The organism is Stenotrophomonas sp. STEN240 (assembly GCF_056756175.1).
This window is the reverse complement of sequence record NZ_JBRRBO010000034.1, coordinates 1-46,558: the sequence shown is the minus strand read 5'-3', so window position 1 is coordinate 46,558 and position 46,558 is coordinate 1. Positions and strand designations below refer to the sequence as shown.

General features: G+C 63.2%; 40 protein-coding genes. 34 read left to right on the top strand and 6 right to left on the bottom strand.

Going from position 1 to position 46,558, the window contains the following annotated elements; all coding sequences use genetic code 11:
- Nucleotides 1-118: 118 nt before the first annotated feature.
- From ACVOKO_RS14115 to ACVOKO_RS14105, 3 genes are all read right to left on the bottom strand, one after another.
- On the bottom strand, nucleotides 119-1,000 hold the full coding sequence (locus ACVOKO_RS14115) for a LysR family transcriptional regulator (RefSeq protein ID WP_346499536.1): 882 nt from the start codon (nucleotides 998-1,000) through the stop codon (nucleotides 119-121).
- Nucleotides 1,001-1,135: 135 nt separating this feature from the next.
- The gene (locus ACVOKO_RS14110; RefSeq protein WP_346499535.1) at nucleotides 1,136-3,544 is read right to left on the bottom strand and encodes a sodium:solute symporter; all 2,409 of its coding nucleotides are present in this window, start codon (nucleotides 3,542-3,544) and stop codon (nucleotides 1,136-1,138) included.
- Nucleotides 3,545-3,596: 52 nt separating this feature from the next.
- Entirely contained in the window at nucleotides 3,597-4,448 is an 852-nt protein-coding gene (locus ACVOKO_RS14105) for an HpcH/HpaI aldolase/citrate lyase family protein (protein WP_346499534.1), read from the bottom strand.
- A gap of 769 nt (nucleotides 4,449-5,217) precedes the next feature.
- On the opposite strand from ACVOKO_RS14105, the gene ACVOKO_RS14100 reads away from it, so the two are divergent.
- The 6 genes from ACVOKO_RS14100 to xth all read left to right on the top strand — a co-directional run bounded on the left by ACVOKO_RS14100 (nucleotide 5,218) and on the right by xth (nucleotide 14,980).
- On the top strand, nucleotides 5,218-6,105 hold the full coding sequence (locus ACVOKO_RS14100) for a restriction endonuclease (RefSeq protein ID WP_346499533.1): 888 nt from the start codon (nucleotides 5,218-5,220) through the stop codon (nucleotides 6,103-6,105).
- A gap of 19 nt (nucleotides 6,106-6,124) precedes the next feature.
- Nucleotides 6,125-8,485 carry a type I restriction-modification system subunit M gene (locus tag ACVOKO_RS14095; RefSeq protein ID WP_346499532.1) on the top strand — a complete coding sequence of 787 codons (2,361 nt, stop codon included), beginning with the start codon at nucleotides 6,125-6,127 and terminating at the stop codon, nucleotides 8,483-8,485.
- Entirely contained in the window at nucleotides 8,485-9,903 is a 1,419-nt protein-coding gene (locus ACVOKO_RS14090) for a restriction endonuclease subunit S domain-containing protein (protein WP_346499531.1), read from the top strand. The genes ACVOKO_RS14095 and ACVOKO_RS14090 overlap by 1 nt, the downstream gene beginning before the upstream one ends.
- The gene (locus ACVOKO_RS14085) at nucleotides 9,890-13,318 is read left to right on the top strand and encodes a type I restriction endonuclease subunit R (protein ID WP_346499530.1); all 3,429 of its coding nucleotides are present in this window, start codon (nucleotides 9,890-9,892) and stop codon (nucleotides 13,316-13,318) included. The genes ACVOKO_RS14090 and ACVOKO_RS14085 overlap by 14 nt, the downstream gene beginning before the upstream one ends.
- Nucleotides 13,311-13,898, top strand: coding sequence for a hypothetical protein (locus ACVOKO_RS14080; protein ID WP_346499529.1), 588 nt, complete (start codon nucleotides 13,311-13,313; stop codon nucleotides 13,896-13,898). The genes ACVOKO_RS14085 and ACVOKO_RS14080 overlap by 8 nt, the downstream gene beginning before the upstream one ends.
- 308 nt (nucleotides 13,899-14,206) lie before the next feature.
- The gene (xth, locus tag ACVOKO_RS14075; RefSeq protein ID WP_346499528.1) at nucleotides 14,207-14,980 is read left to right on the top strand and encodes an exodeoxyribonuclease III; all 774 of its coding nucleotides are present in this window, start codon (nucleotides 14,207-14,209) and stop codon (nucleotides 14,978-14,980) included.
- Nucleotides 14,981-15,036: 56 nt separating this feature from the next.
- Here xth and ACVOKO_RS14070 read toward each other — a convergent pair whose 3' ends face one another.
- Nucleotides 15,037-15,291, bottom strand: coding sequence for a GlsB/YeaQ/YmgE family stress response membrane protein (locus tag ACVOKO_RS14070; RefSeq protein ID WP_346499527.1), 255 nt, complete (start codon nucleotides 15,289-15,291; stop codon nucleotides 15,037-15,039).
- 99 nt (nucleotides 15,292-15,390) lie between these two features.
- Here ACVOKO_RS14070 and ACVOKO_RS14065 point away from each other — a divergent pair, with 99 nt between their 5' ends.
- The 19 genes from ACVOKO_RS14065 (at nucleotide 15,391) to ACVOKO_RS13975 (ending at nucleotide 34,382) form a co-directional block, all read left to right on the top strand.
- Nucleotides 15,391-15,981 carry a 4'-phosphopantetheinyl transferase family protein gene (locus ACVOKO_RS14065; protein WP_346499526.1) on the top strand — a complete coding sequence of 197 codons (591 nt, stop codon included), beginning with the start codon at nucleotides 15,391-15,393 and terminating at the stop codon, nucleotides 15,979-15,981.
- A gap of 339 nt (nucleotides 15,982-16,320) precedes the next feature.
- Nucleotides 16,321-16,962: a 16S rRNA (guanine(527)-N(7))-methyltransferase RsmG gene (rsmG, locus tag ACVOKO_RS14060; protein WP_346499525.1), complete on the top strand. Its 642-nt coding sequence runs from the start codon at nucleotides 16,321-16,323 to the stop codon at nucleotides 16,960-16,962.
- A 229-nt stretch (nucleotides 16,963-17,191) separates the two neighbouring features.
- A complete protein-coding gene (locus tag ACVOKO_RS14055; protein ID WP_057630766.1) occupies nucleotides 17,192-17,989 on the top strand; it encodes a ParA family protein in 798 nt (265 codons plus the stop codon).
- Nucleotides 17,989-18,903: a ParB/RepB/Spo0J family partition protein gene (locus ACVOKO_RS14050; protein WP_346499524.1), complete on the top strand. Its 915-nt coding sequence runs from the start codon at nucleotides 17,989-17,991 to the stop codon at nucleotides 18,901-18,903. Before ACVOKO_RS14055 ends, ACVOKO_RS14050 begins: the two co-directional genes overlap by 1 nt.
- 34 nt (nucleotides 18,904-18,937) lie before the next feature.
- Complete coding sequence (locus tag ACVOKO_RS14045) at nucleotides 18,938-19,246, top strand: helix-hairpin-helix domain-containing protein (RefSeq protein WP_346499523.1); 309 nt, start codon at nucleotides 18,938-18,940, stop codon at nucleotides 19,244-19,246.
- Nucleotides 19,247-19,286: 40 nt separating this feature from the next.
- Nucleotides 19,287-19,634, top strand: a complete 348-nt coding sequence (locus ACVOKO_RS14040) for a suppressor of fused domain protein (RefSeq protein WP_346499522.1) — start codon at nucleotides 19,287-19,289, stop codon at nucleotides 19,632-19,634.
- Entirely contained in the window at nucleotides 19,631-20,596 is a 966-nt protein-coding gene (locus tag ACVOKO_RS14035; RefSeq protein WP_346499521.1) for an SDR family NAD(P)-dependent oxidoreductase, read from the top strand. Before ACVOKO_RS14040 ends, ACVOKO_RS14035 begins: the two co-directional genes overlap by 4 nt.
- A gap of 71 nt (nucleotides 20,597-20,667) precedes the next feature.
- Entirely contained in the window at nucleotides 20,668-21,390 is a 723-nt protein-coding gene (locus ACVOKO_RS14030) for a glycosyltransferase family 2 protein (protein ID WP_346499520.1), read from the top strand.
- A gap of 2 nt (nucleotides 21,391-21,392) precedes the next feature.
- Complete coding sequence (locus ACVOKO_RS14025) at nucleotides 21,393-21,728, top strand: lipid-A-disaccharide synthase N-terminal domain-containing protein (RefSeq protein ID WP_346499519.1); 336 nt, start codon at nucleotides 21,393-21,395, stop codon at nucleotides 21,726-21,728.
- A gap of 110 nt (nucleotides 21,729-21,838) precedes the next feature.
- On the top strand, nucleotides 21,839-23,623 hold the full coding sequence (locus ACVOKO_RS14020) for a DUF885 domain-containing protein (RefSeq protein ID WP_346499518.1): 1,785 nt from the start codon (nucleotides 21,839-21,841) through the stop codon (nucleotides 23,621-23,623).
- 215 nt (nucleotides 23,624-23,838) lie between these two features.
- Nucleotides 23,839-24,222 carry a hypothetical protein gene (locus tag ACVOKO_RS14015; protein ID WP_346499517.1) on the top strand — a complete coding sequence of 128 codons (384 nt, stop codon included), beginning with the start codon at nucleotides 23,839-23,841 and terminating at the stop codon, nucleotides 24,220-24,222.
- 54 nt (nucleotides 24,223-24,276) lie between these two features.
- Complete coding sequence (locus ACVOKO_RS14010; RefSeq protein ID WP_346499516.1) at nucleotides 24,277-25,557, top strand: TolC family protein; 1,281 nt, start codon at nucleotides 24,277-24,279, stop codon at nucleotides 25,555-25,557.
- Nucleotides 25,554-26,558 (top strand): efflux RND transporter periplasmic adaptor subunit, encoded by a 1,005-nt coding sequence (locus ACVOKO_RS14005; protein WP_346499515.1) that lies wholly within the window; start codon nucleotides 25,554-25,556, stop codon nucleotides 26,556-26,558. The genes ACVOKO_RS14010 and ACVOKO_RS14005 overlap by 4 nt, the downstream gene beginning before the upstream one ends.
- 29 nt (nucleotides 26,559-26,587) lie before the next feature.
- The gene (locus tag ACVOKO_RS14000; RefSeq protein ID WP_346499514.1) at nucleotides 26,588-29,755 is read left to right on the top strand and encodes an efflux RND transporter permease subunit; all 3,168 of its coding nucleotides are present in this window, start codon (nucleotides 26,588-26,590) and stop codon (nucleotides 29,753-29,755) included.
- 111 nt (nucleotides 29,756-29,866) lie between these two features.
- Nucleotides 29,867-30,352, top strand: coding sequence for a hypothetical protein (locus tag ACVOKO_RS13995; protein WP_346499513.1), 486 nt, complete (start codon nucleotides 29,867-29,869; stop codon nucleotides 30,350-30,352).
- Nucleotides 30,353-30,375: 23 nt separating this feature from the next.
- Nucleotides 30,376-32,064 (top strand): hypothetical protein, encoded by a 1,689-nt coding sequence (locus tag ACVOKO_RS13990; RefSeq protein ID WP_346499512.1) that lies wholly within the window; start codon nucleotides 30,376-30,378, stop codon nucleotides 32,062-32,064.
- A gap of 10 nt (nucleotides 32,065-32,074) precedes the next feature.
- Entirely contained in the window at nucleotides 32,075-32,269 is a 195-nt protein-coding gene (locus tag ACVOKO_RS13985) for a hypothetical protein (protein WP_346499511.1), read from the top strand.
- An 8-nt stretch (nucleotides 32,270-32,277) separates the two neighbouring features.
- Complete coding sequence (locus tag ACVOKO_RS13980; protein ID WP_346499510.1) at nucleotides 32,278-32,823, top strand: hypothetical protein; 546 nt, start codon at nucleotides 32,278-32,280, stop codon at nucleotides 32,821-32,823.
- Between the two features lie 2 nt (nucleotides 32,824-32,825).
- The gene (locus tag ACVOKO_RS13975; protein WP_346499509.1) at nucleotides 32,826-34,382 is read left to right on the top strand and encodes an AAA family ATPase; all 1,557 of its coding nucleotides are present in this window, start codon (nucleotides 32,826-32,828) and stop codon (nucleotides 34,380-34,382) included.
- A 274-nt stretch (nucleotides 34,383-34,656) separates the two neighbouring features.
- Here ACVOKO_RS13975 and ACVOKO_RS13970 read toward each other — a convergent pair whose 3' ends face one another.
- On the bottom strand, nucleotides 34,657-35,874 hold the full coding sequence (locus tag ACVOKO_RS13970; RefSeq protein WP_346499508.1) for a glycosyltransferase: 1,218 nt from the start codon (nucleotides 35,872-35,874) through the stop codon (nucleotides 34,657-34,659).
- Between the two features lie 223 nt (nucleotides 35,875-36,097).
- Between ACVOKO_RS13970 and ACVOKO_RS13965 the strand changes: the two genes are divergently transcribed.
- From ACVOKO_RS13965 to ACVOKO_RS13935, 7 genes are all read left to right on the top strand, one after another.
- Nucleotides 36,098-36,790 carry a hypothetical protein gene (locus tag ACVOKO_RS13965; protein ID WP_346499507.1) on the top strand — a complete coding sequence of 231 codons (693 nt, stop codon included), beginning with the start codon at nucleotides 36,098-36,100 and terminating at the stop codon, nucleotides 36,788-36,790.
- A gap of 211 nt (nucleotides 36,791-37,001) precedes the next feature.
- Nucleotides 37,002-37,238 (top strand): 50S ribosomal protein L28, encoded by a 237-nt coding sequence (gene rpmB, locus ACVOKO_RS13960; RefSeq protein ID WP_057630274.1) that lies wholly within the window; start codon nucleotides 37,002-37,004, stop codon nucleotides 37,236-37,238.
- A gap of 10 nt (nucleotides 37,239-37,248) precedes the next feature.
- On the top strand, nucleotides 37,249-37,416 hold the full coding sequence (gene rpmG, locus ACVOKO_RS13955; protein ID WP_172675037.1) for a 50S ribosomal protein L33: 168 nt from the start codon (nucleotides 37,249-37,251) through the stop codon (nucleotides 37,414-37,416).
- Between the two features lie 152 nt (nucleotides 37,417-37,568).
- The gene (locus ACVOKO_RS13950; protein ID WP_346499506.1) at nucleotides 37,569-38,945 is read left to right on the top strand and encodes an FAD/NAD(P)-binding protein; all 1,377 of its coding nucleotides are present in this window, start codon (nucleotides 37,569-37,571) and stop codon (nucleotides 38,943-38,945) included.
- A gap of 269 nt (nucleotides 38,946-39,214) precedes the next feature.
- Nucleotides 39,215-41,410, top strand: a complete 2,196-nt coding sequence (uvrD, locus tag ACVOKO_RS13945) for a DNA helicase II (RefSeq protein WP_346499505.1) — start codon at nucleotides 39,215-39,217, stop codon at nucleotides 41,408-41,410.
- Nucleotides 41,411-41,496: 86 nt separating this feature from the next.
- Nucleotides 41,497-41,673, top strand: a complete 177-nt coding sequence (locus tag ACVOKO_RS13940; protein WP_346499504.1) for a hypothetical protein — start codon at nucleotides 41,497-41,499, stop codon at nucleotides 41,671-41,673.
- Between the two features lie 88 nt (nucleotides 41,674-41,761).
- The gene (locus ACVOKO_RS13935) at nucleotides 41,762-42,211 is read left to right on the top strand and encodes a universal stress protein (RefSeq protein WP_346499503.1); all 450 of its coding nucleotides are present in this window, start codon (nucleotides 41,762-41,764) and stop codon (nucleotides 42,209-42,211) included.
- Nucleotides 42,212-42,429: 218 nt separating this feature from the next.
- On the opposite strand, the gene ACVOKO_RS13930 is transcribed toward ACVOKO_RS13935, so the two are convergent.
- Entirely contained in the window at nucleotides 42,430-42,711 is a 282-nt protein-coding gene (locus ACVOKO_RS13930) for a DUF2782 domain-containing protein (protein WP_346499502.1), read from the bottom strand.
- A gap of 78 nt (nucleotides 42,712-42,789) precedes the next feature.
- On the opposite strand from ACVOKO_RS13930, the gene polA reads away from it, so the two are divergent.
- A complete protein-coding gene (gene polA / locus ACVOKO_RS13925) occupies nucleotides 42,790-45,558 on the top strand; it encodes a DNA polymerase I (RefSeq protein ID WP_346499501.1) in 2,769 nt (922 codons plus the stop codon).
- A gap of 397 nt (nucleotides 45,559-45,955) precedes the next feature.
- The gene (locus ACVOKO_RS13920) at nucleotides 45,956-46,438 is read left to right on the top strand and encodes a DUF421 domain-containing protein (protein ID WP_346499500.1); all 483 of its coding nucleotides are present in this window, start codon (nucleotides 45,956-45,958) and stop codon (nucleotides 46,436-46,438) included.
- Nucleotides 46,439-46,558: the final 120 nt, after the last annotated feature.

Sequence of the window (46,558 nt, the reverse complement as noted above, 5' to 3'; positions counted from 1 at the left end):
GAGCCATGCTCGGCAGAGGCCTTACCGGTAATGCTCCAGCCGAGCATGGCTCGGCACTACAGAAGGTTATCGGTAATGCCCCTACCGAGCATGGCTCGGCACTACAGGTGCATTCCGCTCAATCCGTTGGCTGCAACAGCGCCGTGCGCGCCTCGTCCAACAGCACGTTGACCTGGCGCAGGCGCACCGAGGCGCGTGACCAGACCATGCCGATACGGCGCGGCTCGCTGGGCTCGGGCAGCGGGATGCGTACCACCGAAATGCCTTCCGGCCACGGCTTTGCCCAATCTGGCACCAGCGACACGCCCAAACCGCGATCCACCATCACGGCAATCGCGTTCAGCGCATTCAGCTCGAACCGTTCGCGCGGCACGATGCCGGCCTTGCGCAGGTATTCGTCGGCCTGACGGCCGCCCCATTCGTGGCGGTCGTAGCGGATCAGCGGCTCTTCGCGCAGCAGCTGGTGCGGGTCGGCACCGGCCATGCGCGCCGGCGCCAGCACCACCAGCGGCTCTTCACGCAGCAGCTGCCAGTCGCAGGTCTTGGGCAGCGAAAACGGTGCCTGCAGCACCATCGCCGCATCCAGGTCGCCCGCTTCCACCGCGCCGTACAGGTCGGACGAATAACCGGGTTTGATGAAGACGTTTATCTCGGGGAACTTGGCCACCATCCGCGCCAGGATGTCTGGCACCAGCCCGCCCAGCGCGGTGGGGCAGGCGCCCAGCCGCAGCTCGCCGGCCATGCCGCTTTCGTTGGCGACGCTGCGCAGATCAGCCACGCCGCGCAGCAGGTCGCGCGAACGCTGCAGGATGCGCGCACCTTCCTCGGTGACGCTGACGGTGCGGCCGGCGCGCGCGATCAGCGGCGCACCCAGCTCGCGTTCCAGCGTGCGGATCTGCTGGGCAACGGCGGCCGGGGTGATGTGCAGCATGCGCGCCGCCGCAGCCATGGAGCCGCGGTCGACCACGGTGACAAAGGTATTGAGAAACTGGGTTTCCACGCGATTAGACCTCTCAGCTGCGCGCCAAACTACACCAGCGGGCGCGCCGACGCGATGCGACCAATGGCAGGGTCACCGCGCCGGCAGTGTGAAATGCCTGCGGTCCGCGACGGCTGGCGGGCCGCAGGCCGGTCTTCACAGAGCGTCCTGCTTGTAGATGGTCAGGCCCTTCAGCGAGCGGTTCGGCGCCGGGAAGAACAGGCTGGCCACATAGCCGATCACGATGCACAGGAAGATCGAGATGGCCAGGTAGAAGTACGGGTGCACCAGGCTGTACCACCAGGCCACGAACGTCAGCACGATGCTGGAGGCCACGCCGATTGCCACGCCGGCGGAGTTGGCACGGCGGGTGAACATGCCCAGCGTATAGGCACCGGCAAAGCCACCGCCGAGCAGGCCGGCCAGTTCGATCGACACGTCGAACAAGGAGTGGATGTCGTAGCGGGTCATGATCAGGGCCAGGCCAATCGCGGTAAGACCAACCAGCACCGTGGAAATTTCAGCGAACAGCACGCTCTTGCGCGGGGTCGGGTCCTTGGCCAGGCGCTCGTAGAAATCGACCGAGATCAATGTCGCCACGCTGTTCATGATGCTCGACAGCGTTGCCATGGCGGCTGCGAACACGCCGGCGATGATCAGGCCGGTGACACCCGGCGGCAGCTCGGCGGCGATGAACAGCGGGAAGGTCGCATCGATCGGCAGCAGCGGGTCAAGACGCTGCGGGTTGTTCTTGTAGAACACCCACAAGGCGGTGCCGATGCCGTAGAAGATGAAGCCACCCGGGATCATGATCGCGGCGAACGCCCAGATCGAACGGCCGGCTTCCTTGTCCGACTTGGTGGCCAGGGTGCGCTGCATCAGCACCTGGTCCTTGGGGAAAGTCAGCACCACGTCGAACACGACCAGGAAGATGAAGCCCCACACCGTGGCCTTGGTCAGGTCGAAGCTGAAATCGAACAGCTTGGTCTTGTCTTCCATCGCGGCAGTGGCGACGAATTCACCGAAGCCGCCCTTCAGCGTCCAGACGATGAACAGGATGGCGAAGATCGCGCCGCCCATCTTCACGATCACCTGCACGAAGTCGGTCCAGATCACCGCCTTCATGCCGCCCATCGCGGTGTAGAGGATGGTGAACACACCCATCATCATGATGCTCCACACCACGTTGATGCCGGTGATGGTGGCGATGGCCAGCGCGGGCAGGAACAGCACCACGCTCATCCGCGCGCCGATCTGCATGACGATGCACAGCGCACTGGCGAGCATGCGGATGGCGGGATGGAAGCGGGTTTCCAGATAGGAGAACACGCTCATCAGGTCCAAGCGGCGCAGCAGCGGCACGATCCACACCGCCACGAACATCAGGCCGACCACCGCGATCAGGTTGTTGGTCAGGTACTGCCAGTTGGTTTCGAACGCCTTGGCCGGAATGGCGATGAAGCTGATCGAGCTGGTGTTGGTGGCGTACAGGCTGACGCCTGCAGCCCAGAACGGAATGCTGCGGCCACCGACGAAGAAATCGGCAGTGCTGGCGCGTTTTTCGCGGAAGTAGAAGTAGGCGCCCATGCCCAGCATCGCGCCGAGATAGACGATGATCACCGCCCAGTCCAGCCAGCCCAGCAGGTGTTTGCCGCTCTGCAATTCAAAGGTATGCAGGCTGCCGTCGGCATTGGCCCAGGCAAGGCCGTTGCCCAGGCTGGCACTGGCCAGTGGCGCGTTGGCGGCGGTATCGGCCAGGTCAGCCCAGGCGCTGGTGATGGTGTGGAAGGTACGCGCATGGCTGCTGCCGACCGCGTCGGTCACCTGCATCAACAAGTGCGCCTGACCGAGTGCACGCAGCGAACCGGGCACCACGTCGCCGCCGATGGCGGGCAGGTTGTGCCAGCCTTTTTCGGTGTTCCAACGCAGCAGCTGCTGTGCGCCGTTGTTGCCGACCACCACGTACAGCGCGCCTTTCTGCGCCTGCATTGCAACCACAGCGGCTGCACCCGGCCATATCGGCTGCGGCTGCCACTGCGCGGCATCGGCGGGTTTGCGATACAGCTGGGTCACGCCGCTCTCGTCGACACCGGCCACGAACAGCACACCATCCAGCGCGGTGGCATGCGCGTTGCTCAACGGCGTCGGCAATGCCAGCGACTGACCCTTGCTCAGCGTCTCGCCCTTGAGGCTGATCTGTTGCAGCTGATCGCTGTGCAGCGCATCGGCGCCGGTTAGCAACCAGGTGCTGTCGCCATTGCGCACGATGTCGTGCACGACTTCGTTGCTGATGCCGCTGGCTGGGGTCCAGCTCTTGCCGTTCTTTCCAAGCAGCCAGGCATTGTCGCCGGAGCGGGCCAGCAGGCGGCCGTTGATATCCAGCAACTGCTGCACCGGCTTGGCGTCGGGCAGGGCCGGCAGCGTGCCGGTCTTGACTGCAGTCAGTGCGTCATCGGCGAAGGCCGTGCTGCTCAGCGCCAACAAGGTGGTGACGACAAGCAGGCGCAAGCCGAGCGAGAAGCGATGCGACAGCGCGGCGAGCGCAGTGGCCATGGGCGTGGGCATGGATGGAACCCCGGTAATGAACGGCATGGCGGCGAACCGCCAGATGGAAAGATCAGGCGCGCAGGGCGCCGGCGAGCAGGGCTTCGGCCCGGCGCAGGTAGGGCACATCGATCATGCGTCCTTCGAACAGGAACGCACCGCGGCCCAGGTCGCTGGCCGCCTGCGCGGCGGCAACAATACGCCGTGCCTCGTCCAGTTCGGCCTCGGGCACGCTGAAAATCACATTGGCCTGGCCAACCTGGCGCGGATGGATGCAGCTCTTGCCGATATAGCCCAGTTGCTGAGCGAGCATGGCTTCGGTACGGAAGCCGTCGGCATCGGCCACATCCGGCCAAGCCCCGTCGCAGGCAAACACGCCGGCTTCGGTGGCGGCCATTTTCACCGCAAACAACACCGCGTGGACATTGGCCGGGGTGCGGGCGATGCCATTGGGCGCGAACAGGTCGCCCAGGCCCAGCTGCAGGCCGGCCACGCGCGGATGCGCGGCGGCGAGTTCGGCGGCCAAGCGCAGACCACGCGGAGTTTCGATGTTCAGCAGCAGCCCGATCGGGCGGGTCACGCCATTGGCGGCCTCGGCCCGCTCCAGCGCGACGGCAACCTGGCGCACCTGCGCGGCCGATTCCACCTTGGGGATATTGAGCAGCCACAGCCCGGGCACGGCCATCGCGGCCAGATCGGCGGCGAAGTGCGGGCTGTCAGTGGCATTGGTGCGGACGATCAGCAGCTTGCTGCTGGTGGTCACATCAGCGCGGGCGAGGAAGCTGGCGAGGTTGTCACGCGCCGCCTGTTTGCCGGCCTCGGGGACGGAATCCTCCAGATCGAAGGACAGGGCATCGGCCGCACTGGCCAAGGCCTTGTCGAACAGTTCCGGACGTGCGCCGGGCACAAACAGCTTGCTACGCATGGCTTCCCCTCACTTTGAGAGGCAGTCTGCGCGAATCGGAAGGCTGAAAAAGTGTATTCCCCGACATTCACCCGATAGGTTTTGTTGTGGTTTGCGGGGTTTGGCGGGTGGGGGGAAGGCAGCAAAAGTTGGAAGTCTCCCTTCCCCCTTGCGGGGGAAGGTGCCCGAAGGGCGGAAGGGGGGGCGCTTTTGACGTTGCCTCAGCTGCGGGACAGCAAGCCGAAGCGGCCAAGGCCAAAGCCAAAGCCAAAGCCAAAGCCAAAGCCAAAGCCAAAGCCAAAGCCAAAGCCAAAGCCAAAGCCAAAGCCAAAGCACCCCTCCCCAACCCTCCCCTTGGCCTGCGTCCAAAGGGAGGGAGCAGACTGCCGCGGCACCCGGCCACGCCAGGCCGCAAGCAATACCGCAGCACCCCAGCGCCGTCCCCTCTCCCGCCTGCGGGGGAGGGTGCCCGAAGGGCGGGAAGGGGGGCTTTTGATCTTGCTCGCGCTCCGCCCCCTGCAAAACCCAGCCCAAGCGTCAAGTAAGTAATCAGGCCCCCTGCATTGCAACAGCCAGCAAAACCAAGTCTCAAGCCCCCCAACGCCCTTTGCCCAAGAGCAAACCAAGCCCCAGAAGGTCTTGAACAAAGCAGTTACCCCCACCACCAAGCCGGTTCAGCCTGATATACACAAGCCACCCCGGCTATCATGGCCCTTCACATAAATCAGCCAAATCCGGCGACCCATTACGGCGCCAAAAGGCTGAAACAAACCACCGAGGCAGGGGAAGCATGGCGGAAGTAACCAAGGCCCGGACCGGCCACCTGATACGCAAGCTGTTCGGCATCCTGCAAACCCGGCCCGACGGCATGAAGGCCGCAGAAGCCCTGGCAACGCTGGCGTCCCAGGTCGAGCTGACCCCCTACGAAGCCGGCGACTACCCTACCGGCGGGCGCCGCTTCGAGAAGATCGTCCGCTTCGCCACCGTCGACACCGTAAAAGCCGGTTGGCTGGTCAAGGACAAGGGCATCTGGAGCATCACCGCCGAAGGCGCCCAAGCCCTGCAGCAGTACCCGAACGGCGAACAGTTCTACCGCGAGGCGGTACGCCTGTACCACAAATGGAAAAAGGCGCAGCCCGTAATCGAAATCGATGAAGGCGATGACGAGGCGGTGGAAAAGTCCGCCAGCATCACCTTGGAGCAGGCCGAGGAAATGGCCTGGGCCGAGATCGAGGCCTATCTGGCCGACATGCCGCCCTACGACTTCCAGGAGTTGGTGGGCGCGCTGCTCACGGCCATGGGTTACCACGTGGCGTGGATTGCCCCGCCCGGTAAGGACGGCGGCGTGGACGTCATCGCCTACAACGACCCGCTGGGCACCCGCCCTCCGCGCATCAAGGTGCAGGTCAAACGCAACGCTAACTCACCCAAGATCGATGTGATGGGCCTGCGCAGCTTCATGGCCGTGCTGGGTGAAGGCGACGTCGGCCTGTTTGTGGCCCTGTCCGGCTTCACCAAGGACGCCGACTTGGAAGCCCGCCAAAGCCACCGCCGCATCACCCTGATCGACGCCAACCAGCTGGTCGAACTGTGGACCCGCCATTACGCCCAGCTGGATGACAGCGCCCGCCGCCGTTTGCCGCTCAAGCCGGTTTGGTTTTTGGCGGGTGAGAATTGAATTCAAATAGGAATTAGCAGTGGATAGCAGTCAACTGAAGTGGATATCTGACTTCATCTGGAATATTGCCGATGATCGCCTGCGCGACGTCTACGTGCGCGGCAAGTATCGTGACGTGATCTTGCCCTTCACCGTGCTGCGGAGGCTCGATGCCGTACTGGAAGCCACCAAGAATGCAGTGCTGGAGCGCAAGAGGTTCCTCGACACTCATAAGGTGGCTGAGCAGGACGGTGCGTTGCGCATGGCGGCAGACCAGGCCTTTTATAACGTCTCGGAATTCACACTGACCAAGCTGAAGGCCAGCGTGGCAGGGCAGCGCCTGCGCGATGACTTCATTGCGTATCTGGACGGCTTTTCGCCGAATGTGCAGGAAATCCTTACCAAGTTCAACTTCCGCAACCAGATCCAGAAGCTGGTGGATTCGCACGTCCTTGGCTACCTGATCGACGACTTCCTCGACCCCAAGGTCAATCTCGCACCGCTACCGGTGAAGGATGTCGATGGCCGCATAAAGCTGCCCGCGCTGGACAACCACGGCATGGGCACAGTGTTCGAGGAGCTGATCCGTCGCTTCAACGAAGAGAACAATGAAGAGGCAGGCGAACACTTCACTCCGCGCGACGTGGTGCAGCTCATGGCCAAGCTGCTGTTCCTGCCGGTGGCCGACCGGATCGAATCCAGCACCTATTCGCTCTACGACGGCTCCTGCGGCACCGGCGGCATGCTCACCGTGGCCGAGGAAGCACTGCACGAACTGGCCGAGCAGCACGGCAAGGAAGTGTCGATCCACCTGTTCGGCCAGGAGATCAGCGACGAAACCTACGCCATCTGCAAGGCCGATCTGCTCCTGAAGGGTCAAGGCGCGGAGGCCGAGAACATCGTCGGCGGTGCGGACAAATCAACCCTGTCCGCCGACCAGTTCCGCAGCCGCGAGTTCGATTTCATGATCTCCAACCCGCCCTACGGCAAGAGTTGGAAGACCGATCTGGAGCGCATGGGCGGCAAGAAGGAATTGAACGATCCGCGTTTCATCGTCAACCACGCGGACAACCCCGAGTTCAAACTCCTCACCCGCTCCAGCGACGGGCAGCTCATGTTCCAGGTGAACAAGCTGCAAAAGATGAAACACAACACGCCGCTGGGCAGCCGCATCGCGCTGGTGCATAACGGCTCGGCGCTGTTCACCGGCGACGCGGGTCAGGGTGAGAGCAACATCCGCCGTTGGGTGCTGGAGAACGATTGGCTTGAATCCATCATCGCCTTGCCGCTCAACATCTTTTACAATACTGGCATCGCCACTTATATTTGGGTGCTGGCTAACAAGAAGCCCGAAGCACGTCGTGGCAAGGTGCAGTTGATCGATGCCAGCGGCTGGTTCCGGCCGCTGCGCCGCAACCTTGGCAAAAAGAACTGCGAACTGAGTGAGTCCGATATTGCCCGTATCGTTGATCGGTATTTGGGCGGGGTTCAGGAAGCCGCGCAGTCCAAATGGTTCGACACCCAGGATTTCGGCTACTCGAAGATCACCGTCGAGCGCCCGTTGCGCCTGAAAAGCCAGCTCTCCGACGAACGCATCGAGCCGCTGCGCTTCGCTTCCGGCGATGAAGCGCTGCGTGCGGAGATCTATGCCACCCATGGCGACGCGGTCTACACCGAATTCGCCAAGTGCAAACCAGCCATCGAGGCGTGGCTGAAAGGCGAGGACGAGGATGACGAAAGCGAGGAAGCGGATAGCGGTGACGACAGCGAGGCTCCCGCTGCGCGCAAGGCCGTGCCCGCCAAGCGCCGCAAGAAGCTGCTCGACGCCGCGACATGGCAGCGTGACAAGGGGTTGATGGAGGTGGCGCAACGAGCGCAGAAGGCACTGGGCGGCGCCGTGTTCGACGACCACAACACATTTCGCACCCGCTTCGATGCCGCACTCAAGGCTCAGGGCGACAAGCTCGGCGCGCCGGAGAAGAAGGCTATCTACAAGGCGGTAAGTTGGCGCGATGAGGACGCGCCGCCGGTCATCGCAAAACGCAGTAAGCTCAAGAAGGGCGAGTATTTCGAGCCAGGTTTTGATGGTGCGTACCTGGAGACTGTGGGCAAGGATCGTTTCATGGTCGAGTATGAGCCGGACAGCGAGCTGCGCGATACCGAGCAGGTGCCGTTGAAGGAACAAGGCGGCATCGATGCCTTCTTCGAGCGCGAAGTGCTGCCCTACGCGTTGGACGCTTGGGTCGCAACGGACAAGACCCAGATCGGCTACGAGATTTCGTTCGCTCGCTACTTCTACAAGCCCGCGCCACTGCGCACGCTGACAGAAATACGTGCCGACATCCTCGCGTTGGAGCGGCAGAGCGATGGATTGCTGCACAAGATTGTGGGGGGGGCGTAATGACGGCGGCGATCGCGTACCCGAGCTACCGGCAGCCGAAAATGCGCTGGTTGCCCTCTGTGCCGGAACACTGGAACGAGCAACGTGCCAAGACCTTTTTTCGTGAGGTGGATGAGCGCTCGAAGACCGGGCAGGAAGAGCTACTGTCGGTGTCTCACCTCACTGGCGTCACCCCACGCAGTCAAAAGAAGGTCACGATGTTCAAGGCTGCGAGCTACGTTGGCTCCAAACTGTGCCGCCCCGGCGACATCGTCATCAACACCCTGTGGGCGTGGATGGCAGCGCTTGGTGCTAGCAAGCACGTGGGCATCGTCAGTCCGGCCTATGGAGTGTACCGCCCGCATCGCGTCGAGAGCTTCAACCCGGCGTATCTCGATTACCTATTGCGTACCCGGGCCTATATCGCCGAATACATCGGGCGCTCGACTGGCATCCGATCTTCGCGCCTACGCCTATACCCGAATCAGTTCCTCGACATTGCGCTGATCCAGCCCCCGCGCTCCGAGCAAGACCAGATCGTTGCCTACCTGCGCGCACAGGACGCGCACATCGCCCGTTTTATCAAGACTAGGCGCGACCTCATTTCGCTGTTGATTGAACTGAAACAGACCATCATCGAGGGTGCGGTAACACAGGGGCTTAATTCCGCTACAGAGAAGCGTCATTCAGGGATCGAATGGATTCCGCAGATCCCCGCACATTGGGAAACAAGCAAGCTAAAACACGTTGCAGCGTTCAATCCGTCTCGCTCGGAGAGTGCCGCATTTCGACTCAGCGACGCCTCGGTGTCGTTCCTGCCGATGGAATGCATCACGACGGATGGAAAGCTACAAAGCATTGAGACCAGAAAGACCTCGGACGTTTGGGAGGGCTACACCTACTTCCGCCGCAATGATGTGGTGATGGCGAAGATCACCCCATGCTTCGAGAACGGGAAGGGCGGGTTGCTGGATACGCTACCGACAGAGATCGGTTTTGGCACAACGGAGTTCATCGTGCTCCGGGCGGCAGAGCAGCGAGTTCGACCGGCGTTTCTAGCGAAGCTGTTGTCGCTTAGGACCTTCCGCGTGCTGGGAGCCGATGCGATGACGGGAGCTGCGGGTCAGCAGCGCGTGCCGCTTGGCTTTGTCAAGAACTTCGGAATTGTTCTGCCGCCGTTGGGTGAGCAGGATCAGATTTTGAACGAGCTTCAAACTGCGACGGCAGAGCAGGACGTTGCCATCGAGAAAATTCGTGGCGAAATCGCCCTCATCCGAGAATACCGGGACTGCCTGATTGCCGATGTGGTCACGGGCCAAGTGGATGTACGCGGCTGGCAACCCGGCCCGGAGGACGTAGTGGATGACGCGGCGCTGGCCGTACTGGGCGATGACTTGGAAGATATGACCGGAGAGGAGGGTGGCGATGGCGAAGACTGACACCACCGAGCGTTGGTTTGAGGCACGCGTGGTACGCGGCTTGACTGGTGTGCTGCAGCCCGAGTACAGCCATGCGCTGGCTTCCACGGATTTCGCCGCCACCCACAACGGCTATGTGCAGGGCAGGTCCACCGACTACAACCGTGATGTGGCGCTGGATGTGGCACAGCTGCTGGCCTTCTTGCAGGCCACCCAGCCTAAAGCATTGGAAATGCTGGAACTGGGGGCGGAAGGCATCAAGCGCACCCAGTTCCTGCACCGCCTGCAGGGCGAGATCACCAAGCGCGGCGTGGTGGACGTGCTGCGAAAAGGCGTGAGCCACGGGCCGGTTCACGTCGATCTCTACAAGCTGCTACCCACACCGGGCAACACCGCCGCAGCGGATGCCTTCGGCAGGAACATCTTCAGCGTCACTCGACAGGTGCGCTATAGCAACGATTCCGGCAACGAGCTGGATTTGGCAATCTTCATCAATGGTCTGCCGGTGCTGACCTTCGAGTTGAAGAATTCGCTGACCAAGCAGACACTGGCAGACGCAATCGTCCAATACCAGACCACGCGCAGCCCGCAGGAGTTGCTATTTCAGTTAGGTCGTTGCGTGGCGCACGTCGCGGTCGATGACGCGGAGGCTGCGTTCTGCACAGAGCTGAAGGGCAAGGCGTCGTGGTTCCTGCCGTTCAATCAGGGCTGGAACAGCGGCGCAGGCAACCCGCCCAACCCGGAGGGACTGAAGACCGATTTCCTGTGGAAGCAGGTGCTGACCCGCAAGTCGCTGGCCAACATCATCGAGAGTTACGCGCAGGTGGTGGAAGAGGAAGAGGCGGACGCTGGCGGCAAGAAGCGCAAGAAACGCAAGCAGATTTTCCCGCGCTTCCATCAGTTGCGTACGGTGCGTGCGCTGCTGCGGCGCGCCCATACCGATGGGGTGGGCAAGCGCTATCTGATCCAGCATTCGGCAGGAAGCGGCAAGAGCAACACGATTGCCTGGCTGGCGCACCAATTGGTGGAGTTGCGCCGCAAGGACGACCCGATGACGCCGCAGTTCGACTCCATCATCGTCATCACCGACCGACGCGCGCTGGACACGCAGATTGCCCGCACCATCAAAGGGTACGACCACGTGGCCGCGATCGTCGGCCACTCCGACAACGCGCAGGAACTGCGCGAGTACCTGCGTCGTGGCAAGAAGATCATCGTCACCACAGTGCAAAAGTTTCCGTTCATCCTCGATGAGCTGGGCGACTTATCCGGCAAGAGCTTCGCGCTGTTGATCGATGAGGCGCATTCCAGCCAAGGCGGAAAGACAACTGCGCGGATGCACGAAGCCCTCGGGGGCAAGGTCGTCGAGGAGGGGTTCGAAGAGGACAGCACGCAGGATGCCGTCAACGCCGAGATCGAGAAGCGCATCGCCTCCCGCAAGCTGCTCGCAAATGCCAGCTACTTCGCGTTCACTGCCACACCCAAGAGTAAGACGTTGGAGTTGTTCGGAGAGAAGACTCTGGTCGGCGACAAGGTGCAATTCCGCTCGCCCGAAGAACTGACCTACACCACCAAGCAGGCCATCCAGGAGAAGTTCATCCTCGATGTGGTGGAGAACTACACCCCCTATGACAGCTTTTACCAAGTGGCCAAGGCAGTAGCGGACGATCCGGAGTTCGACAAGGTCAAGGCGCTGAAGAAGATCCGCCATTACGTCGAGTCGCACGACAAGGCCATCCGGCGCAAGGCCGAGATCATGGTCGATCACTTCATTATGCAGGTCGCGGGCAAACAGAAGATCGGCGGCAAGGCGCGAGCAATGATCGTGTGCAACGGCATCGCACGGGCCATCGACTACTGGCGCGAGGTGTCGGACTACCTTACACGGATCAAGAGTCCGTACAAGGCCATCGTGGCGTACTCGGGTGACTTCGAGATTGGCGGCCAGAAGAAGGCCGAGGCTGATCTCAACGGGTTTCCGAGCAAGGACATTCCGGCCAACCTCAAGCAAGACCCGCATCGCTTCCTGATCGTCGCCAACAAGTTCGTCACTGGCTTTGATGAGCCCTTGTTGCACACGATGTACGTGGACAAGCCGCTGGCGGGCGTGCTGGCGGTGCAGACCCTGTCCCGCCTGAACCGGGCGCACCCACAGAAGCACGACACCTTTGTGCTCGACTTCGCTGACAACGCCGAGGCGGTGAAGGCGGCGTTCCAGGACTACTACCGCGCCACCATTCAGACTGGTGAAACTGACGCCAACAAACTGCACGACCTGAAGGCCGAACTTGACGGCCTGCAGGTGTATAGCTGGCAGCAGGTGGAAGACTTGGTGGCGCTGTATTTGAGTGGCGCGGATCGGGACAAACTAGACCCCATCCTCGATGCCTGCGTGGCCGAATATACCGACAAGCTCGGCGAGGACGATCAGGTCAAGTTCAAGGGAAAGGCCAAGGCCTTTGTGCGCAGTTACGGCTTCCTGGCCGCGATCCTGACTTACGGCCACCCGACGTGGGAGAAGCTGTCGATCTTCCTGAATTTCCTCATCCCAAAGCTACCTGCACCCAAAGAGGAAGACCTCTCCAAGGGGGTGCTGGAAACCATCGACATGGACAGCTACCGGGTTGAGGCAAAAGCAGCGTTGAAGATGGCGATGGCCGATGCAGATGCCACAGTCGAGCCAGTACCGCCGGGTGATGGTGGCGGTAAAGGCGAGGCGGACATCGACAAACTCTCCGCGATCATCAAAACCTTCAATGATCTGTTCGGCAACATCGAGTGGAAAGACGAGGACAAGATCCGCAAGGTCATCGCAGAGGAGATACCGGCGCGGGTGGCACAAGACAAGGCTTACCAGAACGCGCAGGCGAACTCCGACAAGCAGAACGCCAAGTTGGAGCACGACAAAGTGCTCAACCGCGTGGTGCTGGAATTGTTGTCAGATCACACCGAACTGTTCAAGCAGTTCAGCGAAAACCCCAACTTCAAACGCTGGCTGACGGACATGGTGTTTGATGTGACGTACCAGCAGAACCCAGCCAATGGCGTAGAGAACGTCCGTATTCGTGCATTGGATATTGTTCGAAACAGATTCGGTGCCGGGGTGGTCTGGTCACAAGCCGTGGATATACTGCTGGATAGATTGGCGGCGGGAGGAAGGAGCAGTCTGGGTATTGCCGATCTCGCCTTCATCGAAGAAACCAGCTTGTTGTCGGTGAGCCATGTTCTGTTTCCCGTTCTGAATCTGTTATCGGCCCACGACGTCGGAATCCTGAATCGAGAGTTTGTCCGTGTAGGCAGCGCGGATACTCCACAGGCGATGAGCTTCGACGAGGTGCGCTTACTGGCGCAGGAAGATCCGGAGGGCGACGACTGGACTGAACGGCTGTCGATTCGTTGGGCGCTTCAAAATGCACAGAGGATTGCGCATGGGTGATAGTCTGAAAATGCTGTTTGGCTGGTTTCCAGTGTTGCGGGAACTGTTCCAAGCCAAAACAGAGAAAGAGTTCGACGATTTTCTTGACCGTCATTTCGAGGAATGTGTTCAGCGCATGGAGGCGGAAGCCCATCACTTAGCGGCTGATAGTGAAGAAAAGCTGTCAGCGTTCCTGGCGGCAGCTCTGAGGATGCCGGGCCTTGCTGTGACGCGTGAGGGATACAGCAATGGGCGGGTCGATCTAACAATCAGGTCCGAGAGCATGATGTTTTCACAGCAGCGGCTGGCTGAGGCGAAGATCTATGCAGGACCCGCGTATCACGCACGGGCGATCGCACAGTTGGCTTCCCGCTACTCTACTGGTCGGCAAGGCCGTGGCTATGTCGTCGAGTACTTCAAGAAGCCCGGCATTTCTGAACTAGTGCTTGGCTTGCGTATAAAGGCAGATGCCGATCTGCCCGTGCATCAGCACGGAGCGACATTCGATCACCCAATGAAATGGGCCTATGTCAGCCATCACAAGCATGCAAGCGCAGAGCTGATTCATGTCGTGCATGTCAATGTGAATCTTCACCGGTGATATTGATCCGCCTCCGGGAAAACGGGCCAAGGTGAAGTAGAGACCTCGCTCCACATGCTAAAACACCGAGATCCCTCACGACTGCCTTGGCGGGCTGACGCCCGCCAAGTTCCCTCAGTACCACGAGCCGGATACCTCTAATTTAGCTTGGCATTGAATTGCGGGAAGTCGTTAGTGACACTTGGACTCTAGGGAGCCCGGCTACTGAAGGCGGGGCCGTCGTTCAGGTGGCTACTCGGTCGGCTAGAATCAAAGAAAGGCAATCGGTTGCCGTGCAAGAATATGAGAATAATGGGTTTATTAAGTTCATGAAAATCGCATCGTGGAACGTCAATTCGCTCAACGTCCGCCTGCCGCATCTGGAACAGTGGCTGGCCGACTTTGCCCCCGACGTGGTCGGCATCCAGGAAACCAAGTTGGAGGACCACAAGTTCCCCGACACGCGGCTGCTGGAGCTGGGCTACCGCAACGTGTTCGCCGGGCAGAAGACCTATAACGGTGTCGCGCTGCTGTCGCGCCATCCGATTGAAGACGTGCAGATCGGCATCCCCGGTTTCGAGGACGAGCAGAAGCGGGTGATCGCCGGCACCGTCAATGGCGTGCGCATCATCAATCTGTATGTGGTCAACGGCCAGGACGTGGGCACCGACAAGTACGCCTACAAGCTGCGCTGGCTGGAAGCGGTGCATGCCTGGGTGGCCGCCGAGCTGCAGAAGCACCCGCAGCTCGTGGTGATGGGCGATTTCAACATCGCCCCGGATGACCGCGATGTCTACGACCCGGCGGTGTGGAACGGTGACCACATCCTGACCTCCACCGCCGAGCGTGGCGCGCTGCAGAAGTTGCTGGATCTGGGCCTGCACGACGCCTTCCGCCTGCACAACGATGCTGCCGGCATCTTCAGCTGGTGGGATTACCGCGCGGCCGGTTTCCGTCGTGACCTGGGTCTGCGCATCGACCTGACCCTGGTGTCCGATGCGCTCAAGCCGCGCGCTGTCGCCTCCGGCATCGACCGCGAGCCGCGCACCTGGGAACGCCCCAGCGATCACGCCCCGGCCTGGGTACAGTTGGCGCAGGACTGAAAAAACAAGGCCCGGCTGTTGCCAGCCGGGCCCTGGTCGAATCGGCGCCAGAACGTCTAACGCACGCTTTTGCGTGTGAACAGATTGACGATGGCCAGCAGTACCACCGCGCCAACCAGTGACAACAGGAACGAGCGCAGCGTGATTGCGCCATTGATGCTGCCGCCGCTGAAGAAAAAGCCGGCAATCAAGGCCCCGATGATGCCCACCACGATGTTCAGGATGATGCCCTGCTGCGCATCGCGGCGCATGATGATGCTGGCCAGCCAACCCACGACGCCACCAACAATCAACCAGATGATGATGCCCATGTGCGAACCTCCCTGCCGATATGCACCTAGGGTGCGGTGGGTACAGTCAACGCGGAGCCGTGTGAAATCCTTGTTGACCCTCGTCATGGCCGGTTGCGCATGAGTGACGCGCAGGCCGTCTGGCAGTTTGGTCAGGTGCGGGTATGGTTGCTGCCGCACCTGCCGGGCACCCGCGGGGAGCCGCAGGCACGCGAACTGCTGGCCCGCGAGCTGGGCAGCACCCCGCACGGGCTGCCGCTGACCCGCGATGAGCGCAGCCGCCCCTGGCTGATCGGCGAACTGGCGCATTACGGCACCGGCTGGAGCCATAGCGGCGGCCATCTGCTGGTGGCCTTGGGCGAGGGCGCCCGGCTGGGCGTGGACCTGGAGCGGCAGCGCCCGCGCCGGCAGATGCGCGAGGTGATCCGGCGTTTCTTCCACCCTGATGAGATCGCCTGGCTGGATGGCCTGGATGATGCCGGCTGCGAACATTGGTTTTTCCGCGTGTGGTGCGCCAAGGAAGCGCTGCTCAAGGCACACGGTCATGGCATCTCATTTGGGCTGGAGAAACTGCGCTTTGCGCCTGATGTTGAAGGCGTTTTGCAGCTGGTGTGGTGCGATCCAGGCTTGGGCGATGCGGCCCGCTGGCATTTATATGAGTGGCAGGCGACGGAAGATTTCCGCGCCGCGCTGGCGTGGTACCCGCTGTAGCTTCTGCCCCCTCCCTTTGGCGAAGCCAAGGTGAGGGTTGGGGAGGGGTAGCTTTGCTCCCTCCCTTGCGCGCAGCATAGGGGAGGGCCGGGGAGGGGTAGCTGTTGCCGTTGCTCTTACCCTGCGCGAAAGATCCAAAGCTCAAGTCCAAAGCACCCCTCCCCAACCCGTCCGGCCCGAAGGCGCAGCCTTCGGTCGTTCATCAGGCCGCGCGCCAGTGGCGCGCAAGCAGGCCTTCTTCACCCCCTGTGCTTGCGCACAAGGGAGGGGGCAAAGCTGGCCTTCAGCGCAGGGACGGGGGCCTAAAGCCAAAGCGCCACTCCTGCGATAATCCCCGCCATGAACGACACCACTCTCCCGCGCGAAGTCGCCAGTGACCTCGACCACGGCCTGAAAGCCATGGGCCTGGATGCTGCCTTGGCCAAGCCCCTGCTGGCCTACCTGACCCTGCTGGTGCGCTGGAACCGCACCTACAATCTCACCGCCGTGCGCGACCCGCGCGAAATGGTGACCCGCCATCTGCTGGATTCGCTGGCAATGGCGCCGCATGTCAGCACTGGCAGCTTGGCCGATCTGGGCACCGGCCCCGGGCTGCCGGGCATCCCGCTGGCCATCACCCATCCGCAACTGCAGGTCACTCTGGTTGAAAGCAATGGCAAGAAGGCCCGCTTCATGCGTGAGGCCGTGCGCCAGCTCGGGCTGGGCAACGCCCGCGTGGCTGAATCCCGTGCCGAGGCGCTGGACGAGTCGGGCGCCTATGACAACCTCACCGCCCGCGCCATGGACACCCTGGCTGGCATCATCGAGGTCGGCGGCCACCTGCTGCGCCCCGGCGGCCAGCTGCTGGCGATGAAGGGCGTCTACCCGCACGAAGAGATCGCCCAGCTGCCAGCGGGCTGGCAGGTGCTGGAAGTACGCCCGCTGCAGGTGCCAGGCTTGGTAGGCGACCGCCATCTGGTGGTAGTGGAGCGCAAGGGCTAAAGCGGTAGTGCCGAGCCATGCTCGGCAGGGGCCTTACCGGCCAAAGCCAAAAGCTACCCCTCCCCAACCCTCCCCGTGGCTTCGCCAAAGGGAGGGGGCAACCGCAAATGCGGTGCAAATCAGGGCGACTTCCCGGCCTAAAGCCGCCTCTTGCCCGGAAACCGGTTTCCGCCTGCGCGCCGCTACCCCCATAATGACCAGTCCAACTTCGCCAACGAGGCTCTCCTGCATGGCTCGCATCATCGCCATCGCCAACCAGAAAGGCGGCGTCGGCAAGACCACGACGGCTGTCAATCTGGCTGCTTCCCTTGCCGCCGCACCAAAACGTGTGCTGCTGGTCGACCTGGACTCGCAGGGCAACGCGACCATGGGCAGTGGCGTGGACAAACGTGAAGTGGCAGCGTCCACCTGTGACCTGCTGCTGGGCGAGATCACTGCGGCCGAGGTGCGCGTCACCACGCCGGAAGGCTTCGACCTGCTGCCAGGCAACATCGACCTGACCGCCGCCGAGATCCAGCTGATGGACCAGAGCGAGCGTGAGCAGCGGCTCAAGCGCGCGCTGGCGCCGATCCGCGATCAATACGACTACATCCTGATCGACTGCCCACCGGCGCTGTCGCTGCTGACGCTCAATGCGCTGGCCGCCGCCGATTCGGTGATCGTGCCGATGCAGTGCGAGTACTACGCATTGGAAGGCCTCAGCGCGCTGGTCGAAACCATCGATGCGCTGAAGATCAACCTCAACCCGGCGCTGGAAATCGAAGGCGTGCTGCGCACCATGTTCGATGTGCGCAACAACCTGGCCAATGCCGTGTCGGCGCAGCTGACCGAATATTTTGGCGACCGCGTGTTCCGCACCATCGTGCCGCGCAACGTGCGCCTGGCCGAGGCACCCAGCCATGGCCAGAGCATCGTCGGCTACGACCGCGCCTCGCGCGGCGGCGTTGCCTACCTGGGCCTGGCCGGCGAGATCATCCGCCGCAACAATGAAAGCAAGCAGCCCTCCCGGGCCGTGGAGGCTGTCTGATGAGTGCAGCGAAAAAGCGCGGTCTTGGCCGTGGTCTTGATGCATTGCTGGGCCCCAAGGGCGCAGTAACCCCGGTCACCGTCGCTGCCGTTTCCGAACCGCAACCCGGCGAAGTATTGCGCAAGTTGCCCATCGATCAGCTGCAGCCGGGCAAGTACCAGCCGCGTCGCGACATGGACGAAGGCAAGCTGGCCGAACTGGCCGAGTCGATCAAGGCACAGGGCATCATCCAGCCCATCCTGGTGCGCCAGATCGAAGGCGGCCGCTACGAAATCATCGCCGGTGAACGCCGTTGGCGCGCCTCGCGCCTGGCCGGGCTGGACGAAGTGCCGGCGGTGGTGCGCGAGCTGGAAGACCGCACCGTCATCGCGATGGCGCTGATCGAGAACATCCAGCGTGAAGACCTCAACCCGCTGGAAGAAGCCGAAGCACTGGCGCGGCTGGTCAGCGAGTTCTCGCTGACCCACGCCGAAGCGGCGCAGGCCGTTGGCCGCTCGCGCGCCTCGGTGTCCAACCTGCTGCGCCTGATCGATCTGCCGATCGGCGTGCGCGTGCTGCTGGAAACCCGCCGTCTGGAAATGGGCCATGCCCGCGCGCTGCTGACGCTGGCGCCGGAACTGGCCACCAAGCTGGCCGAAGAGGCTGCCGAGCAGGGTTGGTCGGTGCGTGAAGTGGAGCACCGCGCGCAGCAGTTCGCCGCCGGCAAGGTGCCGGGCGCGCGCAAGGCCAAGCCGTCGCCGACCGCGCCGCAGGCCGATATCGCATCGCTGGAAACCGAACTGTCCGAATCGCTGGGCGCCAAGGTGGCCATCAGCCACGGCCGCGGCGGCAAGGGCAAACTGGTCATTCATTACACCGATCTGGACACGCTGGACGGCGTGCTGGAGCGTCTGCGCGTCCGCCAGAACAGCTGACGCAGTCCTTTCCCAACGAGGTGCACGCAAGGCAATGAACCCCACCAAGGTCGACCGCAATCATCTATTGCGTCTGACCGACCTGCCGAATGTCGGGCCGGCCTGTGAAAAGGATCTCCGTCTTATCGGGATCCGAGTCCCCGCGCATCTGCGCGGGCGTGATGCCTACGATATGTACGCCCAGCTGTGTCTGAAGACCGGCGTGGTGCATGATCCGTGCGTGATCGATGTGTTCCTTTCGGTGGTGCGTTTCATGGGCGGCGAAGCGCCGCAGCCATGGTGGGCCTATAGCAAGGAACGCAAGGAAACCCTGGCCAAGGAAGCGCCACTCACCATGTGGTGAGGCAAGCGCGATGGGTCGTGGCCACGAACCGGAGCATCGAATGAGCAAAGTAAACGCGCAGATCAGTGCGGACGGCAGCCGCCTCCCCAGCCATGCGCAGGGCAGCGGCTCCGCGCTCGCGCGTGGCCGCGCCGATGCCGATGCGATCAGCGCGCATGGCGAGCGCCATTCCGGCCCGCTATTGAATGTGCTGCGCGAAAACGTCGCCCCGCACCCCCGCATCGAGTTCCTGTCCGTGGTGCCACGGTACCCGCAGGAAATGGCGCTGAAACCGCGCCAGGGCAGCGACGCCCTTGTCGATCTGCCGAGTGACAACGACCTCGGCAATATCATTGAACCCGGCCGGCACACTCCGGCCTGCGAACACCTGTCTGGAATTTCTGCATGAGCATTCTCGTCACCGGCGCCGCCGGCTTCATTGGCGCCTACACCTGCCAGGCACTGGCCGCACGCGGCGACCGCGTGGTTGGGCTGGACAACTACAACGACTATTACGACCCGCAGCTCAAGCGCGACCGGGTGGCGGCGCTGTGCCCGCAGCTGGACATCCGCGCGCTGGACCTCACCGACCGCGACGGCCTGGCCGCGCTGTTCGACGAAATCCAGCCCACCCAGGTGATCCACCTGGCCGCCCAGGCCGGCGTGCGCTATTCGCTGGAAAACCCGCACGCTTACGTCGAAAGCAACCTGGTCGGCTTCGTCAACATGCTGGAGCTGTGCCGGCACCGCGGTGTGCAGCACCTGGTGTATGCCTCCAGCAGTTCGGTCTATGGCAACTCGGCCACGCCGCCGTTCTCCGAAGACCAGCGCGTGGACCAGCCGCGCTCGCTGTACGCCGCCACCAAGGCCGCCAACGAGTTGATGGCCTATACCTATGCCCAGTTGTATGGCCTGAAGGCCACCGGCCTGCGCTTCTTCACCGTGTATGGCCCGTGGGGCCGGCCGGACATGGCGCCGCTGCTGTTCTCGCGCGCGGTGCTGGCCGGGCGCAGCATCGATGTGTTCAACGACGGCCATATGCGCCGCGATTTCACACATGTTTCTGACACCGTCGCCGGTATTCTCGGGGCGCTGTCGCACCCCTCCGCCCAGGCCACACCCCATCAGGTGTTCAACCTGGGCAACCATACCCCGGTGGAGCTGGAACATTTCATCGATGTGATCGCCTCCGCCGCGGGGCAGCCTGCGCACAAGGTCTACAAGCCGATGCAGCCGGGCGACATGGTGGAAACCATGGCCGATACCGCGCGCGCGCAGGCAGCCTTTGGCTACGAGCCGGTCACACCGATTGAGCTAGGCTTGCCGCCAGTGGTGGAGTGGTGTCGCAGTTACTTCGGGTTACGCGCCTGACTCGGCTTTCGCCAAGTTGAGTTCTGGAAGAGCGTGATCTTTCTTGAAACGTAAAACTTGCGGAAACTGCAATGAACCAACCCAGCCTTTCAGTGGTTGTTCCGGTCTTCAACGAACGCGACAACGTCACCCCGCTGGTCAACGAAATCACCGCCGCCCTGCGCGGCCAGATCGATTTCGAGATCGTCTACGTCGACGACAATTCCAAGGACGACAGCCTGCAGGTACTGCAGGCACTGAAAGCCGCCAACCCGGAGCTGCGGGTACTGCACCACGTCAACCAGAGCGGGCAGAGCACGGCGGTACGTACCGGCGTCAAGGCCGCGCGCGCGCCGTGGATTGCCACCCTGGACGGCGACGGCCAGAACGACCCGGCCGATATCCCCAAACTGCTGGCCGCACGTGGCAGCGCCGAAGCGCAGGTCAAACTGTTTGCCGGCTGGCGCGTCAATCGGCAGGATTCGGGCAGCAAGCGCTGGGCCAGCAAATGGGCCAACGCCATCCGCGCGCGCATGCTGCGCGATGACACTCCGGACACCGGCTGCGGCATCAAGCTGTTCGAGCGCGCCGCGTTTCTCGACCTGCCGTACTTCGACCATATGCACCGTTACCTGCCGGCGCTGATGCAGCGCGCCGGCTGGAAGACGGTGAGCGTGCCGGTCAACCATCGCCACCGCACCAGCGGCGTGTCCAAGTACAACAACCTGGGCCGCGCCCTGGTCGGCATCCGTGACCTGCGGGGCGTGGCCTGGCTGATCACCCGTTCCAAGCGCACCGCCGTGGAAGAGGTCTGAGCATGGATTTCATGAACCAACCACTGGTGTGGCTGGAGTGGACCGGCGTGCACATGTCGCCGTGGAAACTGATCGGGCTGACCGGCGCGTTGATGTTCGGCGGTCGCTGGCTGGTGCAGTTCATGGCCTCGCGCCGCGCCGGCAAGCCGGTGATTCCGCGGCTGTTCTGGTATATGAGCGTGGCCGGCAGCCTGATGACGCTGAGCTACTTCGTGTTCTCGTCCAAGCAGGATGCGGTGGGCGTGGTGCAGAACCTGTTTCCGGCATTCACCGCCTTGTACAGCCTACGCCTGGACATCAAGCACCGCGGTTGGCAACGCGACAAGGCCAGCCACTGAGCGGGCGGCTGTGCCCGAAACCGGCAGGTTTGCCGCCCGAATCCGTCTAGGTCGGGCGGCGGCTTCAATGCGATGATCGGGGTGAATGAATCACCTGGGGAATACTGATCGTGAAATCGCCGTTGACCGTTGCGCTGTTGCTTACCCTTGGCCTGAGTGCCACGCCCGCCCTTGCCGCCGCACCGTCGGCCCCGGCTACATTGGCCACGCAAGGCCTCGATGATCAGTTCAAGGCGATCTACGAGAAGGAATGGGCCTGGCGCCAGACCGGCGGCGGCGAAGCCAGCGAGGACAGCGACGCCCCGGCCAACAGCACCAAACTGCCGGATGTGAGCGCCGCTGCACAGCAGGCGCGGCTGAAGGTATGGGACGAGGTACTGGCCCAGCTCAAGGCCATCGACCCGGCCAAGCTGTCGGCCGAGAACCAGGTCAACTACGCCATCTACAAATACCAGGTTGAAAGCCTGGCCGAAGAAGTGCGGCTGGGCAGCTACGAGATGCCGTTCAACTCGGATTCCTCGTTCTGGTCCAACCTCAGCTTCATGGCCCGGCGCGAGATGAAGACCGCGCAGGACTACCGCAGCTACATCGCGCGTTTGAACGATGTGCCGCGTTATTTCGACCAGCAGATGGTCAACATGCGCGCCGGCCTGGCGCGCGGTTTCAGCGTGCCGCGCGCGGTGCTGGAAGGGCGCGATGTTTCCATCTCGACCGTGGCCGAATTGAAGGACCCGACCGAGTCGCCGTTGTATGAGCCCTTGAAGAAGCTGCCGAACAGCATCCCGGCCGCCGAGCAGGCCAAGCTGCAGGCCGAGGCCAAGCAGGCCATCAGCGGCAGCGTGGTGCCGGCCTTCGGCAAGCTGCTGACCTTCTACCGGCAGGAATACGTGCCGCAGTCGCGCACCACCCTGGCGGCCGAGAAAATGCCCGGCGGCAAGGAGTTCTACCGTCAGCAGATCCGCGAATACACCACGCTGGACCTGAGCCCGCAGCAGATCCATGCGCAGGGACTGGCCGAGGTGAATCGCATCCAGCAGGAAATGAACACCATCATCGACAAGGTGGGTTTCAAGGGCAAAAGCGAGCAGACCCGCTTTGCCGACTTCCTCGAATTCCTGCGTACCGACCCGCAGTTCTACGCCAAGACGCCTGACGAACTGCTGTGGCGCGCGGCGTGGATCTCCAAGCGCGTGGACGGCGTGATCGGCAAGTTCATGACCCTGCCGCGCGCCCGCTTCACCATCGTGCCGGTGCCGCCGGACATCGCCCCGTTCTGGACCGCTGGCCGTGGCGGCATGGGCACTTACTGGCTCAATACCTACAACCTGCCGGCGCGCCCGCTGTACAACCTGCCTGCACTGACCCTGCATGAGTCCGACCCGGGCCATGCGCTGCAGGGCGCACTTGCGGCCGAGCAGACCGGCCAGCCCGAGTTCCGCCGCACCGCGTATATCTCGGCCTATGGCGAAGGTTGGGGCCTGTATACCGAGAAGCTCGGCGTCGACATGGGCATCTACCAGACGCCGTATGAAGACTTCGGCCGCCTGACCTACGAGATGTGGCGCGCCTGCCGCCTGGTTATCGACACCGGCGTGCACCACTACGGCTGGGACCGCGACCGCGCAATTGCCTACCTGCGCGACCACACCGCGTTGAGCGAGCATGAAGTGACCACCGAAGTTGACCGCTACATTTCCTGGCCGGGCCAGGCACTGAGCTACAAGCTGGGCGAGATCACCATCGTCAAGCTGCGTGCACAGGCCGAGAAGGAACTGGGCGACAAGTTCGATATCAAGGGTTTCCACGACGCCGTGCTCGCGCAGGGCTCGGTGCCACTGCCGGTGCTGGAGCAGCAGATCCACGCCTATATCGCCGAGCGCAAAGCGGCGAAGTAAGGCTCTGCTCCCTCCCTTTGGCATAGCCAAGGGGAGGGCTGGGGAGGGGTGCTCTTCGCAGTGACCCAAAGCCACACGCGAAAGCCACAAGCAAAGCCACCCCCTCCCAACCTCCCCCTTGGCTGCGCCAAAGGGGAGGGGCAACAGCCCCCGCCTGAACCATCGCAACCGCTCTGCGATTGTGTAACCCAACCAGCACCGGCTAACCTGGCCCGATGCTGCAATCCCTGCGCCACCGCCGCCTGTACCTGCTACGCCTGCTTATGCTGGTGTTGGTCGGCCTTGGCGTGTTCGGTACCTCGCTGGCTGCAGCACTGACCGACATCCACATGCTGGCGCACACCGACATCGGCGCCGATGTGCACGAACACGATGACGCCAAGCTGGCGATGGCCCCGGATGCCGAAGACAGCGCCAACGCGCTGCTGCACGCGCTGGTGCATTGCGTGGACTGCCACGGTCACGGCGGCGTACTCCCGACCGTCACTCCCGCCTGGAGCCTGTCATCGCCACCCGCGCAGCAGGCGCTGGTCAGCCTGGGCACGCAAGCGGTCTCGCACCCGACCGAAAGTCTGTTCCGCCCCCCGATAGCCGTTTGACGTCCCGGCCCCATGGCCGGCCCTCACGTCTGAACCTGCTATCTGGAGAAACCCATGTGGATGCGCCTGGCGGCTGTTGCCGCCTTTGCGCTGGTGCCGCGCGCGTATGCGCAGGTGCCAGCGTCTGCTGTGCCGTTGACGCTGGACGATGCCATCGTCCGCGTTGCACTTGATCACCCCGACCTGCGCCTGATCGACGCGCAGCGTCCCGTACTTGAAGCCCGTCGTGAAGCAGCACTGCTGCGCCCGCCCATGCAACTGGGTGTCGAGCTCGAGAACCTGCTCGGCAGCGGTGATACCCGCGGTGTGCAGGGCGCTGAAGCCACGGTCAGTCTGTCCGGCGTGCTGGAACGGGGCGACAAGCTCGACGCCCGCCGCATGTTGGCCCAGGCCAACATCGATGCGCTGGCGCCGCAACGCGCCACCGCCAGACTCGATCTGCTGGCCGAAACCGCTCGCCGTTACCTCGCCGTTGCGCATGCGCAATCGGCGTTGCAGATCGCCAACACCGATATCGAACAACGCCGCCGTGCCGTCGATGCCGCGCGTCTGCGCCTGCAGGCCGGTGCTTCGCCGGAGTCGGTGCTGTTCACCGCGCAGGCGATGCTGGCCCAGGCCGAACTGGACCGCGATCGTGCAATTGAAGAAGCCAGTGCAGCGCGGCTGTCGCTGGCCGCCTTGTGGGGCGCACGTGCGTCTGACTTCAAAACGGTGAGCGGCGATGCGCTGCAGCTGCCTGCATTGCGCGATTTCGCTCTGCTCGATGATGATCTGCAGCGCGCACCCGAACTGGCCGAACTGCTCGGCGAGCAGCGCATCCGCGAAGCCCAGCTGCAATTGGTGCGCACGCGCAGCCGCCCGGATTGGAACTGGCAGGCCGGCGTGCGCAACAGCCGCGCCGACAACACCACCTCGCTGGTTGGCGGCTTCAGCATTCCGTTGGGCAGCGCCCGCCGTGCCGCGCCGGAAATCCGCGAGGCCGAGGCTGACCTCGCGCTGTTGCCGTATCAACGCCAGGCGCGGCAGCAGCAGCTCTACGCCACCCTGGCCGAGGCGCACGGCCGCTATGTCACCGCGCGCCTGGAAGTGCAGCGCATGCAGGCCGATGTATTGCCGCAGCTGCAGAAGGCCGAACGCGCTGCCGAACGTGCATGGCGTGCCGGCGCCGCCAGCTATATGGAATGGGCGCAGCTGCAGGCCATGCGTATCGAAGCGCGCCAGCGCCAGCTGGATGCCGCCATCACCGCACACGCCGCGCTGATAGAAATCCAGCGTCTTACCGGCCAGGGAATGCTGGCCACCGATGCAAACGTTGCCGTGGAGAACGCACGATGAGCCGTCCGATGAATGTTGTAGCTGCCGGCGTGCTGGCAATGAGTTTGTTGCTGGTCGGTTGCGGTGCAAAGCCGGTGGCTGAAGCCGGTGCCGGTGCCGCAGAAGACGCTGGCCATGAGCATGGTGAAGAAAAGGGCGGTGATGCAGACGGTCACGCCCACGAAGAAGGCGAAGAAGCCGAGGCCGACAGCACCACCATCAAGGCGGCGATGGCCGAACAATCCGGCATCCGCAGCGCGGCCGCGCAGGCCGGCACCGTTGCCGATGAGCACGAAGTGCAGGGCCTGCTGACGCCGGTGGATGGGCGCGTGGCGCAGGTGATGGCGCGTTTCCCCGGGCCGATCCGTTCGCTGCGTGCAAACGTGGGTGATCGCGTCAGCGCCGGCCAGACCCTGGCCAGCATCGACAGCAACCTCAGCCTGACCACCTACAGCGTCAGCGCACCGATCAGTGGCGTGGTGTTGTCGCGGCAGGCGCAGGTGGGCGCGGTGGCGGGCGAGGGCACGCCGCTGTTTGAAATCGGCGACCTGTCCGAACTGTGGGTGGACCTGCATATCTTCGGCAACGACACCCAGCACATCACCGCCGGCGTGCCGGTGACCGTCACCCGCATGACCGATGGCGTCAGCCAGGCCACCATGCTGGAGCGCGTATTGCCCGGCACCGCCACGGCGAGCCAAAGCACGGTGGCGCGCGCCAGCGTGCGCAATGACGATGGCCTGTGGCGGCCCGGTGCTGCGGTGAAGGCGCGCATCGTGGTGGCGATGCAGCCGGCAGCGGTGGTTGTGCCCTTGTCGGCCTTGCAGACCATGGAAGGCCGCGATGTCGTGTTCGTGCGTGACGGCGATACCTATACCGCGCGGCCGGTAACGCTGGGCGCGCGTGATGCGGGCAAGGTGGAGATCAAGGATGGCCTGCGTGTGGGCGAGCAGGTAGTGGTCGAGCAGAGCTATGTGATCAAGGCCGATCTCGGCAAGGCGGGTGCCGCGCATGAACATTGATTGCCGCAGCCAACGCGGAGGGCGCCAACATGCTTGAGCGCATCATCCGCAGTGCCATTGCCCATCGCTGGATGATGATGGTGCTTACCCTGGCGCTGATTGCGATCGGCAGCTGGAGTTTCACCCGCCTGTCCATCGATGCCACGCCGGACATCACCAATGTCCAGGTGCAGATCAATACCGCAGCCGATGGCTATTCGCCCTTGGAGAGCGAGCAGCGCATCACCTACCCGGTTGAAACGGTGATGGCGGGCCTGCCCAAGCTTGAGCAGGTGCGCTCGCTGTCGCGCTACGGCCTGTCGCAGGTGACGGTGGTGTTCAAGGACGGCACCGACCTGTACTTCGCCCGCCAGCAGGTGGCCGAGCGCCTGCAGCAGGTGAAGTCGCAGTTGCCCGATGGCCTGGACCCGCAGCTTGGGCCGATTGCCACGGGCCTGGGCGAGATCTTCATGTACACCATCGACGCCGATCCCAAGGCGCGTAAGCCCGACGGTTCGCCCTATACCGCCACCGATCTACGAACCTTGCAGGACTGGGTGGTGCGGCCGCAGCTGCGCAATGTGCCGGGCGTCACCGAGGTCAACACGATTGGCGGTTACCAGCGGCAGATCCATATCACCCCGGACCCGGCCAAGCTGCGTGCGCTCGGTTTCACTCTGGATGATGTGGCTGAAGCGGTGGAAGGCAACAACCAGAACATCGGTGCCGGCTACATCGAGCGTAACGGCCAGCAGTTCCTGGTGCGGGTGCCGGGGCAGGTGGCCGGGCTGGAGGAAATCGGCAACATCGTGCTGGCGCGGCGCGAAGGCGTGCCCATCCATGTGCACGACGTGGCCGAGGTGGGCGAAGGGCCGGAGCTGCGCAGCGGCGCCGCTACCCAGAATGGCCATGAAGTGGTGATGGGCACGGTGGTGATGCTGGTCGGGGCAAACAGCCGCGAGGTGGCGCAGGCGGCCGCCGCCAAGCTGGAACAGGCGCAGCGCAGCCTGCCCGAAGGTGTCACCGTCACCGCCAGCTATGGCCGCACCGCGCTGGTGGATCGCACCATCGAAACCGTCGCCAAGAACCTGTTGGAAGGCGCGCTGCTGGTGATCGTGGTGCTGTTCCTGTTGCTGGGCAATTTCCGCGCAGCGCTGATCACCGCCGCGGTGATTCCGCTGGCGATGTTGTTCACCCTCACCGGCATGGCACGCGGCGGTGTGTCGGCCAACCTGATGAGTCTGGGTGCGCTGGACTTCGGCCTGATTGTCGACGGTGCGGTGATCATCATCGAGAACTGCCTGCGCCGCTTTGGCGAACGCACGCATGCGCTGGGCCGCGCCATGACCCGCGAGGAGCGCTTTGCTGAAACCGCCAGCGCCACCGCCGAAGTCATCCGCCCCAGCCTGTTCGGCCTGGGCATCATCACCGCGGTGTACCTGCCGATCTTCGCGCTGACCGGCGTGGAAGGAAAAATGTTCCACCCGATGGCGATCACCGTGGTGTTGGCGCTGAGCGGCGCGATGCTGCTGTCGTTGACGTTCGTGCCGGCGGCGATTGCGATGTTCCTCGGCGGACGCGTGGAGGAAAAGGAAAACCGGTTGATGGCGTGGCTGCGCGCACGCTACGAGCCGTTGTTGAGCTGGGTGATGCGGCGCGGGCGTTGGGTGGTTGCCGGTGCCTTGGTACTGGTGATCGGTTGCGGCTTGTTGGCAACGCGGCTGGGCAGCGAGTTCGTGCCCAACCTCGACGAAGGTGATGTCGCCATGCATGCCATGCGCATTCCCGGCACCAGCCTCACGCAGTCGGTGAACATGCAGAAGCAGGTGGAAGCGCGCCTGCAGCAGCTGCCGGAAGTGGACAAGGTGTTCTCCAAGATCGGCACGCCGGAAGTCGCCTCCGATCCAATGCCGCCGTCGGTGGCAGACACCTTCATCATGATGAAGTCACGCAAGCAGTGGCCGGACCCGCGCAAGCCGCGTGCCCAGCTGCTGGCCGAGTTGGAAGCCGCAGTTGAGGAGCTGCCTGGCAACAACTACGAGTTCACCCAGCCGATCCAGATGCGCATGAACGAGTTGATCTCCGGCGTACGTGCCGACGTGGCGGTGATGCTGTTTGGCGATGACATGGACACGCTGGCGCAGGTAGGCCAGCGCATCGTCGCGGTCGCCAGCAAAGTGCCGGGTGCGGCCGATGTGCGCCTGGAGGAAACCAGTGGGCTGCCCTTGCTGACGGTAACGCCGGATCGCGCGGCCTTGGCCGGTTACGGGCTCAACCCTGGCCAGCTGCAATCCACGGTTTCCACCGCGGTGGGCGGACGTGTGGCCGGGCAGTTGTTCGAAGGTGACCGACGTTTCGACATTGTCGTGCGCCTGCCCGAAGCCATTCGGCAGGACCCGGCGGCATTGGCCGATCTGCCGGTATCACTGGAGCCTGCATTGGCCCAGGACAGTGCGGACGAATCCAGCCGTGCCGGTGGCTGGCGCAGTGGCGATGCACGCACGGTGCCGCTGCGTGAGCTGGCGCGGATTGAAAGCAGCGAGGGCCCGAACCAGATCAACCGCGACAACGGCAAGCGCCGCATCGTCATTACCGCCAACGTGCGTGACCGTGACCTCGGCGGCTTCGTCAGCGAGCTGCAGCAGGCCATCGACGCACAGGTGAAAGTGCCGGCCGGTTACTGGGTGGAATACGGCGGCAGCTTCGAGCAGCTGATCTCGGCCAGCCAGCGTTTGGCGGTGGTGGTGCCGGTGACCTTGCTGCTGATCTTCGCGCTGCTGTTCTGGGCATTCGGCTCGGCCCGCGATGCGAGCATCGTGTTCAGCGGCGTGCCTTTGGCGCTGACCGGTGGCGTGCTGGCGCTGGCACTGCGTGGCATTCCGCTGTCGATCTCGGCCGGCGTCGGTTTCATCGCGCTGTCCGGCGTGGCGGTGCTCAACGGCCTGGTGATGATCAGCTTCATCCGCCACCTGCGCGAACAGGGCCGCAGCCTCGATGTGGCCGTGCACGAAGGTGCGCTCGGCCGCCTGCGGCCGGTGCTGATGACCGCACTGGTGGCATCGCTGGGCTTCGTACCGATGGCCTTCAACGTAGGCGCCGGCTCGGAAGTGCAGCGACCACTGGCGACTGTGGTGATCGGCGGCATCGTGTCCTCGACCCTGCTGACCTTGCTGGTATTACCGGTGCTGTACCGCTGGTTGCACCGGAACGGAAGGTGACACGATGGGTTTGTAAGGTTCTCCCTGACATGCGCAGCGCATGTCTTGGAGGGCCGCTTCCAAACTGATAACGTTGCCGTCGCAATGAATGCGAAGGGTAGGAACAGGGGAATGGTTCGACGTTTTTTGACCGGCACGGAGGCCGTTGTTTCCACCGCCCCGTTGCTGGATCGCAGCCGCGCTTCGGTCGGCACAATGCAGTCGCTGCAAGTGAGGTTGCATTCATTGCGGCAGCCGCGTTCTGCTGAGTACGTAAAGGCTGTGGCCGGATTGGACACTGGCGGGCATGTACATGATCGCCAGGCGCTGGATGCCCTGAAGGCGGTCATCGACAAGGAGCTTGGGGCACTGGTTGCCGACGAGCAGCTCCTTGGCATCGTATCGCGTTGCTATCTGGGCCATCCCTACGAGGTGCATACCCTCGCGCTTGGCGGCTTCATCATCGATCACTTCAAGCTTGGTCAAACGCTGCCGCTATCTCTTGAAAGAGCACGGATGCTGGCCTTGCACCGTTCCTATGCGTTCATCGAGGTATACGCAGCACGCATGGTGGCGGTCAGTGAATCCGGAAAAACGGCAATCATCGAAGGAACGTAATGAGCGGGCAGAGGATCATTCAGATGGCGGACCTTTCCGCCATCAGCAGCAACCTGCGGGCAATCAATGGCGACATCCAGTCGTTGAGCAACCAGGTGGGCTATGTCCAGTCGAATGTCGAAGACACGCGCGACAGACTGGAGCAGTTGCAGCGGGCATTTGATGCCTTCGTGGCTGCCGATGCCAAGGCCAAGGAGCTTGGGCTGGCGGAGACGCGCCATGTCAAGATCCGCCAGGAACTGGAGTCGCGGTTTGGCCATCATGGTGAGGTGAGGCGGCAGACGACCGGCATTCTGCAGGCGGCGGATATCAGGTTGGTGCGGCAGGATACGATCCGCGCCGCAACCGAGCAGTTGATGTTAGCGGCGCCGGGTTATTGGCTGGCGCCGGCACTGGTGGCCTTGGCTGCTTGGCTCAATGACAACCGCGAGCTGGCCGAGCGTGGTTTGGCCGAGGCGGTACGCCGTGACGATGAAAAAACCAGTCTCCTGTTTGCTCTGGTATGCCGTCGTGCCGGGCGCCTTGGTGCGGCCCAGCAATGGATGGAGCGCTATCTTGCGCAGCAGAATCCGGTGCTTCTGGACCGCCAGACGGTGGTCTTGATAGACGCCATTGCCGGGGGCGTCTTCGGGCTGGAGACAGCACAGGCCTGCATCAAACGCACCGCGGAGTGGGTGGATGAGCTTTCCCAGCGGGCGGGCTTTGTCGAGGAGCAACGTGCCCAATGGATAGATGCGCTGCGCTTCAAGACGCCCAATGCAGATGATGGCGAACGCTTTGCAACGCTGAAGGAACACAGCGTGACCTGGCCTGCGCTGCAGGCTTCGCTCAATGGCTGCGCCACCCATGCAGTGGTCACTGAGCATTTCGAAGCGGTGTTCTCCGGGCCTGCAAAGGCCACCAACAGTCTTGTTGGCGACGTGGACAGGCTGCTGGAAAAGCTGGTTTCGCATTTTGACGATGACGAACTTCCGCTTCGCCGGGAAGAGGAGATGTGCCGTCTCATCATTTCCGAGAGTGGTGACCGGGTCATGGCGCAGAAGCGCTTTGATCTTCAGGAAAAGACGCTGGAGGAGCAGGTCAGTTTCACCCAGCTCTTGACCAATGCAGCAATGCATCCGGAGACCAGCCATGCCTCGCGCGCGACGCAGCGCTTCGCCACGGCACAATCGCGCGAGTGGATTCTGGATGCTCATCAGGACTTGACCGCGCAGATCCGCGCCCAGGTACCGGTGGACATCGCCCTCAAGGTGTTGGACTGGACAGGCGTGACACGTGACGGCGGCAACCAGCAGGAGTTGGAGGCCGCGCTCGGTGCGCATATCGATCAGCAGCTGCAGGCCGCATTGGCCAAGGTGAAGCTGGGGGTGCTGCATTGGTTGGGTGTCGGCTTGGCGGCCCTGTTGTTGCTTGCGGGGTTTGGTGCACTGGTGCCAATGGCCATGGGTGCTGGCTTGTTGTTGTGGGTGGGCTTTGCCTATAAGAACCTGGACAACGTGCGCGCACGGGTCAAAGCGCAGTTCCAGCAGACACGCGAACACGCGCTGCAGGTATTGAAAGCCTGCCTGGCCGAAGTGGTTGAGGTCCGGCGTGAACTGGCCAAACGCGACGCCCAGGCCGAGTCCTTGCCCGCCCTGCTTGAGTCCATCAGTCCGGAGCAGTTCGCCTTGAGCGGACACGACAACACCCGCCGCGTACTGGCTACTGCCTGAGGAAGACCAAATGACACGTCAATTGCTTGATGGCACCTTGCCACCGCCGCTGCCACTGGAGGGGGCGGCCTCGTCCCTGCCGAAGTCAGAGCCTGCCCCTGTCGCCGCAGTGCAAACTGCCGCGCCGGTTATGGACGCGCTTGCGGGTGCATTGCCTGGCTGGGACCTGCTGCCCGCCAACGGCTTTGTCCGTCGCCGGCGCTGAGTGGTGTGATGTCGGTTTTGTCTCCGCGCACCTATGCCGACTGGAGCATTGCCTTGGAGCGGTTTGCGCAAGGCAATGACGATGACGCCGTATTGCTGTCGATGGCGCAAGGCCAGCTTGACTGGACGCCAGGCGTCGCCACGTTGTTCAGTGAGCGCATTCATGCCGTGCTCGATTTGAGGGTGCAGGCGTTGTCTGTGCGGCTGGATCGCAGCTTCAGCTACAGCCGGGATGAGGTCGAGGTGGTGCGTGCGCTTCTGGATGCGCGTCGTCACCTTGGGTTGCTTCATAGGCTGGCATGCGTGCCAGCGTTGCCGGACGTACTGCGCAAGCATCTGTTGGAGCTGCTCGAAAAGGTTGCCCAGCGGATGCAGCAGTCACTGGAGGACAGCGCCCGCAGGCAGAATGCCGAGGCATTGCTCAGAACGCTGCGTCACCATGACCTGCGGCATTTCCATTCGAGCACCATGGTTGCGCCGGCGGCCACCGGCGCATCTGCGAGTGATGCGACACCTTTGCCAACGCCGTCGCGACGGCGCTCTTTCCTGGTTTGAAAATGACAGACGCAGTTGAGTTCAAAGCAACATTGACCCGCTACCTGAAGGCGCGGGTTCCCTTCATCTCGATCCGCAGCACCGAGCGGGCGCGCGTGCTGGATATCCTGCGCGAGGTGGCCGGCAACCTGAGTGCTCCGTTCTACGTGCATACGCTTTCGCAGGGCACCCGCGAGCTGGCGACCGGGCGGGTGGTCAATGAGGACCGCTCGGTCATCGGCGCGGTGGATTTCGCAAGCCAGCAGATGGCTCAGCGGCAGAACCTGAGCTTCGTTTTGACCGAAGTGTCGGACATGGAGGATGACACTGCCTCTTCAAGGCAGTTGATCGATGTGGTGATGCTGGCCGCCGACCATGGTGGTTCCCTGGTGGTTGTTACCAGCAAGCCGATATTCGGGCAGTTGCAGCGGCTGGGCATGTCTGCGCAGTTGTCGGCACCGAATGAAGACGAGATGGCGGCGATCATCCGGGAGCAGATCGACCCCTATCGGGGGCAGTTCGTCATTGAGTGGGATGACCAGGACGTGGCCCGTGCAGCGGCGATACTTGCCGGTGTGTCGCGGCTGGAGGCGGAGAACATCATTGCCACGTTGCTGGTGAACGGGCGCATCAGCAAGGCTGATATGGTTGAGCTGATGTCGGCCAAAGACCGGATTTTCGCCGACATCAGTGGCATTGAGCGGGTCTCGGTGCGTAGTGCGGAGATGACCGTTGGTGGTCTGGGCGGGCTCAAGGCCTGGTTGCAGCGCGAGAGGCCGTTGCTGACGGCGGATCTGCGTGAACGTGGTATTCGGCCGCCACGCGGCGTGCTGTTGGTTGGGGTGCCGGGCTGCGGCAAATCCCTGTCGGCCAAGGCCATTGCGCATGACTGGCAGCTGCCTTTGTACCGCTTGGATCTGTCGACCATCCATGGGCAGTACCTGGGGCAGAGCGAAGGCCGGCTGAAGGAGGCGCTCGCCACTGCTGATCACGTCGCGCCTTGCGTGCTGTGGATCGATGAGATTGAGAAGGGTTTGGCAGGCGCGGGCGGCAATGGCGATGGCGGCACGTCCACCCGCCTGGTAGGGCAATTCCTCTACTGGTTGCAGGAAGCACGTACCCGTGTGTTCGTGGTGGCGACGGCGAATGACGTATCGCGGTTGCCGCCTGAGCTGTTGCGCCGAGGACGCTTCGACGAGTTGTTCTTCGTGGATCTGCCCACTGCCGAGGAGCGCCGCGACATCATTGGCATCTATGCACGCAGGGGCTTGCAGGAAGGAGTCCTGGAGGAAGCCTTGCTGGACGAATTGGTGGAGATGTCCGATGGATTTGCAGGCTCTGATCTGGAGTCAGCGGTACGCGAAGTGGTCAAGGAAGCCTATCTGCGCGGCGACGGTGTGGTTAATGACGAATTATTCCGCCGCAGCTTCCAGAACGTGGTGCCGCTTTCCCGAACTGCACCGGAGCAGATCGAAGGTATCCGCGCGTGGGGCAGGGAGCGTGCGGTGCCGGCATCGGGTGAGCCGATTGGCTCGGGTATCACCCCCGCAACCCGCCCGCGTCGGGCGGTACTGGCCTAATTACAGATAGGCGTCGCATGCCGGCAACCATTTCGGGAGTGCAGCGTACCGTTCTGGTGCCGCAAGGGCAGCGGAGCGGCGCCACAACCGCCATGGGGAAATGATGACGGCCGCCATGGGCGGCCATTGCGTTAGCCGTACTGTGGGCACAGAGCGCGTCACGCCCCGTAGCAGTGCGCGCTCCACCAACTGTGGGTATTCAACCTCATCGCTTTTTGGCGGGGCCTCATCGTTGGGGTGGGTTGAAAAACCTGTACCGCACTCGGCTGTGCGCTCAGTGACGCAGTAGTGTCTCGATGTGCCGCACCGCGTTGATTACGCCATCCTCACTCATCATTTGTCTGCCCAATGCGGCAGCACGTGCGCGGGTCTGTGCTTGCTCGGCAAACGCCAAGGCGGCAACGAGTTCCCCATGCTGCAGGCGCTTTGCAGACAGCGCGGCCGGTGCCACCCCCAGTTTCTGCAGCCGATCGGCCCAGAAGAACTGATCGGCCGCAAATGGCATCACCAATGATGGAACGCCGGCACAGCAGGCCGAATGGGTGGTGCCACTACCGCCGTGGTGGATGACCAGCGAAGTACGCGGAAATAGCGCCTCGTGCGGGGTGTTGCCGATCACATGGACATTGGCAGGCAATGGCTGCTTGGGCAATCCTGCCCATCCCGGAAACAGCAGCACGCGGCGTCCGTCCAGCATCTTCAGCAAACCCGCCAGCACCACCTCGCGGTCGAAGCCCATCATGCTGCCGAAGCCCAGGTAAACCGGCCGCTCACCCGCATCGAGAAACGCCTGTAGCGCTGGTGAAGGTGACCATGTCTGCGCATCTTGGGCGCGCCATTGGCCGCAGACATGGTGGTTGCTTGGCCAGTCGGTAATGGCGGGCAGCAGGCAGGGTGATATGCCATACAGCATGGGCACATCGCGCCATAGGGAGTGCCGTGGTGGCATGCCGAGTACTTGTGTGCGTGCCTGGTTGATCGGTCGCCGGAACTGGCGCCAGATCAGTTGGTTCACCAGGTGGTAGCTCAGCCGGTTGAGCAGGCTCGGCACGTGGTTCGGCGGTAGGAAGGATGAGGCAAAGGCGCGTGTGGGAGTGATTGGAATCATGCCCGTACCGATCAGTGGCAGCTGCCGATGCTCGGCCACGCTCATGCCGATGAAGGCCGCCAGCCCGCCACTGAGGACGGCGTCGCAACCTTCGGCGGCGTTGTTGGCCTGGCGCATCCAACTGGCGGTATGGCGCATGGCGATACCGGCCAAGCCGCTGCTTGCAGCGCGTATGCCATTGCCACTGGCTACCAGGGCCGTCACTTCCGATTGGATGTCGCCCTCCAGTCCCTGGTGGGGTACGCCCAGTGCCTGTGCGCTGCCGAGGGTGCCGGCATAGGCCAGCAGGATGACCTCGTGGCCGGCATCGATCAGGCCGCGGCACAACATGGACAGCGGTCGTGTATCGCCTTCGGTGCCATAGGTCAGGGCCAGCAGTTTCATGGTTGGCCTCCATGGGCGTAACGGGTGTTGGCTTCCGGGTGAGCATATCCGGGCGGCAGGCAACGGTTGGCGTGTGTGATTGTGCGTGAATCGCCACCGGTGCGCTGCGCTTGCCCGGGCGACATGGGGCGGTGCGGTGACGTTTTGTTGCGTTGTCGTGCACTTGCCCTAGGTGTTGGTGGCTTCTAGAGTTGGCCGGGCGCAAGGGAATCGGAGTGAAACCATGGACGTGACGGTGCTGAGGCTGTTCGGTGTGTTGTCAGGCATGTTGGCGATCAATGCTCACGCCGAGGATTCCAGCATCTACATCGAGTTCCTCTGGTCCAAGCCGCCAGCGGGAGCGCTGGCCAGGCAGCAGGTGAGGCAGTTCGTCACAGAGGCCGGGCATGACCACCGGATCTGCGTGGCTGCCAATGCGAAAGCGGCCGACGTAGGTGGGCTGCAGTTGGAGGTTCTGGATGCGCGCGGGGCACGGATGTCGTTGCAGCAGCATCCCGATTATGTGGGTACCAAGCAGTGTTATCCCGCCGACCTGGGTCGTGATGGGGTGGCGGGAGACTGGACGGTGCGGGCGAGGCTTGGCGATGGCCGCAGCAAGGATGCAAGCCTGCGCGTCGATCACCGGTTGCAGGATTCACCCCGCTACCAGCTGCGTTCTGAGCCCTATGTGGTGGGGCGGCCAAATTACGATGCAAGCATCCCGCCGGAGCAATGGTCCGGCCGGTTGGTCTGGGCGGTGGACGTGGACCCGCAGGGCAGGGTCACCCAGGTCGAGGTGGAAGTGGCCGAAGGGGTGGGTGAGCGCCTGCGTGAACGGGCCATCGCCGCAGGCTACCTGACCCTGTTTCCGCCCGACCCGGGCAGGGCGGCCAGACCGCTGCGCTGGCGTCGCGAGCTGTCTTTTGCCCCCGATTGAGCCAATGCTGGGGCTTGGCTTGCGCTGATGGGGGCTGGCGGGCATAATACGCGGCTCGCTGTGTCCGGAATTCTCCGGATCGGTGGCCGGGAACACGTCATCTGGCCATCCTCGTCGGCGTAACCTTTTGAATCCCATGACGCGTGGCGGGTAACCGCCGGGGCCGCCGTCTTCCTGGCTAAGGAAGTCATCAACATTACCGAGGTGCGCAATGTCCCGCGTATGCCAAGTTTCCGGCAAGCGAGTGCAGACGGGTAACAACGTCTCGCACGCCAACAACAAGACCCGTCGTCGTTTCCTGCCCAACCTGCACGAGCGCCGTTTCTGGGTTGCCAGCGAAAACCGCTGGATCAAGCTTCGTGTTTCCGCGCATGCACTGCGCACCATCGACAAGAACGGCATCGATTCCGTTCTGGCTGAGCTGCGTGCGCGCGGCGAAAAGGTCTGAGGAGTAGACGATCATGGCAGGCAAGCGCGATAAGGTCCGTATGATTTCCTCGGCCGGTACTGGCCACTTCTATACGACCGACAAGAACAAGAAGAACACCCCGGGGAAGATGGAATTCCTCAAGTACGATCCGGTTGTTCGCAAGCACGTGATGTACAAGGAAGGCAAGATCAAGTAATCCTTCGGGGTTGTTTGAGCGCCGTTCCAAGCAGAACCCGCCGAAAGGCGGGTTTTGTGTTTCAGTGGCATGAAAAAGTTCCCGCCCTGCCTGCATGAATACATGCACTGGCAGCATCAGGCGCGGGTACTGCATCGCCTACAATCGGGCGGATGAGTGTTATCGATACCCCTGCATTGTGTGATCTGGCCATCATTGGCGGTGGCGCCGCCGGCGTACTTGCCGCCATCGGTGTACTGCGTGGCGCAAGCCAACCACTGCGTTTGCTGGTGATCGAGCCGAACCTGCCGCTGGCGCGTGGCGTGGCCTACGCCACCACCCGCGAGGAGCACGTGCTGAACGTGCCGGCCGCCAAGATGAGCGGCTTCCCTGAACAACCCGAGGACTTCCTCGACTATCTGTGTGACGTACAGGCCTTTCCCGCCTTGTCGCGTGAACAGCTGGCCTCGCAGTTCGTGCCGCGCCGCCATTACGCCGACTACCTGCGCTTGCGTCTGCAGCAGGCGCTGGATACCAGTCCGGCGCAGCTGGAAATCCTGGCGGTGCGGGTGCAGGCATTGCAGCCCAATGACGCCGGCGTGCTGCTGACCCTTGATACCGGCAGTTCAGTGCAGGCCGGGCGGGTGATTCTGGCGGTGGGCAATGCCCTGCGGCCGTTGCCTGCACGCGGCGCTGGCAGTCTGCCTGCCAGCCTGCGCGTGGAAGCCTGGGATTACCCGGCGCTGGGCGGCATTGCCGGCACGGCGGATGTGGCAATTATCGGCTCCGGCCTGAGCATGACCGACGCCGTCGCGACCCTGCAGGCCAACGGCCATCGCGGCCGCGTCCACGTCTTGTCGCGGCATGCGTTGCTGCCCTTGCCGCATGCAAAGGGCGCGGCGGCCGATTACGATCCCGAGCCGCTGCTGGCGATGAATCTACGCCAGCGGATGCACGCGCTGCGTGCCCATGCGGCCGAGGCGGCAGCACGCGATATTCCCTGGCAGAGCGTGATGGAGCGGATCCGTCCGCTGGGCCAGCGGCTGTGGCAGACCCTGTCGGGGGACGATCAGCGCCGCTTCCTGCGGCATGTGGTGCGCTATTGGGATGTGCACCGGCACCGCATTGCCGCGCCTGTGCACGCACAGCTGCTGGAGCTGCAGCAGTCCGGCCGCCTGCAGCTGCACCGTGGCCGCCTGGAAACCGCGGTCGCCGAGGGCGCCTGCGTCTGTCTGGGTGCACAGGACCGCCAGCGCCGGCCGCTGCAGCTGGAGGTGCAATGCGTGGTCAACGCCACCGGCGTGGAAATGCGCGCGCAGGCAATGCGCAATCCGCTGTTGCAGCAGGTGCTGGGCAGCGGCGTGGGCCGTGCCGGGCCACATGGGATTGGTCTGGATACCGCGGCGGACGGCAGCTTGATCGATGCCGAAGGCCGGGTGGAATCACGCATCCAGGTGCTGGGCAGCCTGCGTATCGGCAGCCTGTGGGAAAGCCTGGCCATTCCTGAATTGCGTGGGCAGGCCGCGGCTGCGGCAAAACAAGCCTTGTAGTGCCGAGCCATGCTCGGCAGAGGCCCTCCAAGCAAGCCCAAGTGCTCGGCAGAGGCCTTCCAAGCAGGCGCAGGTAGTGCCGAGCCATGCTCGGCAGAGGCGTTCCCGGTAAAGCTCCTGCCGAGCATGGCTCGGCACTACAGGGCGGTCTTCGGCAAGTCCCCTGCCGAGCATGGCTCGGCACTACAGATGCGGTCTTTGGCAAGTCTCCTGCCGAGCATGGCTCGGCACTACAGGAACCGTTGCGCTGCATCCCGTAAAATGGCGGCATGGATGTTTCCCACTTGCTCGACGGGCTGAACGCAGCCCAGCGCGAGGCCGTTTCCGCGCCTCTTGGTCACCACCTGATCCTTGCCGGCGCCGGTTCCGGCAAGACGCGCGTGCTTATCCATCGCATTGCCTGGCTCACCGAGGTCTGCGGTGTGCCTGCGCACGGCATTTTCGCTGTCACCTTCACCAACAAGGCGGCTGGCGAAATGCGCCACCGCATCGACCTGCAGCTGAGCCGCGGCAGCCGTGGCATGTGGATCGGTACCTTCCACGGCCTGGCCCACCGCCTGCTGCGTCTGCACTGGGCCGATGCCAAGCTGCCCGAGGCCTTCCAGGTGATGGATTCGGACGACCAACTGCGCATGATCAAGCGTGTGGTGCAGCAGCTGGAGCTGGACGACAGCAAGTACCCGCCCAAGCAGGTGATGTGGTGGATCAATACGCAGAAGGATGAAGGCCGCCGCCCGCAGCACATCCAGCCTGAGCCGCATGACCAGTGGGGCGAAACCCTGCGCCAGGCCTATGCGGCCTACCAGGAGCGCTGTGATCGGGCGGGCCTGGTCGACTTCGCCGAGCTGCTGCTGCGCGCGCACGAACTGCTGCGCGACAACCCGGCGCTGCTGGCGCATTACCGCGCCCGCTTCCGCGAGATTCTGGTCGACGAGTTCCAGGACACCAACGCCATCCAGTACGCCTTCGTGCGCGTGCTGGCCGGCGACAGCGCGCATGTATTTGTGGTTGGTGACGATGACCAGGCTATCTATGGCTGGCGTGGTGCCAAGGTCGAGAACGTGCAGCGCTTCCTCAAGGATTTCCCGGGCGCGCAGACCATCCGCCTGGAGCAGAACTATCGCTCTACCGCCAACATCCTCGGCGCCGCCAATGCGGTGATCGCGCACAATCCGGATCGCATCGGCAAGGAGTTGTGGACCGATAGCGGGGACGGCGACCCGATCGATCTGTTCGCCGCCTACAACGAAATGGACGAGGCGCGTTATCTGGTCGAGCGTGCGCGGCAGTGGGTGCGTGATGGTGGCAGCTACGGCGATGTCGCCGTGCTCTACCGCAGCAACGCACAGTCGCGCGCCTTCGAAGAAGCGCTGCTCAGCGAGCAGGTGCCGTACCGCGTGTATGGCGGCATGCGCTTCTTCGAGCGTGCTGAAATCAAGGACGCGCTGGCCTACCTGCGCTTGATGACCAACCGCAACGATGACGCGGCGTTCGAGCGTGCGGTGAATACGCCAACGCGTGGCATCGGTGAGCGTACGCTGGACGAAGTGCGGCGTATCGCCCGGCAGCAGGCCTTGCCGCTGTGGGAAGCGGCGATGCTGGCCACGCAGGGCACGGATCTGACCTCGCGTGCGAAGAATGCCTTGGCTGGCTTCATCAACCTGGTGCAGCAGATCACCGCCGAAACCGGCGAGATGGATCTGTCCGAGCGTATCGATCACGTGTTGTCGCGCTCGGCGCTGCGTGAGCATTGGGGCAAGGAAAGCCGCAACGCGCTGGATTCGGAATCGCGCACCGACAACCTTGACGAATTGATCTCGGTGGCCTCGCGTTTCGTGCGCCGCGAAGACGATATCGAAGAAGGTGCCGAGGACATGAGCGAGCTGGTCGCCTTCCTGTCCTATGCCTCGCTGGAAGCCGGTGAAGGCCAGGCGCAGGCTGGCGAAGAAGGCGTGCAGTTGATGACGCTGCACTCGGCCAAGGGCCTGGAATTCCCGCTGGTGTTCCTGGCCGGCATGGAAGAAGGCCTGTTCCCCAGTGCACGTTCGCTGGAAGAAAGTGGGCGCCTGGAAGAAGAGCGTCGCCTGGCTTACGTCGGCATCACCCGCGCGCGCCAGAAACTGGTGCTGGGCTATGCCGAATCGCGTCGCATCCACGGCCAGGACAACTACAGCCTGCCGTCGCGCTTCCTGCGCGAGATCCCGCGCGAGCTGCTCAATGAAGTCCGCCCCAAGGTACAGGTCTCGCGCCCGGCCTCGCTCGGTGCAAGCCGGTTGATGGGTGGCCACGCCAACATCGAGGCACCGCCGATCAAGCTCGGCGCATTGGTCAATCACCCGAAGTTCGGCGAAGGCATGGTTACCGACTACGAAGGCAACGGCCAACACGCGCGCGTGCAGGTCGAGTTCGCCGACGCCGGCAGCAAGTGGCTGGTGATGGCGTATGCGAATTTGACGGTGATTTGATTGGTTCATGGGCGCCGATGAGCTGTCGGTGCCCATGATCTGTGCGGAGAGCTGCCGAGCATGGCTCGGCACTACAGGTTTGCGGCGTGTTGCTGCAGCTGCTCCCAATCCAGATCGAATTTGGCCAGGTATTTGCGCAGGCGTCGGTGTCGTTGGTGCTGGCGCGTTGGCATTTCGACAGCCAAGGCGAGCGCGGGCAGGCCGCGAAGGCGGGGGCTCGCCGGGTGAGCGGACCACACTGCGAGGTATGGGTCAGCCGTTGATCGGCCCGGTTTGATCTTGCGCAAGGCATGGGGGCAACATCGGGTGTGCAATGGTGTCCCCACCACCCTTCAACCAAGGAGAACTGCCATGTACAAGCGCATCCTGATCGCCACCGATGGTTCGGAGCTTTCCGCCAAGGGGTTGGCCAAGGGCCTGGAACTGGCCGCCCAGCTGGGCGCGCACGCCGACATCGTCACCGTTTCCGAGCCGTGGGCGGTGGGCATGTACGACGCCATGGGCTGGAGTGCCGGCTATGAGGCCAGCCCGGAGTACAAGAAAGACCGAGAGGAAGCCGCGCAGAAGATCCTGCAGCCGGCGCTGGAAGCGGCACACGCAGCCAATGTGGCCGATGTACAGACCCATCACGTGCTGGACCGCTACGCGGCCGACGGCATCATCGACACCACCAAGGCCTGCAACAGCGACCTGCTGGTGATGACCTCGCATGGCCGCCGGGGCGTCACCCGCGTACTGCTGGGCAGCCAGACCGCCGAAGTGCTGGCCCGCAGCACGGTACCGGTACTGGTGATCCGCTAAGGCTTTGAGCCCCCTCCCTTTTGCCGCAGGCAAAGGGGAGGGTTGGGGAGGGGTGCTTTTTGCTGTGACCCCAAAGAAACAAGAAGCCAAAATCAACAAAGCCCTCGAACGAGGGCTTTGTCTTACCGGGTGAATAGGCTTGCCGGCCTTCAGGCTTGGCTGCCCAAAGCACCCCTCCCCAGCCCTCCCCTACGCTTCGCGCAAGGGAGGGGGCAAGATCACCAGCTATACAGCTTCCAGTACACCGGCTTGGTGCCGTCCTTGTCGCTGTCCATGCGGCCGTCGCCATCGCGGTCGTACATGTAGAACGGTGCACCGCGCGACGGGGTCACCTTGACCATGCGCAGAGCGCCGCCGACGCGGTACTCCTCGATGGTGTCGCCGTTGTCCATCGCCTTGCGCGTGACATCCGCACCTTTGACATCTACCGGCGGTGAACCGCCGCCCATGCTGGCGCAGCCGGCCAGGGCCAACAGGGGGATCAGCAGCAAGGATTTCATGGTGGTGCTTCCTTCGGTGGGAATGGCCCGATTATGCCTGTCTACGTGCAGCAACGGCCCGCCGCGTAGAATCAGCGCATGAGCAGATTAGTCCTGATAGACGGGTCCAGTTACCTGTACCGTGCGTTCCACGCACTCCCGCCCCTGACCAATGCCAATGGCGAGCCTACCGGCGCGCTGTTCGGCGTGGTCAACATGCTGCGTTCCACGTTGAAGGAAAAGCCCGAATACGTCGCCTTCGTGGTCGATGCGCCGGGCAAGACCTTCCGTGACGACATGTACGCCGATTACAAGGCCAACCGCCCACCGATGCCCGATGAGCTGCGCTCGCAGGTGCAGCCGATGTGCGACATCGTGCAGGCACTGGGCATCGACATCCTGCGTGTGGACGGGGTGGAAGCCGATGACGTGATCGGCACGCTGGCGCTGGCCGCCGCTGCCGACGGGCTGGAGGTGACCATTTCGACCGGCGACAAGGATTTCGCCCAGCTGGTGCGCCCGGGCGTGGTGCTGGTCAATACCATGACCGGCAGCCGTACCGATTCGGACGCGGCGGTGATGGACAAGTTCGGCGTGCACGCCGGGCAGATCGTCGATTACCTGGCGCTTATGGGCGATACCGTCGACAACGTGCCGGGCGTGGACAAGTGCGGGCCCAAGACCGCCGCCAAATGGCTGGCCGAGTACAAGGATCTGGACGGCGTGATTGCCGCCGCGCCGGCCATGAAGGGCAAGATCGGCGAGAACCTGCGCGCTGCGCTGCCGCGGTTGCCATTGAACCGTGAGCTGGTCACCATCCGCACCGACGTGCCGCTGCCGCAGGGCCCGCGCGATCTGCAGCTGCGCGAGCAGGATGTGGAATCGCTGCGCGGCCTGTATGCGCGTTACGGCTTCACCCAGGCCCTGCGTGAGCTGGGCGGGGTGGCCGCACCGGATGTTGCCAGCGACAGCAAGCCCAGCCTGCGCGGCACCGCCGCCGGCTATGCCAAGGCGGCCGACAGCGAACCGGTTGTTGGCCTTGATCCAGCCATGGCGGTAAAGGGTGAATACGAAACGGTATTCACCACTGAACAATTGCAGGCCTGGGTACAGCGGCTGCAGGCCGCCGATGAGTTCGCCTTCGATACCGAAACCGATGCACTGGACGCGATGCGCGCCAACCTGGTCGGCATCAGCCTGGCGGTGGAGCCGGGCAAGGGCGCATACATCCCGGTCGGTCATATCTACCCGGGTGCACCGGCACAGCTGCCGATGCAGCAGGTGCTGGATGCACTGCGTCCGCTGTTGCAGGACGCCAGCAAGAAGAAGCTCGGCCAGCACGGCAAGTACGACATCCATGTGCTGCGCCGCCATGGCGTCGATGTGCAGGGCTATGCCGACGACACCATGCTGGAAAGCTTCGTGCTCAATTCCACTGCTACCCGCCATGACATGGACTCGCTGGCGCAGCGCTACCTCGGCTACACCACCACCAAGTTCGAGGAAGTGGCGGGCAAGGGCGCAAAGCAGATCTCCTTCGCCCAGGTCGGCATCGATGAAGCCGGTGCCTATGCGGCCGAGGATGCGGATATCACCCTGCGCCTGCACCGCGTGCTGGGCCCGCAGCTGGCCGCCGTGCCGTCGCTGGAAAGCGTGTACCGCGATATCGAAATGCCGCTGGTGCCGGTGCTCGCACGCATCGAAGCCAATGGCGTGCGCATCGACATGGCAGAGCTGAAGCGGCAAAGCAGCGACCTGTCCGCGCGCATGCTGGCCGCGCAGCAGAAGGCCACCGAGCTGGCCGGCCACACCTTCAACCTGGATTCGCCCAAGCAGCTGCAGGCGGTGTTGTTCGATGAGCTGGGTTTGCCGGCGCTGGTGAAAACCCCCAAGGGCCAGCCCAGCACCAACGAAGAAGCGCTGGAAGCGATTGCCGAGCAGCACGAACTGCCACGGGTGATCCTGGAATACCGCGGCCTGGCCAAGCTGCGCAGCACCTATACCGACAAGCTGCCGGAGATGGTCAACGCCGATACCGGCCGCGTGCATACCAGCTACCACCAGTCGGGTGCGGCAACCGGGCGGCTGTCCTCATCCGATCCCAATCTGCAGAACATCCCGATCCGCACCGACGATGGCCGCCGCATCCGCCAGGCCTTCGTGGCGCCGCCGGGGCGCAAGCTGATGGCCTGCGATTACTCGCAGATCGAGCTGCGCATCATGGCGCACCTGTCCGAGGACCCTGGCCTGGTGCGCGCGTTCGAACAGGGCGCCGATGTGCACCGTGCCACCGCCGCCGAAGTGTTTGGGCGCGCGCTGGAAGAAGTGACGCCGAACGAGCGCCGCGCCGCCAAGGCGATCAACTTCGGCCTGATGTACGGCATGAGCGCCTTCGGCCTGGCCAAGAACCTGGGCATCGACCGCGGCCAGGCACAGGATTATGTGGCGCTGTATTTCAGCCGCTATCCGGCGGTGCGCGATTTCATGGAGAGAATGCGGGTGCAGGCACGTGAGCAGGGTTATGTGGAAACCCTGTTTGGTCGCCGCCTGTATCTGAACGATATCCACGCCCGCAACCAGGGCCTGCGCGCCGGCGCCGAACGCGCCGCGATCAACGCACCGATGCAGGGCACCGCCGCGGACATCATCAAGCGCGCCATGGTCAGCGTGGATGGTTGGCTGCAGGGGCACAGTGACAAGGCCAAGATGATCCTGCAGGTGCACGATGAACTGGTATTCGAGGCCGATGCGGACTTCATCGACGTGTTGCGTGGCGAAGTCGAGCAGCGGATGGCGTCTGCGGCGAGCCTGCGTGTGCCCTTGGTGGTTGACACCGGAATCGGGGAAAATTGGGATCAGGCTCATTGATTTTCCAGTTTCTTAACCAGAAAGTATTAGTAAATGAAACAATGCGTCGCGTTACATCGTATTTATTAAGTACGGGCGCAGTTTGCCTTATGAATCTCTCCTTAATCTTTCTGGCAGAACGACAGAATCTTCACGAACCATCAAGGTTGAGGATGCTCATATAGCCCTCGACAGACGCAATGTCTGTCACGGATCTCTCCCATCCCCTGGAGCAGATCTCGGAGCGGGGATTCCTCCCCAAATGCCCGCTCCCCGGCCCCGTCGACCCCCCCCTGGTCGGCGGGGCTTCTTTTTGGGCGAAACAAAACCTTGCCGCGCGCGTTGTTGGCGCCAGCGTTCTCGCATCATCTTTATCCGTGGTGATCGACGATGGCAGCCTGGGAATGCGGAGGGCGTCATGTCGGATCTATTTGCGCTGGCCATGCCTTGGTGGGAGTTCGTGCTGCGCGCGGTAATCGTCTACGTGGTGGTGCTGGTGATGGTGCGGGTTGCCGGCAAGCGCACGCTGGGCCAGTTCACGCCCTTCGACATGTTGTTGCTGGTGCTGTTGGGCAACGCCGTGCAGAACGCCTTGCTGGGGCAGGACACCTCGCTGGGTGGCGGCTTGCTGCTGGCGGCCACGTTGATCGCGCTGAATTACTTCGTCGGCTGGATCACCACCCGCAGCGCGGTGGTCGAGCGGGTGATAGAAGGCGAGCCGGTGGTGCTGGCCCGGCACGGCCACGTGCTGCAGAAAGTGCTGCAACGCGAGCTGGTGAGCAAGGCCGACTTCGCCAAGGCGATGCGCGATGCCGGCTGCGACGACGTGGATGAAGTGGAAGTAGCACTGCTGGAGACCAACGGCCACATCACCATCATCCTCAAGAAGGACAAAATGTAGTGCCGAGCCATGCTCGGCAGGGGCGTCGCAGATGTAGTGCCGAGCCATGCTCGGCAGAGGCATTACCAGGAATCCAAACTTGTAGGAGCGGCGTAAGCCGCGAAGCTGGTGGTCTACCCG

What these genes read in the sequence shown, in the direction of transcription:
- ACVOKO_RS14110 (WP_346499535.1), bottom strand. Translation starts at nt 3,544, where the DNA reads ATGCCCACGCCCATGGCCACTGCGCTCGCCGCGCTGTCGCATCGCTTC.
- ACVOKO_RS14105 (WP_346499534.1), bottom strand. Translation starts at nt 4,448, where the DNA reads ATGCGTAGCAAGCTGTTTGTGCCCGGCGCACGTCCGGAACTGTTCGAC.
- ACVOKO_RS14100 (WP_346499533.1), top strand. Translation starts at nt 5,218, where the DNA reads ATGGCGGAAGTAACCAAGGCCCGGACCGGCCACCTGATACGCAAGCTG.
- ACVOKO_RS14090 (WP_346499531.1), top strand. Translation starts at nt 8,485, where the DNA reads ATGACGGCGGCGATCGCGTACCCGAGCTACCGGCAGCCGAAAATGCGC.
- ACVOKO_RS14085 (WP_346499530.1), top strand. Translation starts at nt 9,890, where the DNA reads ATGGCGAAGACTGACACCACCGAGCGTTGGTTTGAGGCACGCGTGGTA.
- ACVOKO_RS14080 (WP_346499529.1), top strand. Translation starts at nt 13,311, where the DNA reads ATGGGTGATAGTCTGAAAATGCTGTTTGGCTGGTTTCCAGTGTTGCGG.
- xth (WP_346499528.1), top strand. Translation starts at nt 14,207, where the DNA reads ATGAAAATCGCATCGTGGAACGTCAATTCGCTCAACGTCCGCCTGCCG.
- ACVOKO_RS14070 (WP_346499527.1), bottom strand. Translation starts at nt 15,291, where the DNA reads ATGGGCATCATCATCTGGTTGATTGTTGGTGGCGTCGTGGGTTGGCTG.
- ACVOKO_RS14065 (WP_346499526.1), top strand. Translation starts at nt 15,391, where the DNA reads ATGAGTGACGCGCAGGCCGTCTGGCAGTTTGGTCAGGTGCGGGTATGG.
- rsmG (WP_346499525.1), top strand. Translation starts at nt 16,321, where the DNA reads ATGAACGACACCACTCTCCCGCGCGAAGTCGCCAGTGACCTCGACCAC.
- ACVOKO_RS14055 (WP_057630766.1), top strand. Translation starts at nt 17,192, where the DNA reads ATGGCTCGCATCATCGCCATCGCCAACCAGAAAGGCGGCGTCGGCAAG.
- ACVOKO_RS14050 (WP_346499524.1), top strand. Translation starts at nt 17,989, where the DNA reads ATGAGTGCAGCGAAAAAGCGCGGTCTTGGCCGTGGTCTTGATGCATTG.
- ACVOKO_RS14045 (WP_346499523.1), top strand. Translation starts at nt 18,938, where the DNA reads ATGAACCCCACCAAGGTCGACCGCAATCATCTATTGCGTCTGACCGAC.
- ACVOKO_RS14040 (WP_346499522.1), top strand. Translation starts at nt 19,287, where the DNA reads ATGAGCAAAGTAAACGCGCAGATCAGTGCGGACGGCAGCCGCCTCCCC.
- ACVOKO_RS14035 (WP_346499521.1), top strand. Translation starts at nt 19,631, where the DNA reads ATGAGCATTCTCGTCACCGGCGCCGCCGGCTTCATTGGCGCCTACACC.
- ACVOKO_RS14030 (WP_346499520.1), top strand. Translation starts at nt 20,668, where the DNA reads ATGAACCAACCCAGCCTTTCAGTGGTTGTTCCGGTCTTCAACGAACGC.
- ACVOKO_RS14025 (WP_346499519.1), top strand. Translation starts at nt 21,393, where the DNA reads ATGGATTTCATGAACCAACCACTGGTGTGGCTGGAGTGGACCGGCGTG.
- ACVOKO_RS14015 (WP_346499517.1), top strand. Translation starts at nt 23,839, where the DNA reads ATGCTGCAATCCCTGCGCCACCGCCGCCTGTACCTGCTACGCCTGCTT.
- ACVOKO_RS14010 (WP_346499516.1), top strand. Translation starts at nt 24,277, where the DNA reads ATGTGGATGCGCCTGGCGGCTGTTGCCGCCTTTGCGCTGGTGCCGCGC.
- ACVOKO_RS14005 (WP_346499515.1), top strand. Translation starts at nt 25,554, where the DNA reads ATGAGCCGTCCGATGAATGTTGTAGCTGCCGGCGTGCTGGCAATGAGT.
- ACVOKO_RS14000 (WP_346499514.1), top strand. Translation starts at nt 26,588, where the DNA reads ATGCTTGAGCGCATCATCCGCAGTGCCATTGCCCATCGCTGGATGATG.
- ACVOKO_RS13995 (WP_346499513.1), top strand. Translation starts at nt 29,867, where the DNA reads ATGGTTCGACGTTTTTTGACCGGCACGGAGGCCGTTGTTTCCACCGCC.
- ACVOKO_RS13990 (WP_346499512.1), top strand. Translation starts at nt 30,376, where the DNA reads ATGGCGGACCTTTCCGCCATCAGCAGCAACCTGCGGGCAATCAATGGC.
- ACVOKO_RS13985 (WP_346499511.1), top strand. Translation starts at nt 32,075, where the DNA reads ATGACACGTCAATTGCTTGATGGCACCTTGCCACCGCCGCTGCCACTG.
- ACVOKO_RS13980 (WP_346499510.1), top strand. Translation starts at nt 32,278, where the DNA reads ATGTCGGTTTTGTCTCCGCGCACCTATGCCGACTGGAGCATTGCCTTG.
- ACVOKO_RS13975 (WP_346499509.1), top strand. Translation starts at nt 32,826, where the DNA reads ATGACAGACGCAGTTGAGTTCAAAGCAACATTGACCCGCTACCTGAAG.
- ACVOKO_RS13970 (WP_346499508.1), bottom strand. Translation starts at nt 35,874, where the DNA reads ATGAAACTGCTGGCCCTGACCTATGGCACCGAAGGCGATACACGACCG.
- ACVOKO_RS13965 (WP_346499507.1), top strand. Translation starts at nt 36,098, where the DNA reads ATGGACGTGACGGTGCTGAGGCTGTTCGGTGTGTTGTCAGGCATGTTG.
- rpmB (WP_057630274.1), top strand. Translation starts at nt 37,002, where the DNA reads ATGTCCCGCGTATGCCAAGTTTCCGGCAAGCGAGTGCAGACGGGTAAC.
- ACVOKO_RS13950 (WP_346499506.1), top strand. Translation starts at nt 37,569, where the DNA reads ATGAGTGTTATCGATACCCCTGCATTGTGTGATCTGGCCATCATTGGC.
- uvrD (WP_346499505.1), top strand. Translation starts at nt 39,215, where the DNA reads ATGGATGTTTCCCACTTGCTCGACGGGCTGAACGCAGCCCAGCGCGAG.
- ACVOKO_RS13935 (WP_346499503.1), top strand. Translation starts at nt 41,762, where the DNA reads ATGTACAAGCGCATCCTGATCGCCACCGATGGTTCGGAGCTTTCCGCC.
- ACVOKO_RS13930 (WP_346499502.1), bottom strand. Translation starts at nt 42,711, where the DNA reads ATGAAATCCTTGCTGCTGATCCCCCTGTTGGCCCTGGCCGGCTGCGCC.
- polA (WP_346499501.1), top strand. Translation starts at nt 42,790, where the DNA reads ATGAGCAGATTAGTCCTGATAGACGGGTCCAGTTACCTGTACCGTGCG.
- ACVOKO_RS13920 (WP_346499500.1), top strand. Translation starts at nt 45,956, where the DNA reads ATGTCGGATCTATTTGCGCTGGCCATGCCTTGGTGGGAGTTCGTGCTG.